General features: G+C 71.9%; 51 protein-coding genes and 2 pseudogenes (1 of these 53 running past the window's edge). 28 read left to right on the top strand and 25 right to left on the bottom strand.

Annotated features, from left to right (window positions below):
• From dxs to ABCR83_RS14120, 3 genes are all read left to right on the top strand, one after another.
• Window positions 1-88, top strand: the 3' portion of a protein-coding gene (gene dxs, locus ABCR83_RS14130; protein WP_462695312.1) for a 1-deoxy-D-xylulose-5-phosphate synthase. It extends 1,865 nt beyond the left edge of the window; 88 of the gene's 1,953 nt are visible here — the last part of the coding sequence; its start codon lies beyond the left edge, outside the window; the stop codon is at window positions 86-88.
• A gap of 216 nt (window positions 89-304) precedes the next feature.
• The gene (locus ABCR83_RS14125) at window positions 305-1,816 is read left to right on the top strand and encodes an amino acid permease (RefSeq protein ID WP_462695311.1); all 1,512 of its coding nucleotides are present in this window, start codon (window positions 305-307) and stop codon (window positions 1,814-1,816) included.
• Between the two features lie 192 nt (window positions 1,817-2,008).
• On the top strand, window positions 2,009-3,091 hold the full coding sequence (locus tag ABCR83_RS14120) for a PLL family lectin (protein WP_462695310.1): 1,083 nt from the start codon (window positions 2,009-2,011) through the stop codon (window positions 3,089-3,091).
• 87 nt (window positions 3,092-3,178) lie between these two features.
• Here the strand turns inward: ABCR83_RS14120 and ABCR83_RS14115 are convergent, their stop codons facing one another.
• The 5 genes from ABCR83_RS14115 to ABCR83_RS14095 all read right to left on the bottom strand — a co-directional run bounded on the left by ABCR83_RS14115 (window position 3,179) and on the right by ABCR83_RS14095 (window position 9,676).
• Window positions 3,179-5,311 carry a 3-hydroxyacyl-CoA dehydrogenase NAD-binding domain-containing protein gene (locus ABCR83_RS14115; RefSeq protein WP_462695309.1) on the bottom strand — a complete coding sequence of 711 codons (2,133 nt, stop codon included), beginning with the start codon at window positions 5,309-5,311 and terminating at the stop codon, window positions 3,179-3,181.
• A gap of 73 nt (window positions 5,312-5,384) precedes the next feature.
• Window positions 5,385-6,605, bottom strand: a complete 1,221-nt coding sequence (locus ABCR83_RS14110) for a thiolase family protein (RefSeq protein WP_462695308.1) — start codon at window positions 6,603-6,605, stop codon at window positions 5,385-5,387.
• Between the two features lie 215 nt (window positions 6,606-6,820).
• Window positions 6,821-8,089: an HRDC domain-containing protein gene (locus ABCR83_RS14105; RefSeq protein ID WP_462695307.1), complete on the bottom strand. Its 1,269-nt coding sequence runs from the start codon at window positions 8,087-8,089 to the stop codon at window positions 6,821-6,823.
• A gap of 84 nt (window positions 8,090-8,173) precedes the next feature.
• The gene (locus ABCR83_RS14100) at window positions 8,174-8,833 is read right to left on the bottom strand and encodes a LuxR C-terminal-related transcriptional regulator (protein ID WP_462695306.1); all 660 of its coding nucleotides are present in this window, start codon (window positions 8,831-8,833) and stop codon (window positions 8,174-8,176) included.
• A gap of 186 nt (window positions 8,834-9,019) precedes the next feature.
• Window positions 9,020-9,676: a DUF3000 domain-containing protein gene (locus ABCR83_RS14095; RefSeq protein ID WP_462695305.1), complete on the bottom strand. Its 657-nt coding sequence runs from the start codon at window positions 9,674-9,676 to the stop codon at window positions 9,020-9,022.
• 89 nt (window positions 9,677-9,765) lie between these two features.
• Here ABCR83_RS14095 and hemE point away from each other — a divergent pair, with 89 nt between their 5' ends.
• The gene (hemE, locus tag ABCR83_RS14090) at window positions 9,766-10,833 is read left to right on the top strand and encodes a uroporphyrinogen decarboxylase (RefSeq protein ID WP_462695304.1); all 1,068 of its coding nucleotides are present in this window, start codon (window positions 9,766-9,768) and stop codon (window positions 10,831-10,833) included.
• A 7-nt stretch (window positions 10,834-10,840) separates the two neighbouring features.
• Here hemE and ABCR83_RS14085 read toward each other — a convergent pair whose 3' ends face one another.
• The 3 genes from ABCR83_RS14085 to ABCR83_RS14075 all read right to left on the bottom strand — a co-directional run bounded on the left by ABCR83_RS14085 (window position 10,841) and on the right by ABCR83_RS14075 (window position 14,695).
• Complete coding sequence (locus tag ABCR83_RS14085; RefSeq protein ID WP_462695303.1) at window positions 10,841-12,208, bottom strand: FAD-dependent oxidoreductase; 1,368 nt, start codon at window positions 12,206-12,208, stop codon at window positions 10,841-10,843.
• 89 nt (window positions 12,209-12,297) lie between these two features.
• Complete coding sequence (locus tag ABCR83_RS14080; RefSeq protein ID WP_462695302.1) at window positions 12,298-13,470, bottom strand: 4-hydroxybenzoate 3-monooxygenase; 1,173 nt, start codon at window positions 13,468-13,470, stop codon at window positions 12,298-12,300.
• Between the two features lie 31 nt (window positions 13,471-13,501).
• Window positions 13,502-14,695 carry a thiolase family protein gene (locus tag ABCR83_RS14075; RefSeq protein WP_462695301.1) on the bottom strand — a complete coding sequence of 398 codons (1,194 nt, stop codon included), beginning with the start codon at window positions 14,693-14,695 and terminating at the stop codon, window positions 13,502-13,504.
• Window positions 14,696-14,814: 119 nt separating this feature from the next.
• Here ABCR83_RS14075 and hemG point away from each other — a divergent pair, with 119 nt between their 5' ends.
• On the top strand, window positions 14,815-16,248 hold the full coding sequence (hemG, locus tag ABCR83_RS14070; RefSeq protein WP_462695300.1) for a protoporphyrinogen oxidase: 1,434 nt from the start codon (window positions 14,815-14,817) through the stop codon (window positions 16,246-16,248).
• Window positions 16,245-16,958: a hydrogen peroxide-dependent heme synthase gene (gene hemQ, locus ABCR83_RS14065; RefSeq protein WP_462695299.1), complete on the top strand. Its 714-nt coding sequence runs from the start codon at window positions 16,245-16,247 to the stop codon at window positions 16,956-16,958. The genes hemG and hemQ overlap by 4 nt, the downstream gene beginning before the upstream one ends.
• Before the next feature lie 5 nt (window positions 16,959-16,963).
• Here hemQ and ABCR83_RS14060 read toward each other — a convergent pair whose 3' ends face one another.
• The 3 genes from ABCR83_RS14060 to ABCR83_RS14050 all read right to left on the bottom strand — a co-directional run bounded on the left by ABCR83_RS14060 (window position 16,964) and on the right by ABCR83_RS14050 (window position 19,643).
• A complete protein-coding gene (locus tag ABCR83_RS14060) occupies window positions 16,964-18,532 on the bottom strand; it encodes an alpha/beta hydrolase (RefSeq protein WP_462695298.1) in 1,569 nt (522 codons plus the stop codon).
• A gap of 121 nt (window positions 18,533-18,653) precedes the next feature.
• Window positions 18,654-19,427 carry a TIGR04222 domain-containing membrane protein gene (locus ABCR83_RS14055; protein ID WP_462695297.1) on the bottom strand — a complete coding sequence of 258 codons (774 nt, stop codon included), beginning with the start codon at window positions 19,425-19,427 and terminating at the stop codon, window positions 18,654-18,656.
• Between the two features lie 42 nt (window positions 19,428-19,469).
• The gene (locus tag ABCR83_RS14050) at window positions 19,470-19,643 is read right to left on the bottom strand and encodes a hypothetical protein (protein ID WP_462695296.1); all 174 of its coding nucleotides are present in this window, start codon (window positions 19,641-19,643) and stop codon (window positions 19,470-19,472) included.
• Between the two features lie 352 nt (window positions 19,644-19,995).
• Here ABCR83_RS14050 and ABCR83_RS14045 point away from each other — a divergent pair, with 352 nt between their 5' ends.
• From ABCR83_RS14045 to ABCR83_RS14030, 4 genes are all read left to right on the top strand, one after another.
• Window positions 19,996-20,682 (top strand): nuclease-related domain-containing protein, encoded by a 687-nt coding sequence (locus ABCR83_RS14045; RefSeq protein ID WP_462695295.1) that lies wholly within the window; start codon window positions 19,996-19,998, stop codon window positions 20,680-20,682.
• Between the two features lie 121 nt (window positions 20,683-20,803).
• Window positions 20,804-22,000: an imelysin family protein gene (locus ABCR83_RS14040; RefSeq protein ID WP_462695294.1), complete on the top strand. Its 1,197-nt coding sequence runs from the start codon at window positions 20,804-20,806 to the stop codon at window positions 21,998-22,000.
• Between the two features lie 53 nt (window positions 22,001-22,053).
• Window positions 22,054-23,205, top strand: coding sequence for a Dyp-type peroxidase (locus ABCR83_RS14035; RefSeq protein ID WP_462695342.1), 1,152 nt, complete (start codon window positions 22,054-22,056; stop codon window positions 23,203-23,205).
• 65 nt (window positions 23,206-23,270) lie between these two features.
• Window positions 23,271-25,031 carry a phospholipase C gene (locus ABCR83_RS14030; RefSeq protein WP_462695293.1) on the top strand — a complete coding sequence of 587 codons (1,761 nt, stop codon included), beginning with the start codon at window positions 23,271-23,273 and terminating at the stop codon, window positions 25,029-25,031.
• Here the strand turns inward: ABCR83_RS14030 and ABCR83_RS14025 are convergent.
• On the bottom strand, window positions 24,957-25,190 hold the full coding sequence (locus ABCR83_RS14025) for a BlaI/MecI/CopY family transcriptional regulator (RefSeq protein WP_462695292.1): 234 nt from the start codon (window positions 25,188-25,190) through the stop codon (window positions 24,957-24,959). The two genes, ABCR83_RS14030 and ABCR83_RS14025, sit on opposite strands and share 75 nt — an antisense overlap.
• A gap of 79 nt (window positions 25,191-25,269) precedes the next feature.
• A complete protein-coding gene (locus tag ABCR83_RS14020) occupies window positions 25,270-26,046 on the bottom strand; it encodes an aminoacyl-tRNA hydrolase (RefSeq protein WP_462695291.1) in 777 nt (258 codons plus the stop codon).
• Between the two features lie 151 nt (window positions 26,047-26,197).
• Between ABCR83_RS14020 and ABCR83_RS14015 the strand changes: the two genes are divergently transcribed.
• A complete protein-coding gene (locus ABCR83_RS14015) occupies window positions 26,198-26,434 on the top strand; it encodes a hypothetical protein (protein ID WP_462695290.1) in 237 nt (78 codons plus the stop codon).
• 109 nt (window positions 26,435-26,543) lie between these two features.
• A pseudogene (locus ABCR83_RS14010) lies at window positions 26,544-26,966 on the top strand (ABC transporter); the annotation flags it as partial.
• Window positions 26,967-27,139: 173 nt separating this feature from the next.
• Here the strand turns inward: ABCR83_RS14010 and zapE are convergent.
• The gene (gene zapE / locus ABCR83_RS14005; RefSeq protein ID WP_462695289.1) at window positions 27,140-28,267 is read right to left on the bottom strand and encodes a cell division protein ZapE; all 1,128 of its coding nucleotides are present in this window, start codon (window positions 28,265-28,267) and stop codon (window positions 27,140-27,142) included.
• A gap of 72 nt (window positions 28,268-28,339) precedes the next feature.
• Between zapE and ABCR83_RS14000 the strand changes: the two genes are divergently transcribed.
• The 7 genes from ABCR83_RS14000 to ABCR83_RS13970 all read left to right on the top strand — a co-directional run bounded on the left by ABCR83_RS14000 (window position 28,340) and on the right by ABCR83_RS13970 (window position 33,652).
• Window positions 28,340-29,113, top strand: coding sequence for a pyrimidine reductase family protein (locus ABCR83_RS14000; RefSeq protein ID WP_462695288.1), 774 nt, complete (start codon window positions 28,340-28,342; stop codon window positions 29,111-29,113).
• Between the two features lie 196 nt (window positions 29,114-29,309).
• Window positions 29,310-29,792: an indole-3-glycerol phosphate synthase gene (locus ABCR83_RS13995; protein WP_462695287.1), complete on the top strand. Its 483-nt coding sequence runs from the start codon at window positions 29,310-29,312 to the stop codon at window positions 29,790-29,792.
• An 88-nt stretch (window positions 29,793-29,880) separates the two neighbouring features.
• Window positions 29,881-31,272, top strand: a complete 1,392-nt coding sequence (gene murC, locus ABCR83_RS13990) for a UDP-N-acetylmuramate--L-alanine ligase (RefSeq protein WP_462695286.1) — start codon at window positions 29,881-29,883, stop codon at window positions 31,270-31,272.
• A gap of 13 nt (window positions 31,273-31,285) precedes the next feature.
• Window positions 31,286-31,693: a peptide-methionine (R)-S-oxide reductase MsrB gene (gene msrB, locus ABCR83_RS13985; RefSeq protein ID WP_462695285.1), complete on the top strand. Its 408-nt coding sequence runs from the start codon at window positions 31,286-31,288 to the stop codon at window positions 31,691-31,693.
• Between the two features lie 97 nt (window positions 31,694-31,790).
• Window positions 31,791-32,177 carry a type II toxin-antitoxin system RelE/ParE family toxin gene (locus ABCR83_RS13980; protein ID WP_462695284.1) on the top strand — a complete coding sequence of 129 codons (387 nt, stop codon included), beginning with the start codon at window positions 31,791-31,793 and terminating at the stop codon, window positions 32,175-32,177.
• Window positions 32,178-32,212: 35 nt separating this feature from the next.
• On the top strand, window positions 32,213-32,506 hold the full coding sequence (locus tag ABCR83_RS13975; protein ID WP_462695283.1) for a helix-turn-helix domain-containing protein: 294 nt from the start codon (window positions 32,213-32,215) through the stop codon (window positions 32,504-32,506).
• A gap of 228 nt (window positions 32,507-32,734) precedes the next feature.
• Window positions 32,735-33,652: a branched-chain amino acid transaminase gene (locus tag ABCR83_RS13970; RefSeq protein ID WP_462695282.1), complete on the top strand. Its 918-nt coding sequence runs from the start codon at window positions 32,735-32,737 to the stop codon at window positions 33,650-33,652.
• Between the two features lie 28 nt (window positions 33,653-33,680).
• Here ABCR83_RS13970 and treZ read toward each other — a convergent pair whose 3' ends face one another.
• Together treZ and lpdA are read right to left on the bottom strand one after the other, a co-directional pair.
• Window positions 33,681-35,426 carry a malto-oligosyltrehalose trehalohydrolase gene (gene treZ, locus ABCR83_RS13965; protein ID WP_462695281.1) on the bottom strand — a complete coding sequence of 582 codons (1,746 nt, stop codon included), beginning with the start codon at window positions 35,424-35,426 and terminating at the stop codon, window positions 33,681-33,683.
• Between the two features lie 18 nt (window positions 35,427-35,444).
• Entirely contained in the window at window positions 35,445-36,857 is a 1,413-nt protein-coding gene (gene lpdA, locus ABCR83_RS13960; RefSeq protein ID WP_462695280.1) for a dihydrolipoyl dehydrogenase, read from the bottom strand.
• A 71-nt stretch (window positions 36,858-36,928) separates the two neighbouring features.
• On the opposite strand from lpdA, the gene ABCR83_RS13955 reads away from it, so the two are divergent.
• Entirely contained in the window at window positions 36,929-37,813 is an 885-nt protein-coding gene (locus ABCR83_RS13955; RefSeq protein ID WP_462695279.1) for a LysR family transcriptional regulator, read from the top strand.
• A gap of 109 nt (window positions 37,814-37,922) precedes the next feature.
• Window positions 37,923-39,140, top strand: a complete 1,218-nt coding sequence (locus tag ABCR83_RS13950; RefSeq protein ID WP_462695278.1) for a serine hydrolase domain-containing protein — start codon at window positions 37,923-37,925, stop codon at window positions 39,138-39,140.
• Between the two features lie 17 nt (window positions 39,141-39,157).
• On the opposite strand, the gene ABCR83_RS13945 is transcribed toward ABCR83_RS13950, so the two are convergent.
• Genes ABCR83_RS13945 through ABCR83_RS13935 form a run of 3 tightly spaced genes read right to left on the bottom strand, consistent with a single transcriptional unit; the run spans window position 39,158 to window position 40,414 of the window.
• Window positions 39,158-39,481: a hypothetical protein gene (locus tag ABCR83_RS13945; protein ID WP_462695277.1), complete on the bottom strand. Its 324-nt coding sequence runs from the start codon at window positions 39,479-39,481 to the stop codon at window positions 39,158-39,160.
• A complete protein-coding gene (locus ABCR83_RS13940; protein ID WP_462695276.1) occupies window positions 39,469-40,098 on the bottom strand; it encodes a hypothetical protein in 630 nt (209 codons plus the stop codon). Before ABCR83_RS13940 ends, ABCR83_RS13945 begins: the two co-directional genes overlap by 13 nt.
• On the bottom strand, window positions 40,028-40,414 hold the full coding sequence (locus ABCR83_RS13935; protein ID WP_462695275.1) for a transposase: 387 nt from the start codon (window positions 40,412-40,414) through the stop codon (window positions 40,028-40,030). The genes ABCR83_RS13940 and ABCR83_RS13935 overlap by 71 nt, the downstream gene beginning before the upstream one ends.
• A 515-nt stretch (window positions 40,415-40,929) precedes the next feature.
• Here ABCR83_RS13935 and ABCR83_RS13930 point away from each other — a divergent pair.
• Complete coding sequence (locus tag ABCR83_RS13930; protein ID WP_462695274.1) at window positions 40,930-41,310, top strand: hypothetical protein; 381 nt, start codon at window positions 40,930-40,932, stop codon at window positions 41,308-41,310.
• 205 nt (window positions 41,311-41,515) lie between these two features.
• Here ABCR83_RS13930 and ABCR83_RS13925 read toward each other — a convergent pair whose 3' ends face one another.
• Window positions 41,516-42,694, bottom strand: a complete 1,179-nt coding sequence (locus tag ABCR83_RS13925; protein ID WP_462695273.1) for an FAD-dependent oxidoreductase — start codon at window positions 42,692-42,694, stop codon at window positions 41,516-41,518.
• Between the two features lie 165 nt (window positions 42,695-42,859).
• Here ABCR83_RS13925 and ABCR83_RS13920 point away from each other — a divergent pair, with 165 nt between their 5' ends.
• The gene (locus ABCR83_RS13920; protein ID WP_462695272.1) at window positions 42,860-43,453 is read left to right on the top strand and encodes a TetR/AcrR family transcriptional regulator; all 594 of its coding nucleotides are present in this window, start codon (window positions 42,860-42,862) and stop codon (window positions 43,451-43,453) included.
• A gap of 149 nt (window positions 43,454-43,602) precedes the next feature.
• Here the strand turns inward: ABCR83_RS13920 and treY are convergent, their stop codons facing one another.
• Window positions 43,603-45,969, bottom strand: a complete 2,367-nt coding sequence (gene treY / locus ABCR83_RS13915; RefSeq protein ID WP_462695271.1) for a malto-oligosyltrehalose synthase — start codon at window positions 45,967-45,969, stop codon at window positions 43,603-43,605.
• 56 nt (window positions 45,970-46,025) lie between these two features.
• Window positions 46,026-48,152 (bottom strand): glycogen debranching protein GlgX, encoded by a 2,127-nt coding sequence (gene glgX / locus ABCR83_RS13910; protein ID WP_462695270.1) that lies wholly within the window; start codon window positions 48,150-48,152, stop codon window positions 46,026-46,028.
• Between the two features lie 296 nt (window positions 48,153-48,448).
• On the opposite strand from glgX, the gene ABCR83_RS13905 reads away from it, so the two are divergent.
• Both ABCR83_RS13905 and ABCR83_RS13900 read left to right on the top strand, forming a co-directional pair.
• On the top strand, window positions 48,449-49,705 hold the full coding sequence (locus ABCR83_RS13905) for an SAV2148 family HEPN domain-containing protein (RefSeq protein ID WP_462695269.1): 1,257 nt from the start codon (window positions 48,449-48,451) through the stop codon (window positions 49,703-49,705).
• 91 nt (window positions 49,706-49,796) lie between these two features.
• Complete coding sequence (locus ABCR83_RS13900; RefSeq protein ID WP_462695268.1) at window positions 49,797-50,507, top strand: exonuclease domain-containing protein; 711 nt, start codon at window positions 49,797-49,799, stop codon at window positions 50,505-50,507.
• Window positions 50,508-50,565: 58 nt separating this feature from the next.
• Here ABCR83_RS13900 and ABCR83_RS13895 read toward each other — a convergent pair whose 3' ends face one another.
• Window positions 50,566-51,432: a phosphotransferase enzyme family protein gene (locus tag ABCR83_RS13895; RefSeq protein WP_462695267.1), complete on the bottom strand. Its 867-nt coding sequence runs from the start codon at window positions 51,430-51,432 to the stop codon at window positions 50,566-50,568.
• Window positions 51,433-51,772: 340 nt separating this feature from the next.
• Between ABCR83_RS13895 and ABCR83_RS13890 the strand changes: the two genes are divergently transcribed.
• From ABCR83_RS13890 to ABCR83_RS13880, 3 genes are all read left to right on the top strand, one after another.
• Entirely contained in the window at window positions 51,773-52,840 is a 1,068-nt protein-coding gene (locus ABCR83_RS13890; RefSeq protein WP_462695266.1) for an aldo/keto reductase, read from the top strand.
• Between the two features lie 52 nt (window positions 52,841-52,892).
• On the top strand, window positions 52,893-54,812 hold the full coding sequence (htpG, locus tag ABCR83_RS13885) for a molecular chaperone HtpG (protein ID WP_462695265.1): 1,920 nt from the start codon (window positions 52,893-52,895) through the stop codon (window positions 54,810-54,812).
• A 70-nt stretch (window positions 54,813-54,882) separates the two neighbouring features.
• Window positions 54,883-55,575: a ribonuclease FAU-1 family protein gene (locus tag ABCR83_RS13880; protein WP_462695264.1), complete on the top strand. Its 693-nt coding sequence runs from the start codon at window positions 54,883-54,885 to the stop codon at window positions 55,573-55,575.
• 28 nt (window positions 55,576-55,603) lie between these two features.
• Here the strand turns inward: ABCR83_RS13880 and ABCR83_RS13875 are convergent, their stop codons facing one another.
• Entirely contained in the window at window positions 55,604-55,888 is a 285-nt protein-coding gene (locus ABCR83_RS13875) for a hypothetical protein (RefSeq protein ID WP_462695263.1), read from the bottom strand.
• Window positions 55,889-55,968: 80 nt separating this feature from the next.
• A pseudogene (locus ABCR83_RS13870) lies at window positions 55,969-56,426 on the bottom strand (hypothetical protein); the annotation flags it as partial.

Genomic DNA, 56,426 nt, shown 5'->3' with positions numbered 1-56,426 from the left:
GGTCGCCAAGCTCGACGGACTCGCCGACGAGGCCGTCACCGACACCGGCGAGGCCGTCGCGGACACCGCCGAGGTCGCCCGCGACTGACCGCACGGCCCATCGGCCCCGGGGCCGGCCGGAACCCCCTATCCGGGTGGTCCGGCCGGCCCTTCGGCATGCCGGGGCCTGCCTTCCATCGGGTGAAACCCGCCCGGGGCGGCTGTGGCCGCCCCGCCACAGCCCGGGTCATCGCGGACACTCGCTCATCAGCTTATGAGTTCATGCGCGTGGGCGACGCAAGGCCGAGCAGGTGGAGGTGAGCCGATGGACAAGGAGCGATCCACCCGGAAGGGTCGCGGCCGGAGCGGCATGTTCCGGACCAAGACCGTCGAGGAGTCCATCCGGGACACCGAGGAGCCGGAGCACGCGCTGAAGAAGTCGCTCTCCGCGCTCGACCTCGTCGTCTTCGGCGTCGGTGTGGTCATCGGCACCGGCATCTTCGTCCTCACCGGAAAGGTGGCCAAGGAGAATGCCGGGCCCTCGGTGGCCCTGGCCTTCGTCCTGGCCGGCTTCGTCTGCGGGCTCGCGGCGCTGTGCTACGCGGAGTTCGCCTCGACCGTGCCGGTGGCCGGGTCCGCGTACACCTTCTCCTATGCCTCGCTCGGCGAATTCCCCGCCTGGATCATCGGCTGGGACCTGACCCTGGAGCTCGCCCTGGCCTGTGCCGTGGTGTCGGTCGGCTGGTCGGGCTACATCCGCTCGCTGCTGGACAGCGTGGGCTGGCATCTGCCGGGCTTCCTGACCGGCCCGCACGGGGGCCGCTTCGGCTTCGACATCCTCGCCTGTGTGCTGGTGCTGGCGATCACCGCGATCCTGGTCTTCGGGATGAAGCTCTCCTCGCGGGTGACCGCGGTGGTGGTCGCGGTGAAGGTGACCGTCGTGCTGATCGTGATCATTGCCGGGGCCTTCTTCATCACCGGTGCCAACTACGACCCCTTCATCCCGCCCTCCCGGAGCAGTAGCGGCGGCAGCGGACTCGCCGCCCCGCTCATTCAGCTGGTGTTCGGCTTCACCCCCTCCAACTTCGGTGTCATGGGCATCTTCGCGGCCGCCGCGATCGTCTTCTTCGCGTTCATCGGCTTCGACATCGTCGCCACCGCCGCGGAGGAGACCCACAATCCCCAACGCGACCTGCCGCGGGGCATTCTCGGCTCGCTCGTCATCTGCACGGTGCTCTATGTGGCCGTGTCCATCGTCGTCACCGGCATGCGGAAGTACAACCTGCTCTCCGTGCAAGCGCCCCTCGCCGATGCCTTCAAGGATCTGGGGCACCCCTTCTGGGCGGGGCTCATCAGCTTCGGCGCGGCGGTCGGCCTCACCGCCGTCTGCCTGATCCTCCTGCTCGGACAGAGCCGGGTGTTTTTCGCCATGAGCCGCGACGGGCTGCTGCCGAGGGTCTTCTCCACCGTGCACCCAAGATTCGGCACGCCCTATCGCTCCACCATCGCCCTGGGCGTCGTCGTCGCGATCGTGGCCGGCTTCACCTCGATCGACGTGCTGGCCGAACTGGTCAATATCGGCACGCTCTTCGCCTTTGTCGTCGTGGCACTCGGCGTCGTCATTCTCCGCCGCACCCGGCCCGATCTGCCGCGCGCCTTCCGCACCCCGTTCGTACCGGCCGTTCCCGCGTTGTCGGTGCTCGCCTCCCTCTGGCTCATGCTGAACCTGCCCGCGGAGACCTGGCTGCGGTTCGCCGCCTGGATGGCGCTCGGCGTCGTCGTCTACTTCGGCTATGGGCGACGGCACAGCCGGGTGGGTGCGACGAAGCCGTCGTAGCGGCGGATCGTCGTAACGGCGGGGAGCCGGGCGTCCGAAGCCGTATTCCGGCCGGAATTCCCGGGCCCGCACGATGTTATTGTCGAGGGTCGGAAACACCGAGGAAACCGCTCCGCGCACTGCGGAATTGGGCCCGGGGACGAGGGTTTCGGACCCCGGCAGGGTCCGCGCGAGAGAGGCTGGCAGCGACTCATGGCAGTGCGGACGGCCACCCCCACCACCGGCTGGCTGATGCGGGGCAAGGACGGCCGGCTGACGGCCTACACACCCGCCCGGGGCGGCCTGCTGCGCTGGACCGAGACCCGGCCGGGCGGCCCGGAATGGATCCCCGAGCGGCTGCCGGTGCCCGGACTGGAGCCGCATCTCTCCATATCCCAGACCCCACAGGGGTATGTGTATCTGACCGGGGTGCGCACCCGGGAAACCGACGACGGCCGGACCATCACGGAAGTGGTCTATGCCACACAGCTGCAGCCGGGCCGGGCGCTGACCCCCTGGCGGTCGATCGCCACCCCCTATGGCCAGGACTGGCAGCGGGCGGCGCAGATCGGGGCCCCGGCGACGGTCGTGGACCGGGCCGGCCTGCACGTCTTCATACGCAACGCCGGCGGCGGGGTGTGCGGGCGGCACATGGACGCCAAGGGCGTCTGGGGCCCCTGGGCGGACCTCAAGGGCAGCAATGTGCTCGATACGCTCTCCGCGGCGGCAACCGAGGACGGGCGGGTGGAACTGCTGGCGCTGACCGGTGAGTCCGTGCAGAGCTGGCGCCAGGAGGAGCCCGGCGGGCAGCTGCGGCGGGTCCGTAACATCCCGGCGAAGCCGCTGGCCTCCTCCGGCACGTCGGTCCCGGCCGGTGACGGGCGCATCACCCACTTCTGGCGGGACGCCACGGACTCGGTGCTCCAGGTCCACACCCCCGACCCGGCCGCCGACCCGGATGCGGAGGCTCCCGCCCCGGTCTCGCTGAGCTCCCTCGGGGACGGCGGCGCCGGTCCGGTCGCCGCGCTCCGCACCACGATCGGCGGGCACGACTGCACCGTCCTGGCGCAGCGGGCGACGTCCGGGCTGCCCGCGGTGGCCGCCTATCCGACGGGGGACGCGGCGGCGGGGGCGTACTGGTCGGAGACCGGGGAGGAGTGCGCCGGAGCCCCGGCGCTGGCGCTGGACGCGCACGGCCGGCTGGTGCTTGCCGCTGTCACGCCGGACGGCGGTCTTTGCGTGGCTCGTCAGAAGGACGAGCCGGGGCTGGCGCTGGGCCGGTGGGTGCGGGCTTAGGCACCGGCCCCGGTTCCCACCGCGAACACGACAAACGCCGGACGGGCCGGATGGTGAGTCATCCGGCCCGTCCTTGCGTTCGGCCGGTTATGCCGCCGGTACGCCGGCGACGCCCTGGGCCAGGAACCGCTTGCCGGTGACCCGCTCGGAGACGCCTGCACGGTCCAGGTAGGGGGTGATGCCCCCCAGGTGGAAGGGCCAGCCCGCGCCTGTGATCAGGCACAGGTCGATGTCCTGTGCCTCGGCCACCACGCCTTCGTCCAGCATCAGGCCGATCTCCTGCGCGACGGCGTCCAGCACCCTGGCGCGCACCTGCTCCTCGGTGAGGACGACATCGCCCTGCACCAGCAGCGCCGCCACCTCGGGGTCCAGCTCCGGCTTCCCGGAATCGTGGACGTAGAAGCCGCGCTTGCCCGCCTTGACCACCGCGGCCAGGTTCGCCGAGACCTTGAAGCGGTCCGGGAAGGCGCCGTGCAGCGTCTCGGAGACATGCAGGCCGATGGCCGGGCCGACCAGCTCCAGCAGCACCAGCGGGGACATCGGCAGGCCGAGCGGCTCGACGGCCCGCTCGGCGGTCTCCACCGGGGTGCCCTCGTCGATGACGTTCTGGATCTCGCCCATGAAGCGGGTCAGGATGCGGTTGACGACGAACGCCGGGGCGTCCTTGACCAGCACGGCGGTCTTCTTCAGCTTCCTGGCCACCCCGAAGGCCGTGGCCAGCGAGGCGTCGTCGGTCCGCTCGCCGCGCACGATCTCCAGCAGCGGCAGGATCGCCACCGGGTTGAAGAAGTGGAAGCCGACCACCCGCTCGGGGCGCTTCAGTTTCGACGCCATCTCGGTCACCGACAGCGAGGAGGTGTTGGTCGCCAGGATGGTGTGCTCCGGCACCACCGCCTCGAGCTCGGCGAACACCTGCTGCTTGACGCCCATCTCCTCGAAGACGGCCTCGATGACGAAGTCCGCGTCGCCGAAGGCGGCGGCCTTGTCCAGGGAGCCGGTGACCGCGGCCTTGAGGCGGTTGGCCTTGTCCTGGTTGACGCGGCCCTTGAGCAGCAGCTTGTCGATCTCGCCGTGGACATAGCCCACGCCCTTGTCGATGCGCTCCTGGTCGATGTCGGTCAGCACGACCGGCACCTCCAGGCGGCGTACGAAGAGCAGCGCGAGCTGAGAGGCCATCAGGCCGGCGCCGACCACACCCACCTTGGTGACCGGGCGGGCCAGCGACTTGTCCGGGGCGCCGGCCGGGCGCTTGGCGCGCCTCTGCACCAGGTTGAACGCGTAGATGCCGCTGCGCAGTTCACCGCTCATGATCAGGTCCGCGAGGGCCTGGTCCTCGGCGTCGAAGCCCTGGCGCAGATCGCCGTTCTTGGCACCGGCGATGATGTCCAGTGCGCGGTAGGCGGCCGGGGCGGCGCCATGCACCTTGGAGTCGGCGATCGCCCGGCCGCGCTCGACGGCCCGGTCCCAGGCCTCGCCGCGGTCCACCTCGGCCCGTACCACCTCGGTGTCGCCCTTGAGGACGGACGCGGTCCAGTCCAGCGAGCGCTCCAGGAAGTCGGCCCCCTCGAACAGCGCGTCCGCGATGCCGAGTTCGAAGACCTGCTTGCCCTTGAGCTGGCGGTTCTGGCTGAGCGAGTTCTCGATGATGACGGTCACCGCACGGTCCGCGCCGATGAGGTTCGGCAGCAGGGTGCAGCCGCCCCAGCCCGGGACGAGGCCGAGGAAGACCTCGGGCAGCGAGAAGGCGGGCAGCGCGGCCGAGACGGTGCGGTAGGTGCAGTGCAGGCCGACCTCGACGCCACCGCCCATCGCGGCACCGTTGTAGTACGCGAACGTCGGGACGGCCAGCGAGGACAGCCGCCTGAAGACGTCATGGCCACCCTTGCCGATGGCGAGCGCGTCCTCGTGCCGGGCCAGCAGTTCGACGCCCTTGAGGTCGGCGCCGACCGCGAAGATGAACGGCTTCCCGGTGACGCCGACGCCGGTGATCTCACCGGCCCTGGCCTCCGCCTCGACCTGGTCGAGCGCGGTGTTCAGGTTCGCCAGCGACTGCGGGCCGAAGGTGGTCGGCTTGGTGTGGTCCAGGCCGTTGTCCAGCGTGATCAGCGCGAACCGCCCCGCGCCGTGCGGGAGTTCGAGGTGACGGACCTGTGCCTGGGTGACGACCTCGGCCGGAAAGAGCTCGGCCGCACCCTTCAACAGCTCGGTGGTGTTGCTCATGCGCTGACCTCGCTCCGCTCGGCCGTGCATTCGCACGGTGCGCACCTTCTGATGGTTCGCTCGCTGCGCTCGCTCACTTGCCGCCTCCGACGTAGTGCGGGTTCTCCCAGATGACCGTGCCGCCCATGCCGAAGCCGACGCACATCGAGGTGATGCCGTAACGGACCTGCGGCTGCTCCTCGAACTGCCGCGCGAGTTGCGTCATCAGGCGGACGCCCGAGGAGGCGAGCGGGTGGCCGAAGGCGATGGCGCCACCGTACGGGTTGACGCGCGGGTCGTCATCGGCGATGCCGTAGTGGTCCAGGAAGGCCAGCACCTGGACCGCGTAGGCCTCGTTCATCTCGAACAGGCCGATGTCGTCGATGGTCAGGCCGGCCTTGGCCAGCGCCTTCTCCGTCGCCGGGATCGGGCCGTAGCCCATCACCTCGGGCTCGACGCCCACGAACGCATAGGAGACCAGCCGCATCTTGACCGGCAGGCCCAGCTCGTGCGCCACATCCTCGGCGGCGATCAGCGAGGCGGTCGCGCCGTCGTTGAGCCCGGAGGCATTGCCCGCGGTCACCCGGCCATGCGGGCGGAACGGGGTCTTCAGGCCCGCCAGCGCCTCCATGGTGGTGCCCGGGCGCATCGGCTCGTCGGCGGTGGCCAGGCCCCAGCCGATCTCCCCGCCCTCGGGCGAGGTGCGGCGGATGGCGATCGGCACCAGGTCGGCCTGGATCTTGCCGTCGGCGTAGGCCTTGGCGGCCTTCTCCTGGCTGCGCATGCCATAGGCGTCGGAGCGCTCACGGGTCAGCTGCGGGAAGCGGTCGTGCAGGTTCTCCGCGGTCATTCCCATGACCAGGGCGGACTCGTCGACCAGCTTCTCCGAGACAAAGCGCGGGTTGGGGTCCACGCCCTCGCCCATCGGGTGGCGGCCCATGTGCTCGACACCGCCCGCGACGGCCAGGTCCAGGGCGCCGAAGGCGATGCCACCGGCCACGCTCGTCACGGCGGTCATCGCCCCGGCGCACATCCGGTCGATGGAGTAGCCGGGCACGGACTGCGGAAGACCCGCGAGCAGGCCCGCGGTGCGGCCCAGGGTCAGACCCTGGTCGCCGATCTGGGTCGTCGCCGCGATGGCGACGTCCTCGATCCGGGCCGGGTCCAGGTCCGGGTTGCGGCGCAGCAGCTCCCGGATGCACTTGACGACCAGGTCGTCGGCGCGGGTCTCGTGGTAGATGCCCTTCGGGCCCGCCTTGCCGAACGGGGTGCGGACGCCGTCGACGAAGACGACGTCCCTAGCGGTACGAGGCACGTTGGCTCTCCTCCAGGTGCGGATCGCTGCGCGCGGGCATGCCGGTACGGCTCCGCCGCGGTGCGGGCTGACACCCGTCATGCTACTTACGAGTAACCATGCTGCACAGTCCCCCGGGGCGGAGCGGTGAAGGTCACACCCGAGCCGGAAACGCCCTGGCTCGTGGGTCCGCCGACGGGCAGCGGGCCCACGAGCCAGGGCGGGGGAGTGCGGCGTCAGGCCGACAGCGCGGTCACCAGGACCGGCGTCACCTGCTCCACCTGCCAGGGGCGGGCGCCATGCGCGGTGAGCGCCGCGGCGATGCTCTCGGGCGTCGGATTCTCGGGCGGCTCCCAGCACAGCCGGCGCACCGTGTCCGGGGTGATCAGATTCTCCTGCGGCATGGTCAGCCGCTCGGCCAGCTCCGACACCGCGGCCCGCGCCGCCGCCAGCCGCGCCGCCGCCACCGGGTCCTTCTCGGCCCACGCCCGCGGCGGGGGCGGCCCGGTCAGCGGCTGCCCGGGCTGCGGCAGTTCCGCGTCCGGCATGGCCTTGGCCCGGTCGATGGCCGCCTGCCACTGCTCCAGCTGACGACGGCCCATGCGGTGCCCGAACCCGGGCAGCGCTGCCAGCGCATGGGAGTTGGGCGGCATGTTCAGCGCGGCCTCGATGATCGCGCCGTCCCCGAGCACCTTGCCCGGCGACACGTCCCGCCGCTGCGCCACCTGGTCACGCGCGGTCCACAGCTCGCGGACCACGGCCATCTGGCGCCGCCGCCGCACCTTGTGCATGCCGGACGTACGCCGCCAGGGGTCCTTGCGCGGCGGGGCGGGCGGCGCCGCGGCGATGGCCGCGAACTCCTGGCGGGCCCATTCCAGCTTGCCCTGCCGGGCCAGCTCCGTCTCGAGGGCGTCGCGCAGGTCGACGAGGAGCTCCACATCCAGCGCGGCATAGCGCAGCCAGGGCTCCGGCAGCGGGCGGGTGGACCAGTCGACGGCGGAGTGGCCTTTCTCCAGGGCGTAGCCGAGGACGTTCTCGACCATGGCCCCGAGCCCCACCCGGGCGAAGCCCGCGAGGCGCCCGGCCAGTTCGGTGTCGAAGAGCCGGGACGGCGTCATCCCTATCTCGCGCAGGCACGGCAGGTCCTGGGTGGCGGCGTGCAGCACCCACTCGGCGTCGGCGATGGCATCGCCGAGGGCGGCGAGGTCGGGGCAGCCGACCGGGTCGATCAGCGCGGACCCGGCGCCCGCGCGGCGCAGCTGGACGAGGTAGGCGCGCTGGCCGTAGCGGTAGCCGGAGGCGCGCTCGGCATCGACGGCGACGGGTCCGGTGCCCGCGGCGAAGGCGGCCACGACCTCGGCCAGGGCTTTGGCGTCGGCGACGACGGGCGGGATGCCCTCGCGTGGTTCGAGCAGGGGAGTCGGCGCCGAATCGACGTCGTCCGGGGGGCCGCCCCCGGTGGTTCGCAGTGATGTGTCTGCTGCGGTCTCTTGGGCGTCGGTCACCGGTCAAGGGTATCCGGCGATGACGGACGCCCGTCGGCGGAACGTTCCGCCGACGGGCGTCCGGGTTCTCGTGGGATCGCGGGATCAGTGGATGATGCCGGTGCGCAGGGCCACCGCGACCATTCCGGCGCGGTCGCCGGTGCCGAGCTTGCGCGCGATGCGGGCGAGGTGGCTCTTGACGGTGAGTGCGGACAGTCCCATGGAGACGCCGATCGCCTTGTTGGACTGGCCCTCCGCAACCAGCCGCAAGACTTCGACCTCCCGCCCGGACAGTTCGCGGTAACCGCCGGGATGCCCAGGGGCTCCGGGCGGACGGCGCTGCATCCGGGCCGCGGCGGAGCCGATGGGGGCCATGCCGGGACGGCCCGGGATACCGATGTTGGTGCGGGTACCGGTGACGACGTAGCCCTTGACGCCGCCCGCGAGGGCGTTGCGGACCGCGCCGATGTCATCGGCGGCGGAGAGGGCGAGGCCATTGGGCCAGCCCGCGGCGCGGGTCTCGGACAGGAGGGTGAGACCGGAGCCGTCGGGGAGATGGACATCGGCCACGCAGATGTCGCGCGGGCTCCCGATGCGGGGCCGGGCCTCGGCGATGGACGACGCTTCGATCACATCGCGGACCCCGAGGGCCCACAGATGGCGGGTGACGGTGGAGCGGACGCGGGGGTCGGCGACAACGACCATGGCGGTCGGTTTGGTCGGGCGGTAGGCGAGGCTCGCCGGTTGCTCGAGGAGAACGGACACCAGGCCTCCAGGGGGAGTGGCGGGGACGGGTGCCGACTTGTGGGTAAGCCGGGGCGATCCGTATGGGAAGGGTCACAAGGTCCTTCGGCAGCCAAACCGCCCGGCTTTAGGGAATGATCACGAATTAGTGAGTAACAATTCGGGCAATTCCGGCCAGTCTCCGGTCGGAGGTGTGTCAGGGCATCGTCAGCGGCTCTGCGGGCCGCGCCGCTGGGGCAGCGTCACGACGCCCGCCTCCTGCGCACCGCCCGGCGGCAGCCCCGCGATCTGGCACAGCAGATCGCACCACGCCGCCAGGTGCGCCGCGGTGTCGGGCGCGGAGGGCGCGGCACCGGCGCCCGGGGGCTCCACCGGCGACCACGACGCCCTGATCTCGATCTGCGTCGACGGCTCCCGCTCCCGCAACCCCCCGAAGTAATGCGAGCCCGCCCGGGTCACCGTGCCACTGGGCGCCGAGTAAGGGACCCGGCGCGCCTCCAGCGCCCCGGTCAGCCAGGACCAGCACACCTCCGGCAGCAGCGGGTCCGCCGCCATCTCCTCTTCCAGGTCGGCGTGGACCAGGGTGACCAGACGGAAGGTTCCGCCCCAGGCGTCGTGTCCCGCCGGGTCGTGCAGCAGGATCAGCCGCCCGTCCGCCAGTTCCTCGTCGTCCACGACGACCGCGGCCTCCAGCGCGTAGGAGTACGGGGCGAGCCGCTGGGGCGGCGGGGTGGCGTCCAGTTCGATCTCGGGCCGCAGGAGCACGCCCTGCAGCCCGGCGACCGCCTGCCGGAAGACGGACGGGGAGCCCTCCCCACCCACGTCGTCCGGACCATCCGAGTGGTTCCCGTGCGCCGCAGCCATGCCCGGAAGACTAGGCGGAACGACCCGCGGTTTTGGGTAGGGACACCACGCGGCGGGTCACTCGTTCGGCCCGTGCGAAGATTTGGGGCATGAGTGAGCGCAGCCAGCAGCAGACGGGTCGCACCGCGGCACATGATTCGGCGTTCCTGAGGGCGTGCCGGCGCGAACCCGTGCCGCACACTCCGGTCTGGTTTATGCGCCAGGCGGGCCGCTCGCTCCCCGAGTACCGCAAGGTCCGCGAGGGCGTTCCGATGCTCGAATCCTGCATGCGGCCCGAGCTGGTCACCGAGATCACCCTGCAGCCGGTGCGACGGCACGGGGTCGATGCCGCGATCTTCTTCAGCGACATCGTGGTGCCGCTCAAGGCCATCGGGATCGACGTCGACATCAAGCCGGGCGTCGGGCCGGTCGTCGCGCGGCCCATCCGCACCCGCGCCGACCTCGAGCGGCTGCGTCCGCTGGAGGCGGGGGACGTGGCGTATGTGACCGAGGCGGTGCGCATGCTCACCGCCGAGCTGGGCGCCACCCCGCTGATCGGCTTCGCCGGCGCCCCCTTCACCCTGGCCAGCTATCTCGTCGAGGGCGGGCCGTCGCGCAACCACGAGCACACCAAGGCGCTGATGTACGGCGACCCCGGGCTGTGGGCCGAACTCCTCGACCGGCTCGCGGACATCACCGCCGCCTTCCTCACGGTGCAGATCGAGGCGGGTGCCTCGGCGGTGCAGCTGTTCGACTCCTGGGTCGGTGCGCTGGCCCCCGCGGACTACCGCCGTCAGGTGATGCCCGCCTCCGCCAAGGTCTTCGACGCCGTCGCCGGGTACGGAGTGCCGCGCATCCACTTCGGGGTCGGCACCGGTGAGCTGCTCGGGCCGCTGGGCGAGGCCGGAGCGGATGTCGTCGGGGTCGACTGGCGGGTGCCGCTGGACGAGGCCGCCCGGCGGGTCGGGCCCGGCAAGGCGCTGCAGGGGAACCTCGACCCGGCCGTGCTGTTCGCCCCGTGGGAGGCGGTGCAGGCCAAGGCGGGCGAGGTGCTGGACGCCGCGCGGGGGCTGCCCGGGCATGTCTTCAACCTGGGCCACGGGGTGCTGCCGGACACCGACCCGCAGGCGCTGACCCGGCTGGTGGAGTTTGTGCACGAGCGGACGGCGGCCCGGTAGCGGTTCGTCAGCCGGACAAGGCCGCCGCCTTGCGGGCCGCCACCAGGACCGGGTCCCAGACCGGGGAGAACGGCGGGGCGTAGCCCAGGTCCAGGGCGGTCAGCTGATCGACCGTCATTCCGGCGGTCAGGGCGACCGCCGCCACGTCGATCCGCTTGGCCGCGCCCTGGTGCCCCACGATCTGCACGCCGAGCAGCCGGCCGGTGGGCTGCTCGGCGAGCATCTTCACCGTCATCGGCCGGGCGCCCGGGTAGTAGCCCGCGCGGCCGGTCGACTCGATCGTCACCGCCGCCCAGCGCAGCCCCGCCTCGTCCGCCTGGGCCGCCAGCAGGCCGGTACGGGCGATCTCGAGGTCGCACACCTTGCTTATCGCGGTGCCGACCGCACCCGGGAAGGTGGCGTGACCGCCACCGATGTTGGCCCCGATGACCTGGCCGTGCTTGTTGGCATGGGTGCCCAGCGGGATGTGCCGGGTGCGGCCGGACACCAGGTCGAGGACCTCCACACAGTCGCCGCCCGCCCAGACGTCCGGCCGGCCGTGCACCCGCATCGCCGGGTCCGTCAGCAGGCCGCCGGACTCGCCCAGCGGCAGGCCCGCCGCGCGGGCCAGGGCCGTCTCCGGACGTACGCCCAGACCCAGCACCACCACCTCGGCCGGGTACTCCCGCTCCCGGGTGGCCACCGCGGTGGCCTCGCCGCCCGGGCCGGTGACGATCCCGGTGACCTCCGCCCCGGTCACCACCTCGATGCCCATCCCGTTCATCGCCTCGCGGACCAGCGCGCCCATGTCCGGGTCCAGGGTGGCCATCGGCTCGGCCGAGCGCTCCAGCACCGTCACCCCGAGGCCGCGGCGGGCCAGCGCCTCCGCCATCTCCACGCCGATGTACCCGGCGCCCACCACCACCGCGCGGCGGGCCGCCGGTTTCGCCAGCCCGTCGATGAGCGCCTGCCCGTCGTCCAGGGTCTGCACGCCGTACACGCCCCGCGCGTCCATGCCCGGCAGCGGCGGCCGGACCGGCCGGGCGCCGGTGGCGAGCACCAGGTCGTCGAAGCCGTGCCAGGTCTCCTGGCCGGACGTCAGATCCCGGGCCCGCACCCGCTGTCCGGCCAGGTCCAGCTCGGTCACCTCGGTCCGCATCCGCAGGTCGATGCCGCGCGCCCGGTGCGCCTCGGGGGTACGGGCGATCAGTGCGTCCGGCCCGTCGACCACACCGCCCACCCAATAGGGGATGCCGCAGGCCGAGTAGGAGGCGAAGCGGCCGCGCTCGAACGCCGTGATCTCCAGCTGCTCCCGGCCCAGCCGCCGCCGCGCCCGGGAGGCCGCGGACATGCCCGCCGCGTCGCCCCCGATGACCACCAGCCGTCGTACCGCCATCGTGTCCCCGTCCTCTCACCGGTCCCCTGCGCCCGCCCAGCCCATCATAAGAAGGGCCATCAGAAGAGGGGGCATCACAAGAAGGGCCATCAGACGAAGGGCATCCCCGCGTAGTTCTCGGCGTACTCGGCGGCCGCGGCGGTGGGGCCGATGAGCCTGCGCATCCGGGCGAGTTGCATCCGGCGGTCGTACACATCGGCGTCCGGCGGGATGTGCAGCAGAGTCGTCATCTCGTGTGCGTAGGACTGGGCCTGCCAGATGCGGCGCAGACAGGAGTCCGAGTAGCGGTCCAGCAGTCCGGCCGAGCCGCTGGTGTGCCAGAAGATGAGCGCCCGGGCCATGGCGGCGACGTCCGCGAACGCCATGTTGAGCCCCTTGGCCGAGGTCGGCGGCACCAGGTGCGCCGCGTCGCCGGCCAGCAGCAGCCGCCCATGGCGCATCGGCTCGATCACCCGGCTGCGCATCGGCAGCACCGACCTGGCCAGGATCGGCCCCCGGACGAGCGGTTGGCCGTCGGAGGCCAGGCGGGTCTCCAGCTCGTCCCAGATGCGCTCGTCGGGCCAGTCCTCCACGGTGGTTCCGCTGGGCACCTGGAGGTACATCCGGGAGACCGTCAGCGTGTGGGTGCAGTGCAGTGCGAAGCCGTGCGGGTGCCCGGCCAGCACCAGCTCGTCGGACACCGGCGGGATGTCGGCGAGGATGCCGAGGCAGGAGTAGGGGTAGTCGCGCCCGTGCGATGTCCACCCGCCGGCCGGCAGCGCCTTGCGGGAGGCGCCGTCCGGGCCGTCGCAACCCGCCACGAAGTCACAGGTGAGCGTCTGCTCCCGGCCGCCATGGGTGTAGCGCAGGACGGGCCGCTCGCTGTCCGCCCGCTCCACGGCGAGCACCGGGGCCTCGAACAACAACGGTGCGCCGTCGGCGAGTTGGAGCGCGATCAGATCCTGGACGAGCTCGGCCTGCGGATATGCCGTCACACTGCGGCCGCCGGTCATGGACGACACGTCGAGGCGGTACGCCCGGCCGTCGAAGCGCAGCTCGAACCCGTTGTGGACCAGGCCCTCCCGGTCCAGCCGGCCGCCCGCACCACAGGCCCGCAGGATGTCGGCCGACCCCTGCTCCAGCAGCCCGGCCCGGTGCCGCCGCTCGCAGTGGGCCCGGTCGCGCGCCTCCAGTACCACGCAGTCCACGCCCGCCCGGTGCAGCAGCCGGGCGAGCAGCAGGCCGGCCGGACCGGCCCCGATGATGCCGACGGTGGTGTGCAAGACGGGCCGCCTCTCCATGGGTGGGGTCTGATCAGCGTTCGAGGACAAGCGCCTGGCCCTGTCCCACTCCGACACACAGCGCCGCCAGCCCTGTGCCGGAACCCGCCGCCGCGAGCTGATGAGCGAGCGCGCCCGCCAGCCGGGCGCCCGAGCAGCCCAGCGGATGGCCGATCGCGATCGCCCCGCCGCGCTGGTTGACGATGCCCGGATCGAGGTCCGGCCACTGGGCGAAGCATCCCAGGACCTGGGCGGCATATGCCTCGTTGAGCTCGAACTGTGTCAAGTCGGCAAAGGAACGGTTCGCCTTGGCGAGCGCCCGCCGTACCGCCTCGACGGGGCCCAGACCGAAGAGGTCGGGCTCGATGCCGGTGACGGCCGAGGCGCGTACCCGCGCCAGGGGTTCGCGGCCCGTCTCCCGCAGCCCCGCCTCGTCGCACAGCAACAGGGCTGCTGCCCCGTCGTTGAGCGGCGAGGCATTGCCCGCGGTGACGGTGCCGCCGTCCGGGCGGAAGACGGGCCGCAGCCGGGCCAGCGCCTCCAGGGAGGTGTTGTCGCGGATCGTCTCGTCCCGCGCGAGCCCGGCACCGGGCAGCGGCACGATCTCGGCGGCGTAGTCGCCGTCCCGCCAGGCCCGGGCCGCCTTCTGATGGCTGGCCAGCGCGAAGGCGTCCTGCCGGGCGCGGTCGATGCCGTACTTGTCGGCGATCAGCTCGGCGCCCTCGCCCAGTGGGATCGTCCACCGGGCCGGCATCGCCGGGTTGGTCAGCCGCCAGCCCAGCGTGGTCGAGTACAGCTGTTGATGGCCCGACGGGAAGGCCCGCTCCGGCTTGGGCAACACCCAGGGGGCGCGGCTCATGGACTCCACGCCGCCCGCGACGACCACCGAGGCGTCGCCGACCGCGATCGCGCGGTACGCCTGCACGACCGCCTCAAGACCGGAGGCGCACAGCCGGTTGACGGTCGCGCCGGGCACCGACACCGGCAGCTCCGCGAGCAGCACGGCCATCCGCGCCACATCGCGGTTCTCCTCGCCGGCGCCGTTGGCGTTCCCGAACACCACATCGTCGATCCTCGCCGGGTCGAGCGCCGGCGCCCGGCCGACCAGCGCCCGGACCACATGCGCGGCGAGATCGTCGGGGCGCACGGCGGCGAGGGCGCCCCCGTACTTGCCGACCGGGGTGCGGACGGCGTCGACGATGTACACATCCCGGATGCGGTCGTTCATGGGGTCTCCACAGGCGTCGGGGGCCAATGATCGCGCTGGCGGCGAGTCTTTGCGCGGCGGCGGAGGCTGTCAATAGGGGTGCCGGACGGGTACCGACGGCCGTCTGCGACAGTGGGGCCATGAGCGAAGCGCACCCCTCCCAGCGCCATGTCGCCGTCATCGGCGGTGGAATCTCGGGTCTGGCGGCGGCCCATCGGCTGCTGGCGGGCGGTGCGCGCGTCACGCTCCTGGAACGCGGGGACCGCCTGGGCGGCAAGCTGCGCGCGGGCGAGATCGCGGGCCTGCCCGTCGACCTGGGTGCCGAGTCGATGCTGGCCCGGCGGCCGGAGGCGGTCGAGCTGGCGCGCGCGGTCGGCCTCGCCGACCGGCTCCAGCCGCCCGCCACCTCGACCGCGTCCGTATGGACCCGCGGCGCACTGCGCCCCATGCCCAAGGGGCATCTGATGGGCGTGCCCGGCGACTTGGCACCCCTGGCCGCCTCCGGGATCGTCTCGGAAGCGGGCCTGGCCCGGATCGCCCGCGACGCCGGACTGCCGCGCACCGAGATCGGCGAGGACGTGGCCATCGGCGCCCATGTGGCCGAGCGGCTGGGCCGCGAGGTGGTGGACCGGCTGGTGGAGCCGCTGCTGGGCGGGGTCTATGCGGGCGACTCCTACCGGATCTCGATGCGGGCCGCGCTGCCCGCGCTCTTCGCGGCCGTCCGTACCCATGACTCGCTGACCGACGCCGTACGGGAGGTCCAGGCGGCGGCCCCCCGGCGGAGCGGGCCGGTCTTCATGGGCATCGACGGCGGCATCGGGCGGCTGCCCCTCGCGGTCGCGGACGCGGTGCGCGAGGGGGGCGGCGAGATCCGCACCGGCACGCCCGTCGTCGAGCTCGCCCGGGCCGCCGACGGCTGGCGGCTCGACCTGGGGGACTCGGTGCTGACGGCCGACGCCGTGGTCCTGGCGACCCCCGCCGGTGATGCGGCCCGGCTGCTCGGCCGGACGGCCGGCACCGCCGCCGCCGAACTCGCCGCGGTCGAGTACGCCTCCATGGCCCTGGTCACGCTGGCCTTCCGCCGCTCGGAGGTGACCGGGCCGGCGGAGGGCAGCGGCTTCCTGGTGCCGCCGGTCGACGGCCGGAAGATCAAGGCGGCCACCTTCGCGAGCAACAAGTGGGGCTGGATCGGTGCGGCCGACCCGGAGCTGTTTGTGCTGCGCACCTCCCTGGGGCGCTACCGGGACGAGGACGACCTGCGGCGCGAGGACTCCGAGCTGGTGCGGATGTCGCTGGCCGACCTCGGTGCCGCCGTGGGCCTCTCGGCGAAGCCGGTGGCCGGCCGGGTCACCCGCTGGGAGTCGGGCCTGCCGCAGTATCCGGTCGGCCATCTCGACCGGGTCGCCCGCATCCGGGCGGACGTCGCGCGCCTGCCCGGACTGCGGGTCTGTGGCGCCGCCTACGACGGCGTGGGCATCCCGGCGTGCATCGCCGACGCGCACCGGGCGGCCGACGAGTTGCTCGCCACCCTGGCCGAGGGCGCCGGTGACGACGGGGGACAATGGGGACCATGACTGACGCCCAGAAGATCCCGAACGCCGGCAAGAAGGCCAAGGACCTCAACGAGGTCATCCGCTACACCCTCTGGTCGGTGTTCAAGCTGCGCGAGGTGCTGCCGCAGGATCGCACCGGCTACGCCGAGGAGGTCGAGGAGCTCTTCACGCAGCTCGCCAAGGAGGACGTCACGGTGCGCGGCACCTACGACCTGTCCGGGCTGCGGGCCGATGCCGATGTGATGATCTGGTGGCACTCCGAGACCTCGGACGCCCTCCAGGACGCCTACAACCGCTTCCGCCGCACCCGGCTCGGGCGTGCGCTGGAGCCGGTGTGGTCGAACATGGCGCTGCACCGCCCGGCGGAGTTCAACAAGGCGCACATCCCGGCGTTCCTCGCCGACGAGACCCCGCGCGACTACGTCAGCGTGTACCCGTTCGTGCGCTCCTACGACTGGTACCTGCTGCCCGACGAGGACCGCCGCCGCATGCTCGCGGACCACGGCAAGATGGCGCGCGGCTACCCGGACGTACGGGCCAACACGGTCGCCTCGTTCTCGCTCGGCGACTACGAGTGGATCCTGGCCTTCGAGGCCGACGAGCTGTACCGGATCGTCGACCTCATGCGCCACCTGCGGGCCTCCGAGGCGCGGATGCACGTACGGGAAGAGGTGCCGTTCTACACGGGGCGGCGGAAGGCGGTCGCGGAGCTGGTGGCCTCGCTCGCCTGACCGGCTCAGCTCGCCTTGGGTTCCGGGCGTCCGGCGCAGCTCGCGCGCCCGTCCGGGACCGCACCGGTCAGCAGGTATGCCTCGAAGTAGCGGTTCACACAGGCGTTGGGGCCGCCGCCGATGCCATGGGTGCCGGCGCCGCGTTCGGTGACCAGTGCCGAACCCGGCAGTCTGCGGTGGAGTTCCAGGGCTCCCTGGTAGGGGGTGGCCGCGTCCCGTTCGGCGGCCAGCAGCAGGGTGGGCGGCAGGGCGCGCCGGTCCACCCGGACCTCGAGCGGCCGCTGCCGGGGCGCCTGCCAGAACGCGCACGGCAGGTTCATCCAGGCGTTGCTCCAGGTCTCGAAGGGAGCCCGTTGGGCGAGCCGGGAGTTGTCGCGGTCCCATACCCGCCAGGAACGCGGCCAGGGCGCGTCATTGCACTCCACGGCGGTGTAGACGGCGTTGCCGTTCTCGGCGGCCGGTGCGCCCGACGGGTCGGAAGAGGCGATCGCCAGCAGCGGTTTGTCGTCCCCGCGCAGATAGGCGGCGAGGGCCCGGGCGGCGGGTACCCAGCCGCTGTCGCTGTAGCCCGCCCTCAGCAGCACGCCCTGGAGCTGCGCCGGACCGACCTTGCCCCCGGCGGCCCGGTGGCCGAGCCGCCGGCCGGCCCGCTCGTACGAGGCCAGCACCTGCTGCGCGGTGCGGCCGAGGTGGTAGACGTCGTCGTGCTTGGCGGCCCAGCGGCGCCAGTCGTTCCAGCGCCGCTCGAAGGCGGCGGACTGGTCGAGGTTGTTCTGGTACCAGACCTTGTGCGGGTCGGGGTTGACCACGCTGTCGAAGACCATGCGGCGTACATGCCCGGGGAAGAGCGTGGCGTAGACGGCGCCGAAGTAGGTGCCGTAGGACGCTCCGATGAAGTTGAGCTGCCGTTCGCCGAGCGCCGCACGCAGCACGTCCAGATCGCGGGCGTTGTTGCGGCTGTTGAAGAACTGCAGGTCGTTGCCGGTCCGGCGGGCGCAGCCCTGGGCGTAGGCCCGGGCCTTCTCCAGCCGGTGCTTCTTGTAGGCGGCGGTGGGGTGTTCGGGGGAGTCGCTGGGGGCCCGGTCGAAGGAGGCCGGGTCGGCGCAGGACAGCGGCGCGGAGCGGCCGACGCCGCGCGGGGCGTACCCGATGAAGTCATAGGACTCGGCGAGCCGGTGCCACTGCGGGATGCCGGCCAGCAGCGGGAAGATCATGCCGGAGCCGCCCGGGCCGCCGGGGTTGAACACCAGGGCGCCCTGTCGCGCGGAGCGCCCGCCGGTGGCGTGGCCCCGGCTGACGGTGAGCCGGATCTGCTCGCCGTCCGGCCGTGCGTAGTCCATCGGGACGGAGACGGAGCCGCACTCCACGGGCGAGGGCAGTCCCTCGGCGTCCGGACAGGAGCCGAAGTCGATGCCCCGGTCGGCGGCGCGCTCGGCGGCCCGGACCACGCCGCGCGCTTCGGCGCGGCCGTCCGGGGAGAGGGCGCCGGTGCCCTGTGCCGGAGCGGTGGTGAGGGCGGTGAGCCCGGTGAGGATCAGGGATCCGACGGTTCCGTACAGGGCTGCTGCTCTCACTGGCCGTCCCTTCGTGTTCAATGCGACAAAAGGGATATTTGATTGGGTGGTTGGTGAAGTAAAGCACCGAGCCGCGATGTCGGCCGCAATGGGCCCGAAGGGACCCCTTGGTGACCGTTCCTCAGTATCTGTACCCCTGCAACCGGGCGGACAGTGCGGCGCGCAGCCCGGGATCGGCGAGCGCCCTGCGCCCGCGCACCGCGAGCGCGGCCAGCAGCCCCCGGTCGTCTGCCGGGGGCGGACCGGCGGCCACCTCGTCCAGCAGTTTGCGGCCGGCGTGCGACGCCCAGTTGGTGTGCGGGTGCACCTCCACCAGGGCCATCGCCAGGCAGCCGGCGGTCAGGACCAGTGGCAGGACGAACCAGGCCGGTGCCGGCCCCCGGGCCGCCTCCGGCGGCATGGTGAGCACCGCCGCGGCCCCGGTGCACAGCACCACCAGGCATGCCCAGCGGAGTCGGCGGATCGCCAGGGACACCTCCCGCCGCTCCCGGGCGGGCACCGCGAGCCCGGCCGCGGTCAGCCGGTCGGACAGGTCCCGTACCGCGTCGGCGGTGCGGTGCGCCGCGCGGATGGCCGGCACCGGGGACTGGCCGTCCGGCCCGATCGCCGTGATCACCGAGCGCTCCAGCTCGTCCCGGCCGACCGGGTCGACGACCGTCGCCCACCCGGTGTGCGCCAGCAGCAGCCGTCGCTGGCGGCCCATCGCGACCAGCGCGAGATCGGTGACCCGCTGCGGGCCGCCCGCCAGGAACGCCGCCTCGTAGAGCGTCAACGCGGTGATCCGGGGTCCGGCCGGGACGCTCCGGGGCCGGGCGGCGGAGACCGCGGCGAGGCACACCCGGCCGCAGGCGATCAGGGCCACGGCCCAGGTGACGAGTAGCAGGGCGATCCACATACAAGCGTTCTACTCGACGGGTGTGCGGGGACGCAGCCGGATTTACCGGGCGGAATCCCCGGGGGACGGGCGCATGACCGCGGGCGGGAGCGGATAGGTGGTGCCGGGCGAGGGCTCCGGTGTGCTCAACTCATCGGCGCGCGGCGTGGGTTGCCGCGGGGCCCGGGAGGCGAGGGCGTCGAAGTCGACCAGCCCGGTGCCGGTGACGGATCGCATGGTGTCTCCTCTTCCCGGGCCGGTGCCCGGGGCACGGGAGCGGCCGGGGCCGCTCTCACCGCACAGAAACCAGGGTGTGTCCGGTGGGTCGGTGCGGGTTCCGCGGTGTCTGGTGATGGGGGCACCTCCCAGCGTCAGCTGGGGGAGCGCCGCGGCACCCGTGCCGACCCACCGGACACACCCCAACCGCCCGCCCGTGATCCCCACGGCGATTCCGCGAACTCGACTCGCGAACTCGACTGGTGAGGCCCCGCGATCGGGGGGACGTCGCGGGGCCTCACCGGGTCCAACGGGCGGCCGATTGGGTTGGTTCCCGCCCTTCTGCGGCAAGATGGCGGTGGGGGTGGTGGGCGTGCGTGAGCGGCCGAAGGCGAAGAGCGCGGGCGGACAGAGCTACGACCCCGACAGGCTGTTCCTCCCGCCCGACGACGACCTCGCCCCCAATCGCCCGGGCGAGACCCTGCGCGCCCGGCTCGACGCCTCCCGGCGCGGCCGGGCCCGGCTCGCGGTCGCCCGCCTCCTCGGCCGGCGGCCCGTGGAGGACTCCTGGCGCCGGGCGCTGGCCGCGGAGCAGCTCGTCGGCGCGGCTCTGGAGCGGCTCACCGACGGCGGCTGGGCAGTGGTGCACTCGGTCGTCCTGCCGGGCGAGGCCGTGATCGCCCATCTGCTGATCGGGCCCGGGGGCGTCTTCTGTGTCGACGTCGAACGGACCCGCCGGGCGCGGGTCCGGGTGGACGACGTGATGGCCCGGGTCGCCGGGGAGCGGCACCCGCGCCCCTGTGTCCGCCGGGCGCGGCAGAGCGCGGCGCGCTCCACGCTGGTGCTCTCCCGGGGGTGCGGCTTCACGGTGCCGGTGCGGCCGGTCGTGGTGCTGGTGGGGGCCACCGGCGTCGAGGTCGCGGCCACCCTGGAGGACGTACGGGTGCTGCGGGAGGGCGAGGTGCCCGGGCTGGGCGAGCTCGGCGGAGTGCTGCACCCGGAGCGGGTCGACCGGATCCACACCGTGGCGCGCAACCGTCGGGTCTGGCTCTGGGGGTGAGCCACCGTCAGATGAGTGAAGTCCGGGGACGGCGGTGGCCCGTGTGAGGCCTTGCGCCCCGATGAGCTGCTTACCATGACGGCCTGACCGGCCGGAACGGTAGCGAGGCGCGGAGTGCAGGATGTCGGATCCCCGGAGACTGTCCCCCCACCGCGGCCCCTCCCGTAACCCGCACCGCCCCACCGGACCCGCCCTGGTCGCCGGGCTGCTGGCCGTCACCGCCGCGGCGTGCACCGCACCCCCGTACCGGGCCCCGGCCGCCCACCGGGCCGGGCCGCCGTCCCCGGCCGTCGTCGAGGTCTCGCCCGGCGACTGCGGCCGCGGCTGGTCCCGGCCCCGGCCGGGCACCCAGGAGTTCGCCCTGCGCAACACCACCGCCGGGGCCGCCGACGTCCGCCTCCAGGACGCCCGGACCGGCGCGGTGTACGGCGAGGCGGAAGGCATCGGCCCGGGCGCGGTCCGGCTGCTGCGGGTCCGGCTCGGCGCCGGCGGCTATGCCTTCGTCTGCCTGCCGGAGGACGCGGACGCCGTCACCGGACCCACCGTGCACATCCCCGGCACGGCCGCCCCGGGCCCCGCCGCCGTGCCCGTCACCCGGGGCGACCTGATCCCGCCGACCCTGGACTACCAGCGCTGGACCGGACGGCGGCTCACCGCACTCGTGGCCGCCACGGACGCCCTGCGCGCCGCGGTGGACGACGACCGCGCCCTCGCCCGGCGGCGCTGGCTCACCGCCCACCTGGGCTACCAGCGGCTGGGCGGTGCGTACGGCGCCTTCGGCGAGGCCGCCGAGGCCATCGACCGGACCAGCGCGGGCCTGCCCGGCGGAGTGCACGACCGCGGCTTCACCGGCTTCCACCGGCTCGAGTACGGCCTGTGGCACAACGAGGAACCCGCCGGGCTCCGCCGCGCGGCCCGCCGCCTCGCCGCCGACGTCCGCGCCCTGCGCGACGCCTGGGACCGCACCCGCATGGACCCGGCCGACCTGGTCCGGCGGGCCCACGAAATCCTGGAGGACACCATGCGGTTCGAGCTGACCGGACGCACCGACTACGGCAGCGGAACCACCCTCGCCACCGCCCGCGCCCAGCTCGACGGCACCGGCGAGGTCCTCGCCCGGCTGCGCCCCCTGCTGCGCACCCGGTACCGCGAACTGGACGCCCTCGACCGGCAGTTGGACCACACCCGGCGCGCCCTGGACGACGCCCGGGCCCCGCTGGGCCGGGCCCGGCACGAGCAACTGGACGCGGACTTCGGCGACCTGGTCGAGCGCCTCGCCGCGGTGGCGGCCCTGTGCACCGTACGGAGGGCGGCGTGAACCCCGTACGCCGCCGCTTCCTGTGCGGCGCGGCGGCGGGAGCCCTGGGCGCCATGGCCACCCCGGCCCCGCTCACCGGCCGGGCGGTGGCCGTCCCCCCGGCGGCCCCCGCCTTCCACGGCACCCACCAGCCCGCCATCCTCACCCCACCCGCCCGCAGCACCGCCTTCATCGCCCTCGATGTCACCACCGCCAACCGCGCCGAACTCACCGATCTGCTCCATACGTTCACCGAACGAGCCCGCTTCCTGGCCACCGGCGGCATCCCCGACCCCACCGGCATCACGGCACCCCCGCCCGACTCCGGAATCCTCGGCCCCCGCGTCCCCGCCGCCGACGCGGTGCGCATCACCCTGGCCGTGGGCGCCTCGCTCTTCGACGGCCGCTTCGGGCTCACCGCACCGCGCAGGCTGCGCACCATGCCGGTCTTCCCGGACGACGACCCCGACCCGGCCTGGTGCCACGGCGATCTGAGCCTCCAGCTGTGCGCGGACAGCCAGGACACCGTGCTGCACGCGCTGCGCGACCTCACCCGCCATACCCGGGGCGGCATGCAGATCCGCTGGCGCCTCGACGGCTTCACCAGCCCGCCCCGCCCCAGCGGCACCCCCCGCAATCTCTTCGGCTTCAAGGAGGGCACCACCAACCCCGACACCCGCGACACCCCCTTGATGGACCGTCTGGTCTGGACCGGCCCCGGCTCCGGAGAACCCGGCTGGACCGCCGGCGGCAGCTACCAGGTGGTGCGGCTGATCCGCATGCGGGTCGAGTTCTGGGACCGCGTCCCGCTCACCGAGCAGCAGCGGATGTTCGGCCGCGACCGCGACACCGGCGCCCCCCTGGACGGCAACCGGGAGACCGACCCGCCGTGCTACGCCCGCGACCCCAAGGGCGAGGTGATCCCCCTGGACAGCCACATCCGGCTGGCCGACCCCCGCACCCCGCAGACCCGGGGCCAGCGGCTGCTGCGCCGCTCGTACAGCTACGACCGGGGCGTCGACCGCAATGGCGACCTCGACCTGGGGCTGCTCTTCTGCTGCTACCAGCGGGACCCGCTACGGCAGTTCGCGGCCGTGCAACAGCGGCTGGCGGGCGAGCCGTTGACCGACTATGTGACCCCGTTCGGCGGCGGTTACTTCTTCGCGCTCCCCGGGGTGCGGGACCGTGCGGACTGGTTCGGCCGCGCGCTGATGGACAGCACCTGATGAACAGCATCCGATGAACAGCATCCGATGAACAGAAGCCGATGGACCCGAGAAGGAGACCGGGCATGATCACACGGGCAGTGCTCGCCGTTGTCGTCGCGCTGGCCGCGACCGGCCCGGCCCCGGCACCCGCCGTCGGCGGGACGTCCACCGCGACCCCCGTCAAACACCTGGTGGTCCTCTACGACGAGAACGTGTCCTTCGACCACTACTTCGCCACCTATCCCCGGGCCGCCAACACCGACGGCACCCGGTTCACCCCGGCGAAGAACACCCCCCGGGCCGCCAAGGACATCGACAACCTGCGCACCGCGGGCCTGCTGGCGAAGAACCCCAACCAGTACCCGCCGCGGCGGCTCTCCCCGGGCCGGGCCATGACCTGCGACCAGAACCACTCCTACAGCCCCCAGCAGTACGCCGCCCACGGGGGCCGGGCCGACCGGTTCGTCCAGTACACCGACTCCGGCACCTGCTCCGGCCCCCTCTACGGCGAACCCGGCCTGGTCATGGACTACTACGACGGCAACACCGTCACCGCCCTGTGGAACTACGCCCAGCACTACGCCCTCAACGACCGTTCCTTCGGCACCACTTACGGCCCCTCCACCCCCGGCGCCGTCAACCTGGTCTCCGGCCAGACCCATGGCGCGGTCTCCACCGACCCCGCCTCGGACACCGAGCGCCCACGGCAGACCCGCAGGCCCGACCCGTACGCCGTCACCGCCCCGGACGCCAGGGGCGTCGGCACCCTCACCAACGACCCCGACCCGGCCTATGACGACTGCTCGGACGCGGACCACACGGCGGGCAGCCCGCTCGTCGCCCTGCGCGGCCGCAACATCGGCGATCTGCTCAACGCCCGCAAGGTCAGCTGGGGTTGGTTCCAGGGCGGCTTCCGGCCGAGCACGCCCTGGGACGGGCGGCCCGGGCACCACGCCCGGTGCTCCGGCAGTACGCACACCAACACCGGCGGCGCCGAGGTGATCGACTACATCCCGCACCACGCACCGTTCCAGTACTACCGGTCGACCGCCAACCCGCACCACCTGCCGCCGGCCTCCCTCGCCGAGATCGGCCACGCCGGACCGGCCAACCACGCCTATGACCTCGCCGACTTCGACGCCGTCCTGCGGGCGGGCCGGCTGCCCTCGGTGAGCTTCCTCAAGGCCCCCGCCCACCAGGACGGGCACGCGGGCTACTCCGACCCGCTCGACGAACAGCACTTCCTGGTCAGCCGGCTCAACCAGATCCAGAGCGCGCCGCAGTGGCGGGACACCGCCGTCGTCATCGCCTATGACGACTCCGACGGCTGGTACGACCACGCCTACGCGCGGCCGCTGAACGGCTCGCGGATCACGGCGAAGGGAGCCGGCGGACGGCCGCTGGACGGCCCCGCCTGCCGGACCCCCGCACCGGCGGGCGGCCGGCAGGGCAGATGCGGGCCCGGCCCCCGGCTGCCGCTGCTGGTGATCTCCCCCTACAGCAAGGTCAACACCGTCGACCACACCCCGACCGAACAGACCTCGATCCTCAGGTTCATCGAGGACAACTGGCACACCGGCCGCATCGGCGATGGCGCCTTCGACAGCCGGGCGGGCTCCCTGCTGAACCTCTTCGACTTCAAACGGCCGCACGGCGGGCGGGTGTTGCTGAACCCGGACGGCTCGGTGCGCTCGGCCTCCCGCGCGGAACCGGCCGAGCAGAGCACCCCGGAACCAGGGCGGCCCGGAACCCCGGCTCCCTGCCCCGCACTATCCGACCGGTGCGTAGGCGTAGGCGCGCCCCCGCGGCAGCCGCCGCAGCACCCGCTTGCCGTGCAGCCGTGAAAGCAGGGTCACCACCGTGCTGTAAGTGAGCTCGCCCGCCAGCCCGTCCTGGACCTCACGCGGAGTCAGCGGCGCGTCCGCCCGCTGCAGGGTGGCGAGGACCTCGCACTCCAGCGCCCCACTCGCCCGGCGCCAACCGCGGCGTACGCCCGCTCCCATTGCCCAGATGTCCTCTGCTGTCCGCTGCCGGATTCCGCTCCCCGAGTGTACGGGCTCACCACACCGCCCCCGACCCCCGTCACAGACGCCCGCGCAGCGCCGGGTGATCCGCCACCACCGTGCACGACCCCGGGGCGATCTCCGTGAACCCCGCGTCCTGCACCACCGGCAGCCCACTCGCCGTCAGCGCGGCCCAGCCCGCCGGACCGGCGGTCCGCACCGACAGCGCGAAACCGTCCTCGCGCCAGGCCTTGCGCTCCGCCTCGTCCAGCCGCCACCAGGCCAGCTGCGCCCCGTGCCCGGCCTGGGCCATGGCCTTGCCCGCGGACATCGCCAGCTCCGGGTTGAGCCACAGCACGGGCCGTGCGGGGTCCGGCGCGGGCGGCGGCTCCGGGTCCGCCAGATCCGTACCCGACACCTGGAGCTTCGCCAGTTCCCTGGGCCAACTGTCGATGGGGTATCCCCTGCTCGAGCGAAGCCGAGAGCTTGGGGAAGGCACCGGCGGGAAGACCCGTACCTCGGCGGTCACACCCGTCACCGTGATCCCCGGCAGCGCGGACGCCCGGCGCCACTCGGCGCCCCGCGCCCGGCGCACCACCTTGCGGATCCGGGCGTCCTGCCAGTCCCGTACGGCCTGCGCCCACTCCCCGTCCGTCCGCTCCCCGTCTGTCCGCGACCGCTCGTCGGACAGCAGGGTGAGCACCGCACGCGCCGCCGTCTCCAGCGCGTCCGTACGGGCCGGGGGGTGCGCCTTCTCGATCCGCACCACCAGCGGCAGGACGAACTGCGGCGCACTGTCCCGGGGGTCCCCGGGCGGGGTGAACGGATGGGCCTCGGTGCTGTCAGAGCTGGTCACGGCCTCAAGTCTGCCAGCTCTGCCCCGGGCTGTTACGGGCCGCTATGGTGATCACGGGGATCGCGGAGGGGGAGGGACCAGATGCGACTCACCGAGGTCGCGCGCCGTCCTCGACCGTGCCGTCACCGAACGCGTCGCCGCCGGGGCCACCGTGGTCTTCGTCGACCACGACCCACGCCGCCTGGCCGGGTCCTGCACCTCCGTGCACCGGGTGGCGGCCGGGACACTCACCACGGCTCCGGCTCCGGCTCCGGCCGCGGACACCGGCTCCCGGCCCCCGCTCCGGACCGTCCGCATCGAGGCCGGGGCGCCGTCCGGTGCCGCACTGCCGGACGGCCTGCCCGGCGACCCGGCGGCCGAACCCGCGCCACCCGGAGGGATCGGCTGACCGTTGCCGCCGACCACTCCGACGCGCTGCTGCGCGCCCTGCTCACCGCCGCCCCGCCCTGGCACATCCGCGCGGTCACGACCGCAGAACCCCAAGGTGATCCCAGCCGATGACCGCCCTGATCCGCTACCAGACCGCCCTGCTGCTCCGCTCGCACCGCTGGCTGCCGCCCCTGCTGCTGTATGCCCTCTGCATGGTCGTCGGCGTACAGTCCGGGCAGCCCGTGCTGGACTCGCTCGGCTGGGCGGCCGGTGCGCTGGTGCCCGTCGCCGCCTGGCTGGTCCGGGTGTACGTGACCAATGAACCCGACGCCGCGCGCGACTGCGCCGCGGCCGCGGCTGGTCCCTGGCGGGTGCACCTCTCGGCGGTGCTCGCCGCGCTGCTCGCCTCGACCGCGCTCGCCGTGGCCGGCACCGCGGTGGTCACCGCCATCAGCGACCCGCGCAGCGCCGACCTCCGGCACCGGGTGCCCCGCTGGCCCGCGGCCGGGCTGATGGCCGCCGTCGCCTGCGCCCTGCTGGGCACGGCCGTGGTGTGCGCGCTCTGCGCCCGTCGGTAGCGGATGGGCCGACGGACTCCGGTGGTGCGGGCGGACCCGTCGCCGGCTGTGTGCAGTGCGGCAAGTGTGTGCAGTATGGCAAGTCCACTGCGGCGGAGCCGCACATCGGGCGGGGCCGCACATCGGGCGGGGCCGGGACACACCCCCTACCCGGCGACCAGCCGCCCCGCGTCCCGGGCCAGCGCCGTCAGCCGCGAGATGGCCCGGAAGTACTTCTTCCGGTAGCCCCCGTTCAGCATCTCCTCGCTGAACAGCGCATCAAACGACCGCCCGGAGGCCAGTACCGGCACCTCCCGGTCGTAGAGCCGGTCCGCGAGCACCACCAGCCGCAGCGCGGTCGACTGGTCCGGCACCGGCTCGACTCCGGTCAGGCACACGGTCCGGATCCCGTCGCACATGGCGCCATAGCGGCTCGGGTGGACCGTGGAGAGATGGCCGAGCAGGGCGGAGAAGTCATCGAGCGAGGCCCCCTCCGTCGCATACGCCACCCGCTTGACCACCTCGTCGTCGTAGGGGGCCGGGGCCTGCGGCAGGCCCCGGTGCCGGTAGTCCTCGCCGTCGATGCGCACCGGGCGGAAGTGCGCGGAGAGCCCCTGGATCTCGCGCAGGAAGTCGGCGGCGGCGAACCGGCCCTCGCCGAGCCTGCCCGGCAGCGTGTTGGAGGTCGCGGCGAGCGCGACGCCCGCTTCCACCAGCTTGCCCAGCAGGGTCGAGACCAGCACGGTGTCGCCGGGGTCGTCGAGCTCGAACTCGTCGATGCACAGCAGCCGGTGACCGCTCAGCGTCCGTACGGTCTGCTGGAAGCCCAGCGCGCCGACGAGGTTGGTCAGCTCCACAAAGGTGCCGAAGGCCTTGTGCTCGGGCAGCGCCGGGGTGGCGTGCCACAGGGACGCCAGCAGGTGGGTCTTGCCGACGCCATAGCCGCCGTCGAGGTAGACGCCGCGCGGACCGCCCGGGGCGGTGGGCCTCGCCTCCCGGCGGAACCAGCGCCGACGGCCGCCGCCCGCGGCGGACCCGCCGCCGAGCCCGGCGGCGAAGGAGCCGAGGACAGCCACGGCCTCGGTCTGGCTGGGCTGGTTCGGGTCGGGGAGGTAGGTGTCGAACCGGACCGAGTCAAAGCGCGGTGGCGGCACCATCTCGGCGACCAGACGGTCGGCCGGTACGTGCGGGGCGCGCGAGATGAGCGCGACGGGCTCTTCGGACCCTTCGCCGAAGCCGGGGGAGCCGGTGCCCGAGGACGCTGCGCCTGAGGACGATGCGGTGGAGGACGACACAACTGTTCAGGGTAGATCCCTGAAGGCGCACCCGTCGCCCGGAGCGGGGCGAGGCATGTCACACTGCGGCCTATGCGACGCCTGTTCCCCTCCCCGCTCAGCCCCGCCGACCTCGAGGACCGCGAGTGGGGGCTGGACGAGCTGGCGGATGTCTACGCCTATCCCGGCCGGCCGGCCGGTGCAGACGGCTGGCTGCGGGCCAACATGGTCTCCTCGCTCGATGGCGCGGCCCATCACGAGGGGCGCTCCCAACCGCTCTCCTCCGCCGCCGACATGCGGATCTTCGGCACCCTGCGCGGCCTCGCCGACGCGGTCGTGGTCGGGGCGGAGACCGTACGGCAGGAGAGCTACCGGCCCGCGCGCGCCCGTGAGGCGTTCGCGGCGCGGCGCGCGGCGCTCGGCCAGGGGCCCGCGCCGGTGATCGCGGTGGTGAGCGCCGGGCTCGATCTGGACTTCTCGCTTCCGCTGTTCACCGCGCCGTTGGTGCCCACCCTGGTGCTCACCGGCTCCGGCGCCCCCGCGGACCGGGTCGCGGCGGCCCGCGCGGCGGGCGCCGAAGTGATCGTGGCCGGGGAGGGGCAGGGCGTGACGGTGGCGCGGATACCCGGGCTGCTGGCGGAGCGCGGGCTGACGCGGCTGCTCACCGAGGGCGGGCCGCGGCTGCTGGGACAGTTCGCGGCCGCCGGAGTGCTGGACGAGCTGTGTCTCTCGCTGGCCCCGGTGATCGCCGCCGGCAGCGCGCCGCGGATCGCGGGCGGCCCGCCGCTGGAGGTGCCGGAGCGCTTCGCGCTCGGGTGCGTGCTCGAAGAGGCCGGGTTCCTCTTCACCACGTACCGAAGGATCTGAGTGTGCCCCGTGGATCTGAGTGTGCCCGTGGATCTGACAATCGGCGGAATTCTCTGTTCCGGTTCCTGTCCGGTGGGCAGAATTGAGTCTGACGCTCCCCCGAGGGCGCGGGACGCAAACAATCCGGTTCACGGGGAGCACGCGCAGGATGGTTTCTGTGTGGGCCGGTGGCCCACGGAGGAGAAGGGCTCCCACCGTGTTCACGAGCGTATTGATGATCGAGCAGGCGTTGTCCGAGGCGGACGTCGAATTCGTCACCACCCTCCACGAGGACACCATGTCCTTTGTGGTCCTGATGCAGCCCAGAGGCGCCGAGGACCGGCTGCTGCGCGCCATTGACGACGTCGCGCTCGGCGAGCTCGAACAGGCCGTCCGGGAGGGGGACGAGCCCGAGGGCGAGGCGGCCCTGAAACCGGCCGCCCTCGCCCTGGAGCATTCGCTCCGCAGCCTGCGGGCGGCCGGCAGCGAGGCCGTCGGCCAGATCATCGACGACCACCCGCTCGATCTGCTGCGGTCCGTCGTCGAACAGACCCACGCCGACGAGGTGATCGTGCTGACCGCCCCGCACCTGGTCGAGGAGTTCTTCCACCGGGACTGGGCCTCGCGGGCCCGGCACAAGGTCGGCGTCCCGGTGCTCAAGCTCTACGCCCACACCGACGAGGAGCGGGACGGGCGGTGACCGGCCGCCGGCGGGCGTGGGACGGGCTGTCGGCGGCGGGTGCGAGAATCGGGCGAGAGCCCGACCGCGAACACAGGGAGCACCGCACATGGCACCGGCCGTCCCCACGACGATGGAACGCCCCCACTTCATCGGCATCGGCGGCGCCGGCATGTCGGGCATCGCCAAGATCCTCGCCCAGCGCGGCGCCCGGGTCGCGGGCAGCGACGCCAGGGAGTCGGCGACGGCAGCGGCGCTGCGCGCGCTCGGTGCCACCGTGCACATCGGCCACGCCGCCGGGCACCTGGCACCGGACGCCAGCTGTGTCGTCGTCTCCAGTGCCATCCGGCCCGACAACCCCGAGCTGGCGGCCGCCGCCGAGCAGGGCATCCCCGTGGTGCACCGCTCGGACGCCCTCGCCCGCCTGATGGACGGCCTGCGCACGGTCGCCGTGGCCGGCACGCACGGCAAGACGACCACCACCTCGATGCTCGCCGTCGCCCTCGGCTCCCTCGGCCTCGACCCGTCCTACGCCATCGGCGGCGACCTCGACGGCCCCGGCTCCAACGCCCGGCACGGCGGCGGCGAGTTCTTCGTCGCGGAGGCGGACGAGAGCGACCGCAGCTTCCACAAGTACGCGCCCGAGGTCGCGATCATCCTCAACGCGGAGCTGGACCACCACGCCAACTACGCCTCGATGGAAGAGATCCACGAGTCCTTCGAGACCTTCGTCGGCCGCATCCGCCCGGGCGGCACCCTGGTCGTCTGCGCCGATCAGGCGGGCGCCCGCGAGCTGACCGGGCGGCTGGCCCGCCAGGACATCGAGGTCGTCACCTATGGCTCGGCCCAGGATGCGGACGTCCGCGTCCTGGACGTCACCCCGCGCGGTCTGACCAGCGAGGTCACCGTCCTCCTGGGGGGCCGCGAGCTCACCTTCGCGGTCTCCGTCCCCGGCCGCCACTATGCGCACAACGCGGTCGCCGCCCTCGCCGCGGGCGTCGCCCTCGGCATTCCGGCCGGTGATCTGGCCACCGCGCTCGGCGAGTTCACCGGGGTGGGGCGCCGCCTCCAGCTCAAGGGCGAGGCGGGCGGCGTCCAGGTGATCGACTCCTATGCCCACCACCCCACCGAGATGACCGCCGACCTGGAGGCGATCCGCGGCGCCGCGGCCGGCGCCCGGGTCCTGGTGGTCTTCCAGCCCCACCTCTTCAGCCGCACCCAGGAGCTGGGCACCGAGATGGGCGAGGCCCTCGCCCTCGCCGACGCCTCCGTCGTCCTCGACATCTACCCCGCCCGCGAGGACCCGATCCCCGGCGTCACCAGCGCCCTGATCATCGACGCCGCCGAGGCCAGGGGCGCCCGGGTGCTCCCGGGGCCCGGCATGGCCGCCGTGCCGGAGGCCATCGCGGGAATGGCCCGCCCCGGTGATCTCGTTCTCACCATGGGCGCGGGCGATGTGACCGACCTCGGTCCGAAGATCCTGGCCCGCCTGGAGCACTGAGAAAGGACCCCCGGTGGCCTACGAGGTAGAGAAGACGGACGAGCAGTGGCGCGCCGAGCTGTCCCCCGCGGAGTACCAGGTGCTCCGCCGGGCCGGCACGGAGCCCGCCTTCCGCGGCGCGTACACCGACACCACCACGGCCGGTGTCTACTCCTGCCGGGCCTGTGGCGCGGAACTCTTCCGCTCCACCGAGAAGTTCGAGAGCCACTGCGGCTGGCCGAGCTTCTACGATCCCAAGGACTCCTCGGCCGTCGAGCTCCTCGAGGACCGCTCGCACGGCATGGCCCGCACGGAGGTGCGCTGTGCGCGCTGCGGCTCGCACCTCGGCCATGTCTTCGCGGGCGAGGGCTATCCCACCCCGACCGACCAGCGGTACTGCATCAACTCGATCTCGCTGCGGCTGATCCTTGACGAGGGCTGACTTGACGAGTCAGTGAATGGAGCCCCTCTTCACCCGTTGGGCTGGTGATATAAGGATTTCCTTTTCGCATTTAGCGCCGTACGCTGGGATGCGGAGCATGAACTGGGAGATCAATCTCCATCCAGCAGTGGAGTCGTGGCTGCTGAAGCTGGCGGAGGAGGATCCGAAGAGTGCGGATCTTGTTGAAGCGGCCATCGACACCCTGGCTGAGAGCGGCCCGATGCTCGGGCGGCCACTCGTAGACCGTATTCATGGTGGTCGTATCCACAACCTCAAGGAGCTGCGCCCGGCGAGCGCGGGCCGTACGGAGGTGCGCATCCTGTTCGTGTTCGATCCCGAGCGTGAGGCGATTCTCCTCGTGGCGGGAGACAAAGCCGGTCGTTGGAGTCAGTGGTACGTCGATGCGATCCCGCTGGCCGAGGCCCGCTACGACGAGTGCCTGGCCGACGTGCGACGCAGAGGAAAGGACGGCGATGTCCGGTGAGCGGTCACAGCAGTTGGGCTGAGGTGAGGCGGCAAGTGCGCGATGCCCATCCCGAGGTGTCGGATGGGGAGTGGGAGGCTCGCAGGCAGGCGGCGCGGACCGCAACCGAGGCTTATGTGCTCGGATACCACCTGCGCGAGATCCGTGAGGAGCAGGGGCTTACCCAGGTGCAGGTCGCGGCGTCAGTCGGGATTTCTCAGGCCAGGGTGTCCCAGATCGAGCGGGGTGAGATCCACAACTTGGAGACGATGCGTACGTATGCCGCGGCACTTGGCGCTCGTATCACGGTGTCGATCGAGTACGGCGACCGAACCATCGGCGCCGCTTAGGCCCTGTCCAGCGGATTACGACGCACGCCGGTTGCGGCCGCGTATTCCGCCGGACCCTCGCCGTCGTGGCGTCGTGCTGTTGCGGCGGGCCTTTTCCCGAGGCTCCGCCCCGAACCCGGGTTTGGGGGAGGGCTGACCCGTGCCGGGCTCCGAACCGGCCACCGGCTTGATCCAATTGACTAGGCTGGGTGCCCGGCGGGCCACCGCGCCCGGGAAAGAGGAGGCGAAGTGGCTGTCCCCGAAGCCGAGTACATCTGGATGAACGGCGAGTTGGTGCCCTGGGCCGACGCACGGGTCCATGTGCTCACCCATGCGCTGCACTATGGCACCGGGGTCCTGGAGGGCACCCGGGTGTATGAGACCCCGGACGGTCCGGCGGCCTTCCGGCTCGACGACCACCTCGACCGCCTGTACCGCAGCGCGCACATCCTGCGGATGAAGATCCCCTTCAGCAGGGAGGAACTGCGCCAAGCCTCCCTGGACCTGGTCCGCACCAATGGCCACCGGTCCTGCTATCTGCGGCACTTGGCGAACGTGGGCTACGGGGCCATGGGCATCGACCCCCGGGCCAACCCCGTTGATGTCTCCGTGGCGAGCTGGGAATGGGGCGCGTACCTCGGCGAGGCGGCCGCGCGCAAGGGCGTCCGGCTCCTGGTCAGCAGCTGGCGCAGGAACGACGCCAACGTCGTGCCCCCGGTCGCCAAGGCCACCGGCCCCTATCTGAACTCCGTGCTGGCGAAGCTCGAGGCGGTCGAGGCCGGCTATGACGAGGCGGTGCTGCTGTCGGGCACCGGCGTGGTGAGCGAGTGCAGCGGCGAGAACATCTTCGCCCTCGTCGGTGGCACGCTGATCACGCCGCCGGTGAGCGCCGGAGCCCTGCAGGGGATCACCCAGAACACGGTGTTCGCGCTCGCCGCCGAGATCGGCCTGCCCGTCCGGGTGGAGAACCTGGTGCGCTCGGACCTCTACACCGCCGACGAGGTGTTCCTCAGCGGCACCGCGGCCGAGGTGACCCCGGTCCGCTCGATCGACAACCGCGAGGTGGGCGACCCGGGTCCGGTCACCCGCAGGCTGATGGAGCTGTTCGACGAGGTGACGCACGGCCGCAGCCCGCTCAGCCGCAAGTGGCTCACGCCCATCTCTTGAAGGCGCTGCTTCCTGGGACCGGTGCGCGTCAGCCGCACCGCAGCACCGCCGCCGACTCCGGCGGCAGCCGCAGCACGCCGCCCGCCGCCGGGAGCCGGACCGGCCGCCAGGCCGCCAGGACCTCCGTGCAGGGCACACCCGGCCGGAGGCCGGCGGGGCGGTCGGCGAGGTTGACGGCGACCAGCACGGACCCGCGCCGGAAGGAGACGCAGCGGTCGGGGCGGACGGTCAGCTCCTGGTAGGTCCACTCCGGTCCGGTCAGCGCGGGCTCCGTGCGCCGTAGCGCGATCAGCCGCCGGTGCCAGGCGAGGAGCGAGGCGTGCGGCTCGCGCTCCGGCTCGGCCCAGTCCAGACAGGAGCGGTCCCGGGTCGCCGGGTCCTGGGGGTCGGGGACCTCCTCCGCCGCCCAGCCGTGCGCCGCGAACTCCCGCCGTCGGCCGCGCCGTACGGCCTCCGCCAGCTCCGGGTCCGGGTGGTCGGTGAAGTACTGCCAGGGGGTACGGGCGCCCCACTCCTCCCCCATGAAGAGCATCGGGGTGAAGGGCGCGCACAGCACCAGCGTGGCCGCACCGGCCAGCAGGCCGGGGGAGAGCCGGGCGGAGAGCCGGTCGCCCAGGGCGCGGTTGCCGATCTGGTCGTGGGTCTGGGCATAGCCGAGCAGCCGGTGGGCGGGCGTGCTGCGCGGGTCCAGCGGCCGGCCGTGGCGGCGGCCGCGAAACGTCGAAAACGATGCATCGGTGCCGTCGTGGAAGAAGCCCCCGCGCAGGGTCTTGGCGAGGGCATGCGGCGGATCGGCGGCGAAGTCCGCGTAGTAGCCGTGGGATTCACCGGTCAGGACGGTGTGCAGGGCGTGGTGGAAGTCGTCGTTCCACTGGGCGTGCACCCCCAGGCCGCCCGCGGCGCGCGGCGTGATCAGGGCCGGGTCGTTGCGGTCGGACTCGGCGATGAGGAACAGCGGTCGTCCGAGCCGGGCGCTCAACGCGTCCACGGCGCCGGACAGTTGGGCGAGGAAGTGCTTGGGGCGGCGGTCGGCCAGGGCGTGCACGGCGTCCAGCCGCAGCCCGTCCAGCCGGTAGTCGCGCAGCCAGGCCAGGGCGCTGCCCACCAGATAGGCGCGCACCTCGTCGGAACCGGGGGCGTCGAGGTTGACGGCCGCGCCCCATGGGGTGTGGTGGGTGTCGGTGAAGTACGGGCCGAAGGCGGGCAGATGGTTGCCCGAGGGGCCGAGGTGGTTGTGCACCACGTCGAGGACGACACCCAGCCCCAGCCCGTGCGCGCTGTCCACAAAGCGGTGCAGCCCGTCCGGGCCGCCATAGGGTTCGTGGACGGCCCAGGGGGCCACCCCGTCGTAGCCCCAGCCGTGGCGGCCCGGGAAGGGGCAGACGGGCATCAGCTCGACATGGGTGATCCCCAACTCGGCCAGGTGGCCCAGCCGTTCGGCGGCCGCGTCGAAGGTGCCCGCCGGGGTGAAGGTGCCGATGTGCAGCTCATAGAGCACCGCGCCGGGCAGCGGGCGGCCCGCCCACTCGTGCCGCCAGGCGAAGGGGGCGACCACCGCGCCCGGCCCGTCCGGCCCGTCCGGCCGGCGGCGCGAACGCGGGTCGGGCAGCACCGGGCCGTCGTCCAGGGCGAAGCCATAGCGGGTGCCGTCCGTGCCGGGCGCGGTACGGCGCCACCAGCCGGCGCGGGCCGGGTCGCGCTCCATCGCGTACTCCCGGCCCGCCGTGTGCAGCATGACCCGCTGGGCATCCGGTGCCCACACCTCGAACAGCACAAGGCGAGCCTTCCCGGGTCACTGCTGATGCAGTCCGCGCCCGCCGAGGGAGAGGAAGACCTCGCCGACCGCCTCGGACAGCGTCGGGTGCGGGTGGATGTGCTGGGCCACATCGGTGGCCTCCGCGTCCCAGCCGACGATCAGCTGGCTCTCGGCGATCATCTCCGAGACATGCGGGCCCACCAGATGCACCCCCAGCACCCGGCCGCCCCGCTCGGTGACCACCTTCACCGTGCCGCCCTGCCCGTGCACCATCCCCTTGGCGATGGCCGTCATCGGCATGGAGTTGACCTCCACCTGGTGACCCCGCTCCCGGGCCTCGGCCTCGGAGAGGCCGACGGACGCGGTCTGCGGGCTGGAGTAGGTGACGCGCGGCACGGCCGCGTAGTCGACCGGGCGGGGCGTACGGCCCGCGAGGGTCTCGGCGACCAGCAGGCCCTCGGCGAAGGAGGCATGGGCCAGGCCCAGGGACGGCGGGGGCAGCAGATCGCCCACCACATGGATCCCCGGTACCGAGGTCTCCAGCCGTGACCAGTCGGCCGGGGCGACAAAGCCGCGCTCGTCCGTGGCCAGGCCGGCGGCCGCCAGCCCCAGGCCGTCGGTGACCGGCACCCGGCCCACCGCCACCAGCAGCCGTTCCACATCCAGTTCCCGCACCTCGCCGCGGGGGGTGCGGACGGTGGCCCGTACCCCGCCGGGGTAGCGGCGGGCGTCCTCCAGCCGGGCGCCGGTCTGCACATCGATGCCGCGCTTCTTCAGCCCGCGGGTCAGCTGGCGGCTCACCTCGGCATCCTCGAGCGGCAGCAGCCGGTCGGCGGCCTCGACGAGCGTCACCCGGGCCCCCATCGAGCGGTGCAGCGAGGCGTACTCGACGCCGATCGCACCGCCGCCCAGCACCAGCACGGACTCCGGCAGGCCGGGCGCGAACAGCGCGTCATCGCTGGTGACGACGTGCTTGCCGTCGGGCTCCAGGCCCGGCAGGGTGCGCGGCCGGGAACCGGTAGCGAGCACGATCCCGCGCCGGGCCCGCCAGGAGTCCCCGGCCTCCTCGCCGGAGTCCACCCGGACGGTCCGGGCGCCGGTGAGCGAGACCGAGCCGCGCACCACCCGGACGCCCGCGTGCGACAGATGGCCCTCCACCCCGCGGTGGTTACGGGTGACGATGTCGTCCCGGGTCGCGGTCAGCGCCGACCAGTCCACGGATTCGAGCGTGCTGCGCACCCCCCACCGCTCACGGGCCTCCGCGATGCCGTCCACCAGTTCCGCCGCGTGCAGCATCGCCTTGCTCGGGATGCAGCCGCGGTGCAGGCAGGTGCCGCCCATCAGGTCGCGTTCCGCGAGGACGACCTCGAGCCCGAGCCCCGCGGCCCGCAGGGCGGTGCTGTAGCCACCGGTGCCGCCGCCGATGACGATGACATCTGTCTCTTTCATGCCTCGACCCTGCGCTCATCAGGGAGTATGAGTCCAACGCAACTTTTCGATCGAACCAATGAGAGACGCTCATGAGCTTGCGGCAGATGGAATACCTGGTCGCCGTCGTGGAGGCGAGCTCCTTCACCCGGGCCGCCGAGACCCTCAATGTGACCCAGTCCGCACTCTCGCACCAGATCAAGGCGCTGGAACGGGAGGTCGGCGGGGAACTGCTGGAACGGCTGACCCGCGGCGTCGGGCTCACCCCCATGGGACGGGCCTTCCTGCCGCACGCCGAACTCGCGGTGCGCAGCGCCGGCCAGGCGCGCCGTGCGGCCAAGGCGGCGGCCGGGGCCGAGGGCGGCGAGCTGCACATCGCCACGCTGCACGCGCTGGCGGTCGGTGTGCTGCCGCCGGTCTTCGCCCGCTGGCGGCAGGAGTTCCCGGGGGTCCGGCTGCACCTGCACGAGTCCGCGGACACCGAGGAGCTGCGGGCCCAGATGGAACGCGGGGTGGCCGATGTCGCGGTGGGCCCCCGGCCGGATTCCTGGCAGGGCCCGGTGGTGCCGCTCTGCGAGGAGGAGATCCTGCTGGTCACCTGTGCCGACGACCCGCTGGCGGGCCGGACGGATCCGGTGCGGCTGCCCGAACTGGCCGCCCGTGCCTGGGTGCGCTGCGCGCTGGAGCCGGTGGTGGAGGGGCGGCGGTGGCTGGACTGGGTCTGTGCGCAGCATGGTTTCCGTCCGCGGACCGCGGTGTGGACCGAGCATTCCACCACCGCCGTGCGGATGGCGGCGGCGGGCGTGGGGATCGTCGCCGCCCCCCGCCATCTCGCCGGCACGATGAGCGGGGCGGTGACGGTGCCCGTCGATCCGCCGTGGCGGCGCGAGCAGACCGCGTTCTCACGGGTCGAACTCACCGGGGCGGCGGGGGCGTTCGTGGGCATGTGCAGGGAGCTTGCCGGTGTGACCTCTTGATCCGTTTGATCCGTTTGATCCGTGGAAGGCGCCGATCGGCGCGCGATCGGGGCGGGATGTGCGACGGACGGCGGATGGCCCTCGGAGGGACGGCCCGGAGGATGGTGTCATGAATCCCGAACTCGAAGCATGCATCCCATCGTTGCCCCGCACCGACCCGGCCGACGCGGCTGACCCGACCGACCCGGCCACCGGCTTCGACCCCGCGGGACTGAAGTCAGCCCTGGACGGTGTTCACCGTGCCGGGATGCCGGGGGTGTACGCCGAAGTACGCGAGGCCGGCCGGATATGGCGCGGCGCCTCCGGGGTTGCCGATCTCATCACCGGCCGTCCCCTCACGCCCGATATGCGGCAGCGCGTCGGCAGCGTCACCAAGACCTTCACCGCCGCCGCCATCATGCAGCAGGCCGAGCAGGGCCGGATCGGGCTCGATGCGCCGATCGGCGGCTATCTGCCGCGGCTGGTGCCGGGAGAGCGCGGCGAGAAGGTCACGGTTCGGATGCTGCTCAACCACACCAGCGGCATCAGCGATTACCTCCCCTACGCGTTCCCGTCCCTCAAGGGGTTCCCTGCGGATCTGCCGGACATCTCGCCCAAGAGCCTGGACGACAACCGGTTCCGGCAGTTCAGCCCGGCCGAGCTGATCGAGATGGGGCTCACGGCCCCTCCCGCCGGTGCGCCCGGAGGGCCGACAGGCACGTACTCCAACACCGGTTACCTGCTCCTCGGCCAACTCCTGGAGCAGGTGACCGACACCACGGCCGAGCGGTACATCACCCGGCATGTCATCGAGCGCGCCGGGCTCCGGCACACCGGGTTTCCGGCCGGTCCGCATATCGAGGGACCGCACTCACGGATGTACGAGGCGCTGTTCGGCTTTATCGACCCGCCGCGCGACTACAGCGTCTACAACATGTCCTGGGTGGGGACGGGGGCCGCGCTGGTGTCGACCATGGAGGATCTCAACCGTTTCTACGGCGAGTTGCTCGGCGGCGAGATCGTCGACCGGTCGTCGCTGGCGCAGATGCAGCGCACGGTCCCGGTCCGCGCCCTGGACGGAAAGATGATCGACTACGGCCTCGGTCTGCACAAGGTCAGCGTCCCGGGTTGCGGCATCTTCTGGGGCCATGACGGCTCGACTTGGGGGGCCGGAACCATGTCCCTGACCCGGGCCGACGGCCGGCGTCAGATGTCCGTCGCGATCAACCTGATGAGGTGGAACAAGCTGGACTCCTCGGGGAAGCCGCAGCACCACCCCATCGACGACGCGCTGTCGACCCTGTACCGGCAGGCGATGTGCGGGGGCGGAAGCGCCCAGATCCGGTAGCCGGAGCGCGGGTCCGGCTACGCGGCGGCGGCGTAGGCGGGGCGCCCGCCGTGCAACTCGGCGCAGGTGCCGGTGCGGGCCGCGTAGAGGGCTGCGGTGATTCTGTCGAAGCCGTCGGCGGCGCGGGCCTGGGCGGAGCGGTCGAGCAGGACGGGGGTGACCATGGTGATGCCCTGCCTCTGAGCGGCAGTGATCAGGCCGGCGGACGGGTAGCCGGAGTCGGGGTAGTGCTCGGCAGGCGTCAGGCCGCGTGCGGCCGGACACTGCTGGATGCCGGCGGTTGCCTTCACATCCGGCACGGTCGCCTCGGTGGTGGCCACGTCCGTGATCAGATTCGGCACCGGCCCGCTCTTCCTGCCGGCTCCGGCTCGGTGGGAGCGTGGCAGGTCTCGGTGAGGTGGACCTTGTAGCCGCACCAGAACACCTCCTCGCCCTTGGCCGCCCAGCGGGCATCGGCGTCCCGCTTTGTGATCACCTCCCGTCCCCTCGCATCGGTGCGGACGTAGTAGGTCTGCACGAGAACCTGCCGCAGCAGCCGCACGGCCTCGGTCTCACGGATCCGTCCCGGGGCATCGGCGGCCCAGGCGGCCTGACACAGAGCAAGACCGTCCTGGGCGAACACCATCGCGAGCCGGTCACGTGCGGTCTGCGAGGAGGGCATGGTCCAGCCGTTGATGCGGGGCCCGTAAAACGGTGGGCGAACTCCGCGACGTCGATGTGCCCGGCCGGCCAGGCAGGAGCCGCGACCGCGAGGGCCTCCAGCGCGGCCCGCACGCTCTCCCCGGCCAGCTCCAAGGCGGTTCAGATCCCGCACCGCGCTGATCACGTGGGTGGAGTCGGTGTGCTGCTTGCCGCCACCGCCGACCAGCCCCGCGTCCTTGCAGTGCTCAAGGAGCCGGTCGAAGACGACCCGCTCCAGACCATGACCGGCCATCCGGGCACGGAACTTGCTCAGCACGCTCGCATCGAAGCCGGTATCGGTGAGCTCGGCCCCCCAGGGCGTACTTCCAGTCGATGGCCCGCACTGCCATCGCCGCGGCCTGCCGGTCGGTCAGATCCTCGGCGAACTGCAACACCGTCACCAGCGACAGCACCGCCGGAGACATGCCCGGGGCACCGCGCACCCCGAACGCCTCCGTGAACGGCTCATCCGCGAAGACCTCGGCGAGCCGGTCCCGCACCCGTATCGCCACGCTGCCCTTCGGGAACGCCGCCCGGGCCACCGCCACGGTCTGCTCCGGAATCTGTGGCAACCCCTTCGACTGCATCGACATCCACGCCACCTCCGCAGCCCACGACAGAGCAATGACCGCACAGCGATCATGCCGTCAACAGCACCGACCTCGCAGGGAATTGAGCAGCAGAGTCTCGTACGACGCCAAAGTCCGTACAGAGACAGGGTGTTGATGCGTGCGAGTGCGTGCGGGAACCTCAGTTATAGGCTACCGTCACACGTGGCGCTATCGACACACCAGTAGTTCACAGGCTCCTGTATTCACGCGTGGCGCCAACCTGGTACGTGCCCATCACCAGTCAAGCCAGTGCCAACATCCACCTGTCGTGCGGGGTCATCATGAGTAAGACACCTGATGGCGTCCGCCAGTAGCTGTGAGCCCACCTGCTGATCACCACGCTCTGCGGGGAGTGATATGCCGCGGGCGGGGCTGGGTCTCGACCGGCCCCCCCACTCCGGAGATCATCAGGAAGCCGCAAAGCACTGAACGGGTCCTTGTCCAGGGCCCGAACTCAAAGCCCATGCAGCGTTCGCCGCATCGAACAGGAGCGATCCATGAAGATCGGACGAAAAGTGACCACTGTTGCCATGGTGGCTGCCGCCACCTTTGGCGCTTCGATACCTGTCGCCAGTGCGGCAAACTCTACTGCCCCCAGCGTGTCGTCCGTGCAATCCGCAGGCGCGAAGCTGTCGCAAGCTGTGGCCGGGGATTGCAGCTCCTGGCTTGAAGAACGCGCGCTTGTGGTAGCAGTGGGTATTTGCAAAACTAAAGCATTCCGGGTTGCTGCCCTTTGCCGCGGGGACCGCGAGTGGCATTTCAGCGACTGGCATCAGCCCGGCCGAGCGGTTACCTATACGTGTCCGGATTATGACAATGCGCTGCAGGCCGGTATAGACACATATGACTTTGCCGGGAGCGTGAGAAAGCCAGAGTAGTCTCCGGCGGAGCCCTCGCGTCGTCTGGCTGTGGGCGGGTCACGATCGAAGCGACGTACGTGCCGCCATAGCTCTGGTGTGGGCCATTCTCCGGCTTGTTGGCGCCAATGAGTGCTTTCCTTGCTGGCGCCGATCGGCATCACACTGCCGGACAAAGTTGCCGCCTCCGCGCCCACCGTGACGAAGGCGTGGGTGAACGCCGGATTCAAGAACCAGGTGGTCGAATCACGGCGCCCGCCTCGGTATCGACGTCGAGTTCGTCCAACGCCAGCCCGGTGTCGGCGGTCAGCAGGTGTTCGGCGCCGCCTTCGAGGGCCTTGGCCGTCTCGGTGGAGCGGGGGAGCATGGTCTTCTCGTAGGTGCGGATCGCGTCGGCGACGGTGGTGGCGTTCGCGAGAGCGAGGGCGATTTCGCCGGCGTCGAGCATGGCGAGGTTGACGCCGACGCCGAGCGGTGGCATGAGGTGGGCGGCATCTCCGAGCAGTGTCACCGTCGGGTTGTGTGCCCAGGTATGCGGGACCGGGAGGGCGGAGATCGGGCGGTCGACGTAGGGGCCGTCGTTTTCGGTGATCATCCGGCGCATGCGGGGCGACCAGTGGGCGTACTCGCCCAGGAGCAGGGCGCGGATGCCGTCGGTGTCCTCGGCTGTCAGGCCGCTCGCGCTGATCCAGTCGACCGGGACTCGCTGGACGATGTAGACGCGGATGTGGTTTCCGCTGTTGCGCTGGGCGAACAGAGCGCGCTCGCCGTCGGCTGCGTGGGCGCTGCCCTGGCCGACCAGCTCGGCCAGGTCCGGGTGCCGGTTCTCGACGTCCGAGAACCGTGCTTCCAGGAAGCTCACCCCGGTGTACTCGGGGACGGCGGGGGACACGGCCGGGCGTACCCGGGAGGAGGCGCCGTCGGCGCCGATGACCAGGTCGGTCTGGATGGTCGTGCCGTCGGTGAAGTGCAATTGCCGCGGCCCGTCGGCGGGTCCACCGATCGTGCCGAGGGCACAGCCCCAGTGCACGGTTCCCGGTTGCAGGGAGTCGAGCAACAGGTTGCGCAGCTGGCCACGGTCGATTTCCGGTTTGAAGAGTTCGTGGGCCGCCGGGACTTCATGGGACGTGATCGTGCCGGCCGGGTCCAGCCGGCGCATTTCCTGCCCTTCGGGGCGGGCGAGCTTGAAGAACTCGTCGAGCAGACCGGCTTCGCGCAGGGCGATCTGGCCGTTGCCGGCGTGCAGGTCGAGGGTGCCGCCCTGGTTGCGCGCGTCGGGGCCCCGGTCGCGGTCGTGGACGGTGACCGCTATGCCGTGCTGCTGAAGGATGCGGGCGCAGGTCAGTCCGCCGGGGCCGGCACCGATGATGCTGATGCGTGCCCGGGCGGGTTCTGGGGAGTTCATGGTTTTCCCATTCGGTCGGCGAAGAGGGGCGAGCAGGCCGGGCGTTGTCGACCTTGGCACCGGATGTGACGCTCAGGTACTCACAGCACCTATAAAATCAGAGCGAGTAGAAAAGTGCAATGACTCTACTTAGTGACAGATTCGACTATCGAGTACGCTCTAGCCATGACCATGCCCTCCGCCGGCCGCCGCGACCGCAAGAAGGCGGCCACCCGGCAGGCGATCGCCGACGCCGCACTGCAACTCTTCCTGGAGCGCGGCTACGATCAGGTGAGCATCCGTGACATCGCCGACGCCGCCGACGTGTCGACCGCTACGGTGTTCAAGCACTTCAGCGGCAAGGAAGCGCTGGTATTCGACCAGGACGAAGACCGAGAGTCACAATTGATCGCCGCGGTGCGGCAGCGACCCGCCGATCAGAGCATCCTCGACGCCCTTCGACACCACGTCCTGGACACCTGGCCGTCGATTGAGGCACATCCCCAGGCGGCCGAGTTCACCGATCTGGTGAACTCCACGCCGGTGCTGCGCGCCTACGCCGAACGCATGTGGACCCAGTACACCGACAGTCTCAGCGCAGTCATCGCCGACGAGTTCGGCGTGGACCATGACAACCTCGCATGTGTGGCTCTTGCCCGATTCGTACTCGACATCCCGGTGCTCGCTCGCGGCCGGCAGGACCGCCGGGCCGCCATCGAGGCAATCTTCGACATCCTCACTCACGGCTGGGAGCCGCCGAGCAAGCCGCCCGCGCCGTAGCGCCTGGGCCGTTTCCCGGGCCCGCCTTCGACCAGCCTCGGCTTGCCCCGCTACGCGATTTCGGTCGCACCTACCCCCTGCCCGGCAACGAGAACTGACACCCCGTCACTGCTACGCGGCAAGCACCTCATTCTGATCCCAGCCCAAAGTCACTCCCGCACCAGTAGCGCCACCGGAAATTGATGAAGCAGCCGCGACAGCGGCACCCGCTCCGGGCACACCCGCCCGGTCAGCAACTCCCGCCACGAACCCCCACCCGGCAGCGCCAGCGCCGTATCACGCCATCCGCCATCCCCGACCAGCCGGTGCGGCAGGCGGGTTGCGACGGTCACCGCCTGGCCCGAGCGGGCGAAGGCCACGCAGTGCCCGGCCGCCGGGCCGGTCGCGGCCAGCGGCTCGTATGTGGCATCGGCGCCGAACCACTCGGGATGCGCCCGCCGCAGCCGCAGCGCCGTGCTGGTCAGGTGCAGCTTGTCGGCGGACAGTCCGCCCGGCTCCTCGGCGGAAAACGTCGGCGGGCGGCGGTTGTCGGGGTCGACCAGGGCCGCGTACACCCGCTCGGTGCCCATATACAGCTCCGGCACCCCCGGCATGGTCAGCTGAAGCAGGGCCGCGCCAAGGGTGTTGGCCCGGATGGACGGTTCCAGTTCATGGGCGAGGGCGGTCAGTTCCCGGTGGGCGGACCCGCAGGGGCCGGTGAGGACGAACGACTCCACCGCCGCCTCGTACGCCGCGTCCGGCTCGGTCCACGTCGTGCGCAGCGCGGCCTCGCGCATGCTCTTGACGACGGCGGGGGTGAGCCGCGGTGCGTCCGGTGTGCCCAGGCCGAAGGCGCTCTGCCAGGCGAACCACGCCACATGGGGGTCGGGGGCGGGGAACTCCGCGTGCAGCCGTCCGATCAACTCGGCCCACCGGCGGGGGTGTTCGGTCAGGGCGGCGATCCGCGCCCGGACGTCGGCGCTGCGCTTGGTGTCGTGGGTGGACAATACCGTGCCGGTGAGGGGCCAATCGCGCTGCTGCCGGGCGTTGTGGGCGTGGAACTCCTCGGGCGGGACGGCGGGCCGGTCCGGGCAGCCGCCGACCTCGGTGGCCGAGAGCAGCGGAACGTAACGGTAAAAAGCCGTGTCTTCCACTGCCTTGGCGCGCAGCGCGGCGGCGGTTTGGGCGAACCGGGCGCAGAAGTCGCGGTGTTCCGGCCCGTCCCCGAGACGGCCGAGAGCGGCGTCGCGCACCACCTCGACGACGTGCGCCTCCTCCGGCACGCCGAAGGCCGAACGGGCGCCCTGCGCCGCCTCGTCGAGCATTGCGGCATCCGCGGCGGGCACGGTCGGCCCGCCGGGTATGGCGTACGGCCGGTAGACCGGCAGCCGGACCAGGATCTCGTGCAGGGCGGTGCGCAGCGCCCAGGGGGCGTGGTCGCGCAGCGGGTGCGAGGTCTCGCTCAGGCGGACGGCGCTGCGGACCAGCCGCTCGGTCTCCGCGGCGAGCTCATGCGCCGCGATGCGGTACCCGGCCCGGCGCACGGTCGCGGGCCAGTCGCCGCCGCGGTCGGCGGGTGGGTCGGCGAAGGCGCGGTAGGCGGCGGTGAGTTCGGCGGCGCCCTCGGGGTCGGTGAAGAGGCCGTCGATGTGGCGCAGGGCGTCATAGCCGGTGGTGCCGGACACCGGCCAGTCGGCGGGCAGCCGTTCGTCCCGGGCGAGGATCTTCTCCACCACGGTCCACCGTCCGCCGGTGGCCCGGTGCAGGCGCCGGAGGTAGCCCGCCGGGTCGGCGAGTCCGTCCGGGTGGTCGATCCGCAGCCCGTCGAGGACGCCCTCGCGCAGCAGCCGCAGCACCGTGGCATGGGTGGCGGCGAAGACCTCCGGGTCCTCCACGCGCACCGCGATCAGCTCGGAGACGGTGAAGAAGCGCCGGTAGTTGAGTTCCGTGCGGGCCAGCCGCCACCAGGCGGGCCGGTACCACTGGGCGTCCAGCAGCTCGGGCAGCGGCAGCCGTTCGGTGCCGGGCCGCAGCGGGAACACATGGCCGCGGTAGTGCAGCAGATCGTCGGCCACGGTGAAGCGGTCCAGCTCCGCGCCGAGCCGCCCGGCCAGCACCGGCAGCAGGATCTTGCCGCCGTGCTCGGCCCAGTCGATGTCGAACCAGCGGGCGTAGCGGGAGGCGGGGCCGTCGCGGAGCACCTGCCACAGCGGTCCATTGAGGTGCTCGGGGGCGGGCATGGCCATGTGGTTGGGCACGATGTCCAGGACCAGGCCCATCCCGTGCGCCTGCGCGGTGTGTGCCAGGGCGCGCAGCCCTTGCTCGCCGCCGAGTTCGGCGCGGACCGCCGTGTGGTCGGTGACGTCATAGCCGTGGGTGGAGCCCGGGACGGCCTCCAGGACGGGGGACAGGTGCAGATGGGAGACGCCGAGGGAGGCGAGGTGGGGCACAACCCGCTCGGCCGCGGAGAAGGGGAACCGGGGCTGGAGTTGCAGACGGTAGGTGGCGGTCGGCCAGGACGAGTTGTTGCGCTTCATGGGAACATGCGTACCCTGCTGGGCGGTTCGCCGCCCCTACGGCACGGTGGCAGGAGTCAGAAGGGGCGTTGGAGCACCGCCAGGCTGCGATCGGTCAGCGTGAGCCGGCCGCCGGCCTCGGCCTTCGGTCCGTCGCGCAGCACGCCCTCCGCACGCGCCGTGTCGACGATGACCTGCCACTGCCGGCCGTGCTCCAGGGGGACCACGAAGTCCAGTGGCCGGTCATGGGCGTTGAACATCAGCAGAAAGGAGTCGTCGACGACCGGCTCCCCGCGCGGTCCGGGCTCGGAGATCGCACCGCCGTTGAGGAAGACGGTCAGCGATTTGGCGTGCGCCGCCTGCCAGTCGCCGTCCCGCATCTCCTCCCCCTCGGCAGTGAACCAGGCGATGTCGGACAGCTCGTCATGGGTGCCCTGCACCGGGCGGCCGTGGAAGAAGCGCCGGCGCCGGAAGACCGGATGGTCCCGGCGGAGCCAGATCAGCGAGCGGGTGAAGGCCAGCATCCGGCGGGCCCGGGCGGACGACTCGTCATAGGGGTGCGGCCAGTGCACCCAGGACAGTTCGCCGTCCTGGCAGTAGGCGTTGTTGTTGCCGTGCTGGGTGCGGGCGAACTCGTCGCCGTGGCTGAGCATCGGCACGCCCTGGGACACCAGCAGGGTGGCGATGAAGTTGCGCATCTGGCGCTCGCGCAGCGAGAGCACCTCCGGGTCGTCCGTCTCGCCCTCGGTGCCGCAGTTCCAGGACCGGTTGTGGTGCTCGCCGTCCTGATTGTCCTCGCCGTTGGCCTCGTTGTGCTTGTGGTCGTAGGAGACCAGGTCGCGCAGGGTGAAGCCGTCATGGCAGGTGACGAAGTTGATGGAGGCCAACGGGCGCCTGCCGTCGCCCTGGTAGAGGTCGGAGGAGCCGGTGAGGCGGGAGGCGAACTCCGCCAGGGTGGCGGGCTCCCCGCGCCACAGATCACGCGAGGTGTCGCGGAACTTGCCGTTCCATTCGGTCCACAGCGGAGGGAAGTTGCCGACCTGGTAGCCGCCCTCGCCCACGTCCCACGGTTCGGCGATCAGCTTGACCCGGCTGACCACGGGATCCTGCTGCACCAGGTCGAAGAACGACGACAACCGGTCCACCTCGTGGAACTGCCGGGCCAGCGTCGCCGCGAGATCGAACCGGAAGCCGTCCACCCGCATCTCGGTCACCCAGTAGCGCAGCGAGTCCATGATGAGCTGCAGCACATGCGGGCTGCGCATCAGCAGCGAATTGCCGGTGCCCGTGGTGTCCAGGTAGTAGCGCGGATCGTCGGCCAGCCGGTAGTACGAGGCGTTGTCCAGCCCGCGGAAGGACAGGGTGGGCCCGAGGTGGTTGCCCTCGGCCGTGTGGTTGTAGACCACGTCCAGGATGACCTCGATGCCCGCCGCGTGCAGGGCCCGGACGGCCGACTTGAACTCCAGTACCTGCTGGCCCCGGTCGCCCCAGGAGGCATAGGCATTGTGCGGGGCGAAGAAGCCGATGGTGTTGTACCCCCAGTAGTTGGCCAGCCCCTCGTCCGCCAGCCGGTGGTCATGGACGAACTGGTGCACGGGCATCAGCTCGATCGCGGTCACCCCCAGCTCCGTCAGATGCCCGATGACCGCCGGGTGCGCCAGCGCCGCGTACGTCCCCCGCACCTCCTCCGGCAGCGCCGGGTGAAGCATCGTCAGACCCTTGACATGGGCCTCGTAGATCACCGTGTGGTGGTAGTCGGTACGCGGCGGCCGGTCGTCGCCCCAGTCGAAGTACGGATTGACGACGACCGAAGTCATCTGGTGCGGCGCCGAGTCCATATCATTGCGGCGCTCGGGGTGACCAAAGTGATAGCCGTAGACCGCCTCATGCCAGTCGATGGCCCCGCTCATCGCCCGAGCGTAGGGATCCAACAGCAATTTGGCGGAGTTGCACCGATGTCCCCGCTGAGGCTCATACGGTCCGTGCGCGCGGAAGCCATAGCGCTGACCCGGCATCACCCCCGGCAGATAGGCATGGCGGACAAACGCATCGCTCTCCCGCAGCTCCACCGCCGTCTCCGAGCCGTCGTCGTGCAGCAGACACAGCTCGATCCGCTCGGCGGCCTCGGAGAACACCGCGAAGTTGGTGCCGGCACCGTCATAGGTGGCACCGAGGGGATACGCCTGTCCGGGCCAGACCTGCATGGGTGACTCTTTCGCTCGTCCCGCTTGGTCGAGCTTCAGATCTTCCCCGAAAGCCGCGCGGCCACCGCTCCATCGGGCACCTCCACCCGGGAGACGGACACCTGTTCCGCCGCCGTCCTCGGGCGCGGTCGCAGGGCGCGCCCTATGAATCGGCTCACTTCCGGCGCCGGTGCCGGAGGCAACGGCCACCTCCCGCGGACGAGTTCGACGGCGGCCCACCAGGCGCGTGTGCGTCGCCTCCCGCGGGCGCAGTAGTCTGCCTTGATCGTTGAACAGGGGCGGAAGGCGGTGCGCTGGTGAGCTCGGGCGGGCTGGAGCTGCCCCCTGCGGACGGGGACCCGGGGGAGCCAGGAGGCGGGACCCCGGGGAACGCACCCCCCGGCGCGGTGTCCCTCGCCCGCCCCGGCGAGATCGGCACGGAACTGGACTGGGGCGCCGCCGCCTGGGACGAGGTGTGCACCCGCGCCCGGCGGGCCGGCCGCGCCTACATCTGGCTCAACCTGGTGGAACAGCGGCTGCGCGCGGTGGTCGCCGCGGTGCTGCGGCCCGTCTACGAACCGGTGCACGGCGAGGACGAGTGGGTGGTCGCCGCCGCCGGACCGGCCGGCCAGGAATGGGTGCAGCGGGCCGTAGCGGTACGGGAGGTGAGCCGCCGCAAGGGCTATCTGCTGGACCCGGCCGACGACAACGTCCTCAGCTTCCTCACCCTGCCCCAGCTGCGCGAACTGCTCGTCCAGCACTGGCCCTGCTTTGAGCCCTACCTGGACGACCGGCGCGATCTCGAACTCGCCCTCGATGAACTCGAGGTCTCGCGCAATGTGGTCTCGCGCAACCGCGCCCTGTCCCAGACCGTCCTCGCCCAGGCCGAGCGCGCCTCCGCCCGGCTGCTGGACATCCTCGGCACCGGCGGCGGCACCGGCGTCCCCGCCGCCGACCGGCTGCCGGTGGACGCCATGGAGGACCTGGTCGGCGACCGCTACGCCGATGTGGTGGGCGTCCACCCCGACCGGGTGCGCCTGCAGCGGCAGCTGCCCGTCGAGGACCTCTTCGGCAGCGCCCGCCGGCTCGACGCGGTGGGCATAGGGCTCAACCTGCTCGTCCAGAACTACTCCGGGCGCCGGCTGGTCCGCCTCGCCGAGTCCGGCTGCCGGGCCCGCCTGCTCTTCCTCAACCCGGCCAGCAGCGCGGTCCGCCGCCGCGAGCGCGAGCTGGGCATCAGGAAGGGGGAGATGAGCCGGTCCGTCGAGATGAACATCCGGCACATGCGCCGGGTGCGGGACAGTCTGCGGGACCCCTCGGCCTTTGAGATCCGGGTCTTCGACGAGACTCCCCGCTTCACCGCCTATCTGGTCAACGGCGATGGCTCGGGCGGCGGCCTGGCCGTGGTGCAGACCTATCTGCGCAAGGCGCGCGGCATGGAATCCCCGGTGCTGGTGCTGCGCGGCGGCGGCCGGGACGTGCTGCGCGAGGGACAGGATCAGGAGCACGGCCTGTTCGAGACCTACCGCGAGGAGTTCGAGAGCGTATGGACGGACTCCCGCCCCGTCTCCTGACCCCCGCCCGTCTCCTGACCCCCGTTGTCAGTGGGCCGTGCCAATCTTGGGGAACCACGCGGGGGAAGCACCACCGAAGGGGGAATGCGCCATGGCCTGGCACGGCGAACCACTGACCGGCTTCGACCTGGAGACCACCGGCACCGACATCGAGACCGACCGCATCGTCACCGCGGCCCTGGTCCGGCTGGGGCCGGACGGCGGCCTGACCGGGCGGCACGGCTGGCTGATCGACCCAGAGGTCCCGATTCCCGCCGAGGCCACGGCGATTCACGGCATCTCCACCGAACACGCCCGCGCCCACGGCGACTTGGCCGCCACCGCGATAGAGGGGATCACCCGGGCGCTCGCCGAGACCCTCGGCGCCGGCCTACCGCTGGTGATCATGAATGCCCGGTATGACCTCTCCCTCCTCGACCGCGAGTGTCGGCGGCACGGCATCATTCCCCTCTCCGAACGCCTGGGCGCGGAGCCCTCGCCCGTCATCGACCCCCTGGTCCTCGACAAGCACGCGGACCGCTACCGCAAGGGCAGGCGCACCCTCCAGGCACTGTGCGCCCACTATGGAGTGGAGCTGGAGACGGCGCACGAGGCCGGGGCCGACGCGGTGGCCGCGGCCAGGGCGGCCCGCCGCCTCGGGCAGCGGCACCCGGCCATAGGGGCGGCCTCGGCGGCCGAGCTGCACGCCCTGCAGATACGGGCGGCGGCCGAGCAGGCCGAGTCACTGCAGCGCCATCTGCGCCGGACGGACCCCACCGCGCGGATCACCTCGGCCTGGCCGCTCGTGCCCGCCGGGCGGTAGACGGAGTCGGCGAGACGGAATCGGCGAGAAGGGATCGGCCAGAAGGGATTCGCCCGGCTCAGAACGGATACCACCGCACCGTCGCATCCCCCTCCCGCAGGGACGCGACCCGGCGCTCGAACTCCGCCCGCGCCGCCGGATTTCCCGGCGCATGCTGTGCCACCCATGCGCAGCTGGCCGTCTCCCGGGCCCCGCGCAGCACGCCGCAGCCGGCCCACTCCCGTACGTCCCACCCATAGGTGCGCACAAAGGCGTGGTACGCCTCGGCGTCCAGCCCGTACCGGTCCAGGCTCAGGGCCATCGCCACCAGATCGTGCTCCCGCAGGTCCCGCGCGAAAGTCTCCAGATCCACCAACACCGGCCCGGCGGGCCCGATGTGCACATTGCGCGGCAGCGCATCGCCATGGACCGGCCCCGGCGTCAGCTCGGGCACCAGCTCGGCGGCGGCCGCCGCGAACCCGTCCCGGCGCTCGCGCAGATAGTCGGCATCGGCCGGGTCGATGGCGTCCCCGGCCAGCCGCAGCCAGCGCTCCACACCGCCGAGCAGATCGCGCCTCGGCAGGGCGAAGTCCGGTTCCGGCAGCGCGTGGACCAGCCGCAGCAGCCCGGCGAGATCCGCGGGCCCGGCCGGGCGCGGCGCATCGGGGAGCCGGTGCCAGAGGGTGACGGGATGGCCGTCGTGGACGAGTGCCTCGGGCTCGGCCGCCCGGACGGCCGGCACCCCGCACTCGGCGAGCCAGGCCGCGACGCGCAGTTCATGCTGCGCGCGCCTCAGCAGCGAGCCGTCCCGGCTCACCTTGGCGACCAGACCACCGACGGCGAAGACCGCGTTCTCCCCGAGTGCCAGCAACTCGGCAGCCACCCCGCCGTTTCCGGCCAGTGCCCCCGTCAGCACCTCGCGCGCCCGCTGCTCCGTGAACGCCATGTCCCTGCCTCCCACACCTGCCGTCGAGCCGGTCACCGAGCCGGTCACCGAGATTCTCCCCTCCCGCCGCGGCGACCGGAGGCCGGGGTTCCCCTCCGGTGCGGGCGCTCCTGGTACGGTCTCCCCTCCGGCCGCCGTGCCTCACCCCCACGGGGCGCGGCGGCCGCCCCCGTTGGTACGGGAGGAACGTCCGCCCATGACCGTGGCGGCGCTCGGTTTCGCCCTCCGCATCACGTAACGGTTCCCTGGTTCCATTAACCACTTCGGGCTGCTAGGGTTCTGTCCAAGCGGTTAACGGAACCGCAGATCCGTTAAATGTGGTCACCGAAAGAGGACAGTCATGGAATACAGGCGGTTGGGCGCGTCCGGACTCAAGGTCCCCGCACTGAGCTTCGGCGCCGGCACCTTCGGCGGTCAGGGACCCCTGTTCGGCGCCTGGGGCAACACCGATGGACAAGCGGCCCGCCGCCTCGTCGACATCTGCCTGGATGCCGGGATCACCATGTTCGACACCGCCGACGTCTACTCCGGCGGTGCGTCCGAGGAAGTACTGGGCGAGGCGATCAAGGGCCGCCGGGACCAGGTGATCCTCTCCACCAAGACCGGCCTGCCGATGGGCGACGGCCCCGGCGACGCGGGCACCTCGCGCTCGCGCCTGATCGCCGCGTGCGAGGCCGCGCTGCGCCGCCTCGGCACCGACTACATCGACCTGTTCCAGCTGCATGCCTTTGACGCCGGCACGCCGGTCGAGGAAGTGCTCGACACCCTCGACACCCTGGTACGGGCGGGCAAGATCCGCTATGTGGGGGTCTCCAACTTCTCCGGCTGGCAGACGATGAAGTCGCTCGCCGTCGCGGAGCGGAACGGCCACCCGCGCTATGTGGCGAACCAGGTCTACTACTCCCTCGTCGGCCGCGACTACGAATGGGAGTTGATGCCCCTCGGCCTCGACCAGGGCCTGGGCGCGGTGGTCTGGAGCCCGCTCGGCTGGGGGCGGCTCACCGGCAAGATCCGCCGCGGCCGGCCGCTGCCGGCCGGCAGCCGGCTGCGCGACACCGCCGACTACGGCCCGCCGGTGGCGGACGAACACCTCTACCGCGTTGTCGACGCCCTCGACGAGATCGCCCAGGAGACCGGCAAGGCCATCCCGCAGATCGCCCTCAACTGGCTGCTGCAGCGGCCCACCGTGTCCTCCGTCATCATCGGCGCCCGCGACGAGCAGCAGCTGCGCCAGAACCTGGGTGCCATCGGCTGGACGCTCACCCCCGAGCAGATGGCGAAACTCGACGAGGCAAGCAGCAAGCCGGCCCCCTACCCGTACTTTCCCTATGAGCGCCAGGAGGGCTTCGCCCGGCTCAACCCGCCGGTCGGCGGCCGCACTTCCCGCACCGCGCCGCACCTCGGGTGACCTAAAGTGCTCAGGTCAGTTTCCATGGCGACCTGAGAAGGAATCGCGAATCATGCCGACTGAGACGTTTGAGTTTCAAGTAGAGGCGCGCCAGCTCCTGCAGTTGATGATCCATTCGATCTACTCAAACAAGGACGTGTTCCTGCGCGAGCTGATCTCCAACGCCTCCGACGCGCTGGACAAGCTGAGGCTTGCGGCCCTGCGCGATGACACGCTCGGCACGGATGTGACCGACTTGCACATCGGCATCGAGGCCGACCGGGAAGCCCGCACCCTGACCGTGCGGGACAACGGCATCGGCATGTCGCACGACGAGGTGGTCCAGCTCATCGGAACGATCGCCAACTCCGGCACCGCGAGGTTCCTGCAGGAGCTGAGGGAGGCCAAGGACGCCGCTGTCACCGAGGACCTCATCGGGCAGTTCGGCATCGGGTTCTACGCCAGCTTCATGGTGGCCGACCAGGTCACCCTGCTGACCCGGCGGGCCGGCGAGAGCCAGGGCACCCGCTGGACGTCGGACGGCGAGGGCACCTACACCATCGGGACGGTGGACGAGGCGCCGCAGGGCACCGCGGTCACGCTCCACCTCAAGCCGGTGGACACCGAGGACCAGCTCCATGACTACACCGACCCCCGGAAGATCAGGGAAATCGTCAAGCGGTACTCGGACTTCATCACCTGGCCCGTCCGGATGGCCCCCGAAGGGACGCCGGAAGGAACGGCGGAGAACGACGACGCCCCGCGCGAGCCCGAGACGCTGAACTCGATGAAGGCGCTCTGGGCCCGGTCGCGGGACGAGGTGTCCGACGAGGAGTACCACGAGCTGTACAAGCACATCAGCCACGACTGGACCGATCCGCTCGAGACCCTCCGCCTGCAGGCCGAGGGGACCTTCGAATACCAGGCACTGCTGTTCATCCCCTCGCAGGCGCCCCAGGACCTGTTTATGCAGGAGTACAAGCGCGGAGTCCAGCTCTATGTGAAGCGCGTCTTCATCATGGCCGACTGCGAGGCGCTCCTGCCCCCCTACCTGCGGTTCGTCAAGGGCGTCGTCGACGCCCAGGATCTGTCGCTCAATGTGTCCCGGGAGATCCTGCAGCAGGACCGCCAGATCCAGCTGATGCACCGCCGCCTGACGAAGAAGATCCTGTCCACCGTCAAGGACATGAGGTCCGGCGCCCCGGAGCGCTACGCCACGTTCTGGCGCGAGTTCGGCAGCGTCCTCAAGGAAGGGCTGCTGAGCGATTTCGAGAACCGGGACGCCATCCTCGCCGTCTCCTCGTTCGCCTCGACCCATGACAAGGACGAGCCGACCACCCTGAAGCAGTATGCCGAGCGCATGAAGGACGGCCAGGAACACATCTTCTATATGACGGGCGAGTCCCGGCAGTCCATCGAGAACTCCCCGCACATGGAGGCGTTCCGGGCCAAGGGCATCGAGGTGCTGCTGCTCACCGACCCGGTGGACGAGGCCTGGGTCGGGGCCGTCCCCGAGTTCGAAGGCAAGCAGCTGCGGTCCATCGCCAAGGGCGTGGTCGACCTCGACACCGAGGAGGAGAAGAAGGAGGCCGAGACCGAGCGCGAAAAGCAACAGCAGGAGTACGCGGGGCTGTTGACCTGGATGACGGAGCGGCTGAGCGAGGACGTCAAGGAGGTGCGGCTCTCCTCCCGTCTCACCGTCTCGCCCGCCTGCATCGTCTCGGACACCCACGACATCACCCCGGCCCTGGCGAACATGTACCGCGCCATGGGCCAGGACGTCCCGCACACCAAGCGGATCCTTGAGCTCAACCCCGGCCACCCGCTGGTCAGCGGACTCAACAAGGCGCACGGCGAGCGCCCGGAGGACACCGGCCTCGCCGAGACCGCCGAGCTCCTCCATGGCATGGCACTGCTCGCCGAGGGCGGGGAGCTGGGTGATCCCTCACGTTTCATCACCTTGCTGGCGGACCGCCTCGAACGCACTCTGTAGCAGCACCCCGTGAGCTTCCGCGGGCCCCCTGCCCGGGCCCGCGGAAGCGCCACCGGACAGAATGTCCGCCATGACCATTACCTCTGCCACCTCTGCGCAACGGTTCGAGCCGGGATCGACGGCGGTCCGCCGGGACGTCTTCCGGGACAAGGTGTGGACGGCCACCCCGCGGAGGGTGATCGAGGACTCGGGCAGTGCGCTGACGCTCGCCCACTGGCCCGGCGCCGAGGGGCTCGCGCCCACCACCTATATCGACTCCCTGCGGACGGATTCCCCGGCGGCGGGCAACCGGGCGCGGAACCAGGGATTCGCGGATCTGGCCTCCGGCAGCTGGGAACTCGGCCGCTGGACCTGGCGGGACACCACCGTGCTCAGCCGCTTCGCAGCAGGCGAACACTTCAGCGTCCACCTGTTCTTCGATGTGGACCTCCGGCCCCGGAACTGGTACGTCAACTTCGAACTGCCCTTCAGGCGAACCGCGATCGGCATCGACACCTGCGATCTCTTCGTGGACCTCGTCATCGCGCCGGACCTGTCCCGGTACGAGTGGAAGGACGAGGACGAATACGCGCAGGGGCGGCGGCTCGGACTGATCGACGAGCCGCTGCACGGGCGGATCGAGGAGGCGCGGGAGCGGGCTCTTGCGCTGCTCGAGGAGCGGCAAGGCGCCTTCGCCCAGGGGTGGCTGGACTGGCGGCCCGCGCCCTCCTGGCCGCTGCCGGAAATGCCCGCCGAGTCCACACCGGCGAAATCCCCCGCCTGACCGGCCCGCCCCCTGGGTTCCGGCTCCGCTACGGCTGGTTTCTGAACACCTTGCCCAGCAGCGGAAGTTGCCCGAGGGCGTGGGTCACGGGAGCCAGCGGGCCGCCCTCCTGCTTCCCTTCCGGCCGCGACGGCCGGGGGAGCTCCTTCGACTCCAGGGCGTCGGTATGCGGAAGGTCGGCCTGTGCCTGCAACTCCAGGGTCTCGGGAACAACCGGACGAACGGTGGCTTCCATCGCTGCCGCCTCCACGGGGGCAATGGCGGCAATCGACAGGGCGGCGGCCAGCGGCGCGATCGCATGACGCAGACGCATGGGTGTTCTCCTTCACGCAGACGACAAGCTACGCAAGGAGAACGAACCGGGATAGTCCGGGTCACCGCCGGGCAGGGTGGTCAGTCGCCGCGCAGCGCGGCGCGGACTGCGGACGCCCCGCGCTTGGCGGCATCCACGGCCCCGCCCGGGACGTCGTACGCATACACCTCCGCGGCCCGCTCCAAGCGGCAGTCGCGGCAGTGCGTTTCATCCGCGACGGGCCGGATCATCCGCCCGCAGCCTCCCGCGCACGAGCGCAGCGACCGCGGGGGCGGTGGGGGTACGGAGGCGAGTTGCTGCCGGACCGTCGGAATGTCGGGCATCTTCCGGGTGAGCCGATCACGGACCAGCCCGGCCGCCGAGTGGACAGGCTGGGGCAGGCCGAGCGTCAGCGCATCACGCAGGTCGCCTACCGAGGCGCCGCGCAGCAGCCATTCACCCGCGAGCGGCGCGAGATCGCGTACCTCACGCCCGGTCAGCCGCAGTTGCCGCTCGGTGTGGGTGACGGCGGCCAGGGCGAGGGCGCCCCGCTCGGCCA

It is taken from the genome of Streptomyces xingningensis, assembly GCF_054957865.1.
This window is presented reverse-complemented; position numbering and strand designations above follow the sequence as displayed.

Excerpts from the sequence above, each read along its gene's own strand:
- ABCR83_RS14125 (WP_462695311.1), top strand. The coding sequence starts at position 305 with ATGGACAAGGAGCGATCCACCCGGAAGGGTCGCGGCCGGAGCGGCATG.
- ABCR83_RS14120 (WP_462695310.1), top strand. The coding sequence starts at position 2,009 with ATGGCAGTGCGGACGGCCACCCCCACCACCGGCTGGCTGATGCGGGGC.
- ABCR83_RS14115 (WP_462695309.1), bottom strand. The coding sequence starts at position 5,311 with ATGAGCAACACCACCGAGCTGTTGAAGGGTGCGGCCGAGCTCTTTCCG.
- ABCR83_RS14095 (WP_462695305.1), bottom strand. The coding sequence starts at position 9,676 with ATGGCTGCGGCGCACGGGAACCACTCGGATGGTCCGGACGACGTGGGT.
- hemE (WP_462695304.1), top strand. The coding sequence starts at position 9,766 with ATGAGTGAGCGCAGCCAGCAGCAGACGGGTCGCACCGCGGCACATGAT.
- ABCR83_RS14085 (WP_462695303.1), bottom strand. The coding sequence starts at position 12,208 with ATGGCGGTACGACGGCTGGTGGTCATCGGGGGCGACGCGGCGGGCATG.
- ABCR83_RS14075 (WP_462695301.1), bottom strand. The coding sequence starts at position 14,695 with ATGAACGACCGCATCCGGGATGTGTACATCGTCGACGCCGTCCGCACC.
- hemG (WP_462695300.1), top strand. The coding sequence starts at position 14,815 with ATGAGCGAAGCGCACCCCTCCCAGCGCCATGTCGCCGTCATCGGCGGT.
- hemQ (WP_462695299.1), top strand. The coding sequence starts at position 16,245 with ATGACTGACGCCCAGAAGATCCCGAACGCCGGCAAGAAGGCCAAGGAC.
- ABCR83_RS14055 (WP_462695297.1), bottom strand. The coding sequence starts at position 19,427 with ATGTGGATCGCCCTGCTACTCGTCACCTGGGCCGTGGCCCTGATCGCC.
- ABCR83_RS14050 (WP_462695296.1), bottom strand. The coding sequence starts at position 19,643 with ATGCGATCCGTCACCGGCACCGGGCTGGTCGACTTCGACGCCCTCGCC.
- ABCR83_RS14040 (WP_462695294.1), top strand. The coding sequence starts at position 20,804 with ATGTCGGATCCCCGGAGACTGTCCCCCCACCGCGGCCCCTCCCGTAAC.
- ABCR83_RS14035 (WP_462695342.1), top strand. The coding sequence starts at position 22,054 with ATGGCCACCCCGGCCCCGCTCACCGGCCGGGCGGTGGCCGTCCCCCCG.
- ABCR83_RS14030 (WP_462695293.1), top strand. The coding sequence starts at position 23,271 with ATGATCACACGGGCAGTGCTCGCCGTTGTCGTCGCGCTGGCCGCGACC.
- ABCR83_RS14025 (WP_462695292.1), bottom strand. The coding sequence starts at position 25,190 with ATGGGAGCGGGCGTACGCCGCGGTTGGCGCCGGGCGAGTGGGGCGCTG.
- ABCR83_RS14000 (WP_462695288.1), top strand. The coding sequence starts at position 28,340 with ATGCGACGCCTGTTCCCCTCCCCGCTCAGCCCCGCCGACCTCGAGGAC.
- murC (WP_462695286.1), top strand. The coding sequence starts at position 29,881 with ATGGCACCGGCCGTCCCCACGACGATGGAACGCCCCCACTTCATCGGC.
- ABCR83_RS13980 (WP_462695284.1), top strand. The coding sequence starts at position 31,791 with ATGAACTGGGAGATCAATCTCCATCCAGCAGTGGAGTCGTGGCTGCTG.
- lpdA (WP_462695280.1), bottom strand. The coding sequence starts at position 36,857 with ATGAAAGAGACAGATGTCATCGTCATCGGCGGCGGCACCGGTGGCTAC.
- ABCR83_RS13955 (WP_462695279.1), top strand. The coding sequence starts at position 36,929 with ATGAGCTTGCGGCAGATGGAATACCTGGTCGCCGTCGTGGAGGCGAGC.
- ABCR83_RS13950 (WP_462695278.1), top strand. The coding sequence starts at position 37,923 with ATGAATCCCGAACTCGAAGCATGCATCCCATCGTTGCCCCGCACCGAC.
- ABCR83_RS13935 (WP_462695275.1), bottom strand. The coding sequence starts at position 40,414 with ATGTCGATGCAGTCGAAGGGGTTGCCACAGATTCCGGAGCAGACCGTG.
- ABCR83_RS13930 (WP_462695274.1), top strand. The coding sequence starts at position 40,930 with ATGAAGATCGGACGAAAAGTGACCACTGTTGCCATGGTGGCTGCCGCC.
- ABCR83_RS13925 (WP_462695273.1), bottom strand. The coding sequence starts at position 42,694 with ATGAACTCCCCAGAACCCGCCCGGGCACGCATCAGCATCATCGGTGCC.
- ABCR83_RS13920 (WP_462695272.1), top strand. The coding sequence starts at position 42,860 with ATGACCATGCCCTCCGCCGGCCGCCGCGACCGCAAGAAGGCGGCCACC.
- treY (WP_462695271.1), bottom strand. The coding sequence starts at position 45,969 with ATGAAGCGCAACAACTCGTCCTGGCCGACCGCCACCTACCGTCTGCAA.
- glgX (WP_462695270.1), bottom strand. The coding sequence starts at position 48,152 with ATGCAGGTCTGGCCCGGACAGGCGTATCCCCTCGGTGCCACCTATGAC.
- ABCR83_RS13900 (WP_462695268.1), top strand. The coding sequence starts at position 49,797 with ATGGCCTGGCACGGCGAACCACTGACCGGCTTCGACCTGGAGACCACC.
- ABCR83_RS13895 (WP_462695267.1), bottom strand. The coding sequence starts at position 51,432 with ATGGCGTTCACGGAGCAGCGGGCGCGCGAGGTGCTGACGGGGGCACTG.
- ABCR83_RS13890 (WP_462695266.1), top strand. The coding sequence starts at position 51,773 with ATGGAATACAGGCGGTTGGGCGCGTCCGGACTCAAGGTCCCCGCACTG.
- htpG (WP_462695265.1), top strand. The coding sequence starts at position 52,893 with ATGCCGACTGAGACGTTTGAGTTTCAAGTAGAGGCGCGCCAGCTCCTG.
- ABCR83_RS13880 (WP_462695264.1), top strand. The coding sequence starts at position 54,883 with ATGACCATTACCTCTGCCACCTCTGCGCAACGGTTCGAGCCGGGATCG.
- ABCR83_RS13875 (WP_462695263.1), bottom strand. The coding sequence starts at position 55,888 with ATGCGTCTGCGTCATGCGATCGCGCCGCTGGCCGCCGCCCTGTCGATT.